The 57671-nt window shown below is 38.2% G+C and carries 36 protein-coding genes, 2 tRNA genes, 5 rRNA genes, 1 pseudogene and 2 riboswitches (2 of these 46 only partly in view); of the genes and pseudogenes, 5 read left to right on the top strand and 39 right to left on the bottom strand.

The genetic code is table 11. The features are described 5' to 3' along the window. From HUW50_RS10900 to HUW50_RS10795, 22 genes and pseudogenes are all read right to left on the bottom strand, one after another. A protein-coding gene (locus HUW50_RS10900; RefSeq protein WP_185653902.1) for a glycosyltransferase family 2 protein crosses the window boundary here: on the bottom strand, nucleotides 1-309 show its 5' end (the start). The gene continues 711 nt to the left of window position 1, outside the view; the window shows 309 of its 1020 coding nt (coding positions 1-309); it begins with the start codon at nucleotides 307-309; its stop codon lies off the left edge, out of view. A 19-nt stretch (nucleotides 310-328) separates the two neighbouring features. Next, on the bottom strand, nucleotides 329-2002 hold the full coding sequence (locus HUW50_RS10895) for a DUF6044 family protein (RefSeq protein ID WP_066336112.1): 1674 nt from the start codon (nucleotides 2000-2002) through the stop codon (nucleotides 329-331). Between the two features lie 389 nt (nucleotides 2003-2391). Further along, nucleotides 2392-4785 (bottom strand): glycosyl hydrolase family 95 catalytic domain-containing protein, encoded by a 2394-nt coding sequence (locus HUW50_RS10890; protein ID WP_066336096.1) that lies wholly within the window; start codon nucleotides 4783-4785, stop codon nucleotides 2392-2394. A 92-nt stretch (nucleotides 4786-4877) separates the two neighbouring features. Continuing rightward, nucleotides 4878-6017 (bottom strand): glycoside hydrolase family 88/105 protein, encoded by a 1140-nt coding sequence (locus HUW50_RS10885; protein ID WP_066336099.1) that lies wholly within the window; start codon nucleotides 6015-6017, stop codon nucleotides 4878-4880. 112 nt (nucleotides 6018-6129) lie between these two features. After that, nucleotides 6130-8184 (bottom strand): glycoside hydrolase family 65, encoded by a 2055-nt coding sequence (locus HUW50_RS10880; protein WP_185653901.1) that lies wholly within the window; start codon nucleotides 8182-8184, stop codon nucleotides 6130-6132. 83 nt (nucleotides 8185-8267) lie between these two features. Next, nucleotides 8268-10550, bottom strand: a complete 2283-nt coding sequence (locus HUW50_RS10875) for an AraC family transcriptional regulator (RefSeq protein WP_066336102.1) — start codon at nucleotides 10548-10550, stop codon at nucleotides 8268-8270. Between the two features lie 193 nt (nucleotides 10551-10743). Further along, complete coding sequence (locus HUW50_RS10870; protein WP_185653900.1) at nucleotides 10744-12060, bottom strand: Gfo/Idh/MocA family protein; 1317 nt, start codon at nucleotides 12058-12060, stop codon at nucleotides 10744-10746. Nucleotides 12061-12169: 109 nt separating this feature from the next. Further along, entirely contained in the window at nucleotides 12170-13711 is a 1542-nt protein-coding gene (locus HUW50_RS10865; RefSeq protein ID WP_066336108.1) for an extracellular solute-binding protein, read from the bottom strand. A gap of 65 nt (nucleotides 13712-13776) precedes the next feature. After that, complete coding sequence (locus tag HUW50_RS10860) at nucleotides 13777-14646, bottom strand: carbohydrate ABC transporter permease (RefSeq protein WP_066336109.1); 870 nt, start codon at nucleotides 14644-14646, stop codon at nucleotides 13777-13779. Then, a complete protein-coding gene (locus HUW50_RS10855; protein ID WP_396652628.1) occupies nucleotides 14646-15539 on the bottom strand; it encodes an ABC transporter permease in 894 nt (297 codons plus the stop codon). The genes HUW50_RS10860 and HUW50_RS10855 overlap by 1 nt, the downstream gene beginning before the upstream one ends. Before the next feature lie 987 nt (nucleotides 15540-16526). After that, nucleotides 16527-16642, bottom strand: a 5S ribosomal RNA gene (gene rrf, locus HUW50_RS10850). Between the two features lie 79 nt (nucleotides 16643-16721). After that, nucleotides 16722-19652, bottom strand: a 23S ribosomal RNA gene (locus HUW50_RS10845). 234 nt (nucleotides 19653-19886) lie between these two features. Further along, a 16S ribosomal RNA gene (locus HUW50_RS10840) occupies nucleotides 19887-21436 on the bottom strand. The 16S, 23S and 5S rRNA genes sit together here, the layout of an rRNA operon. A 341-nt stretch (nucleotides 21437-21777) precedes the next feature. Continuing rightward, a complete protein-coding gene (locus HUW50_RS10835) occupies nucleotides 21778-23100 on the bottom strand; it encodes an NCS2 family permease (protein WP_066335642.1) in 1323 nt (440 codons plus the stop codon). 167 nt (nucleotides 23101-23267) lie between these two features. Continuing rightward, a riboswitch (purine riboswitch) is annotated at nucleotides 23268-23369 on the bottom strand. Nucleotides 23370-23452: 83 nt separating this feature from the next. Next, nucleotides 23453-24973: a glutamine-hydrolyzing GMP synthase gene (gene guaA / locus HUW50_RS10830; RefSeq protein ID WP_396652627.1), complete on the bottom strand. Its 1521-nt coding sequence runs from the start codon at nucleotides 24971-24973 to the stop codon at nucleotides 23453-23455. Nucleotides 24974-25357: 384 nt separating this feature from the next. Continuing rightward, nucleotides 25358-25459: riboswitch (purine riboswitch) on the bottom strand. Nucleotides 25460-25485: 26 nt separating this feature from the next. Next, nucleotides 25486-27696: a transglutaminase TgpA family protein gene (locus HUW50_RS10825; protein ID WP_066335644.1), complete on the bottom strand. Its 2211-nt coding sequence runs from the start codon at nucleotides 27694-27696 to the stop codon at nucleotides 25486-25488. Next, nucleotides 27693-28913, bottom strand: coding sequence for a DUF58 domain-containing protein (locus tag HUW50_RS10820; RefSeq protein WP_066335647.1), 1221 nt, complete (start codon nucleotides 28911-28913; stop codon nucleotides 27693-27695). The genes HUW50_RS10825 and HUW50_RS10820 overlap by 4 nt, the downstream gene beginning before the upstream one ends. Then, the gene (locus HUW50_RS10815) at nucleotides 28913-29875 is read right to left on the bottom strand and encodes an AAA family ATPase (protein WP_066335648.1); all 963 of its coding nucleotides are present in this window, start codon (nucleotides 29873-29875) and stop codon (nucleotides 28913-28915) included. Before HUW50_RS10815 ends, HUW50_RS10820 begins: the two co-directional genes overlap by 1 nt. A 241-nt stretch (nucleotides 29876-30116) precedes the next feature. Further along, nucleotides 30117-31115, bottom strand: coding sequence for a DUF3231 family protein (locus HUW50_RS10810; protein ID WP_066335649.1), 999 nt, complete (start codon nucleotides 31113-31115; stop codon nucleotides 30117-30119). A gap of 252 nt (nucleotides 31116-31367) precedes the next feature. Continuing rightward, a pseudogene (locus HUW50_RS10805) lies at nucleotides 31368-32350 on the bottom strand (carbohydrate kinase family protein). A 90-nt stretch (nucleotides 32351-32440) separates the two neighbouring features. Next, nucleotides 32441-33835, bottom strand: coding sequence for an MFS transporter (locus HUW50_RS10800; RefSeq protein WP_066335661.1), 1395 nt, complete (start codon nucleotides 33833-33835; stop codon nucleotides 32441-32443). Between the two features lie 292 nt (nucleotides 33836-34127). Next, complete coding sequence (locus HUW50_RS10795; protein WP_066335665.1) at nucleotides 34128-35189, bottom strand: NAD(P)-dependent alcohol dehydrogenase; 1062 nt, start codon at nucleotides 35187-35189, stop codon at nucleotides 34128-34130. A 261-nt stretch (nucleotides 35190-35450) separates the two neighbouring features. Here HUW50_RS10795 and HUW50_RS10790 point away from each other — a divergent pair, with 261 nt between their 5' ends. Continuing rightward, nucleotides 35451-37970 (top strand): tetratricopeptide repeat protein, encoded by a 2520-nt coding sequence (locus tag HUW50_RS10790; RefSeq protein ID WP_185653899.1) that lies wholly within the window; start codon nucleotides 35451-35453, stop codon nucleotides 37968-37970. A 221-nt stretch (nucleotides 37971-38191) separates the two neighbouring features. On the opposite strand, the gene HUW50_RS10785 is transcribed toward HUW50_RS10790, so the two are convergent. Further along, nucleotides 38192-39079: a DMT family transporter gene (locus HUW50_RS10785; RefSeq protein WP_185653898.1), complete on the bottom strand. Its 888-nt coding sequence runs from the start codon at nucleotides 39077-39079 to the stop codon at nucleotides 38192-38194. Nucleotides 39080-39380: 301 nt separating this feature from the next. Between HUW50_RS10785 and HUW50_RS10780 the strand changes: the two genes are divergently transcribed. Continuing rightward, the gene (locus HUW50_RS10780; protein WP_066335675.1) at nucleotides 39381-40550 is read left to right on the top strand and encodes a DUF4317 domain-containing protein; all 1170 of its coding nucleotides are present in this window, start codon (nucleotides 39381-39383) and stop codon (nucleotides 40548-40550) included. A gap of 296 nt (nucleotides 40551-40846) precedes the next feature. Here HUW50_RS10780 and HUW50_RS10775 read toward each other — a convergent pair whose 3' ends face one another. The 3 genes from HUW50_RS10775 to groES form a co-directional block, all read right to left on the bottom strand. Next, on the bottom strand, nucleotides 40847-41869 hold the full coding sequence (locus tag HUW50_RS10775) for a DUF3231 family protein (protein WP_066335725.1): 1023 nt from the start codon (nucleotides 41867-41869) through the stop codon (nucleotides 40847-40849). A gap of 274 nt (nucleotides 41870-42143) precedes the next feature. Further along, complete coding sequence (gene groL, locus HUW50_RS10770; protein WP_066335680.1) at nucleotides 42144-43781, bottom strand: chaperonin GroEL; 1638 nt, start codon at nucleotides 43779-43781, stop codon at nucleotides 42144-42146. A gap of 57 nt (nucleotides 43782-43838) precedes the next feature. Continuing rightward, nucleotides 43839-44123 (bottom strand): co-chaperone GroES, encoded by a 285-nt coding sequence (gene groES, locus HUW50_RS10765; RefSeq protein WP_026561982.1) that lies wholly within the window; start codon nucleotides 44121-44123, stop codon nucleotides 43839-43841. 331 nt (nucleotides 44124-44454) lie between these two features. On the opposite strand from groES, the gene HUW50_RS10760 reads away from it, so the two are divergent. Beyond that, entirely contained in the window at nucleotides 44455-45189 is a 735-nt protein-coding gene (locus tag HUW50_RS10760) for a CPBP family intramembrane glutamic endopeptidase (RefSeq protein WP_066335682.1), read from the top strand. After that, nucleotides 45186-45389, top strand: a complete 204-nt coding sequence (locus HUW50_RS10755) for a YdiK family protein (RefSeq protein WP_066335683.1) — start codon at nucleotides 45186-45188, stop codon at nucleotides 45387-45389. The genes HUW50_RS10760 and HUW50_RS10755 overlap by 4 nt, the downstream gene beginning before the upstream one ends. Nucleotides 45390-45393: 4 nt before the next feature. On the opposite strand, the gene tatC is transcribed toward HUW50_RS10755, so the two are convergent. The 4 genes from tatC to moaC form a co-directional block, all read right to left on the bottom strand. Further along, nucleotides 45394-46152 carry a twin-arginine translocase subunit TatC gene (gene tatC / locus HUW50_RS10750; protein WP_066335685.1) on the bottom strand — a complete coding sequence of 253 codons (759 nt, stop codon included), beginning with the start codon at nucleotides 46150-46152 and terminating at the stop codon, nucleotides 45394-45396. A 17-nt stretch (nucleotides 46153-46169) separates the two neighbouring features. Then, nucleotides 46170-46364: a twin-arginine translocase TatA/TatE family subunit gene (locus tag HUW50_RS10745; RefSeq protein WP_066335688.1), complete on the bottom strand. Its 195-nt coding sequence runs from the start codon at nucleotides 46362-46364 to the stop codon at nucleotides 46170-46172. A 23-nt stretch (nucleotides 46365-46387) separates the two neighbouring features. Then, nucleotides 46388-47032 (bottom strand): redox-sensing transcriptional repressor Rex, encoded by a 645-nt coding sequence (locus HUW50_RS10740; protein ID WP_066335693.1) that lies wholly within the window; start codon nucleotides 47030-47032, stop codon nucleotides 46388-46390. Nucleotides 47033-47227: 195 nt separating this feature from the next. Next, complete coding sequence (gene moaC, locus HUW50_RS10735; protein WP_066335697.1) at nucleotides 47228-47722, bottom strand: cyclic pyranopterin monophosphate synthase MoaC; 495 nt, start codon at nucleotides 47720-47722, stop codon at nucleotides 47228-47230. Between the two features lie 384 nt (nucleotides 47723-48106). On the opposite strand from moaC, the gene HUW50_RS10730 reads away from it, so the two are divergent. Continuing rightward, nucleotides 48107-50044 (top strand): ABC-F family ATP-binding cassette domain-containing protein, encoded by a 1938-nt coding sequence (locus HUW50_RS10730; RefSeq protein WP_185653897.1) that lies wholly within the window; start codon nucleotides 48107-48109, stop codon nucleotides 50042-50044. Between the two features lie 605 nt (nucleotides 50045-50649). Here HUW50_RS10730 and tsaD read toward each other — a convergent pair. The 9 genes from tsaD to HUW50_RS10685 all read right to left on the bottom strand — a co-directional run. Then, nucleotides 50650-51672, bottom strand: a complete 1023-nt coding sequence (tsaD, locus tag HUW50_RS10725; protein ID WP_066335702.1) for a tRNA (adenosine(37)-N6)-threonylcarbamoyltransferase complex transferase subunit TsaD — start codon at nucleotides 51670-51672, stop codon at nucleotides 50650-50652. Further along, complete coding sequence (gene rimI / locus HUW50_RS10720) at nucleotides 51669-52121, bottom strand: ribosomal protein S18-alanine N-acetyltransferase (RefSeq protein ID WP_260445674.1); 453 nt, start codon at nucleotides 52119-52121, stop codon at nucleotides 51669-51671. Before rimI ends, tsaD begins: the two co-directional genes overlap by 4 nt. A 13-nt stretch (nucleotides 52122-52134) precedes the next feature. Beyond that, on the bottom strand, nucleotides 52135-52824 hold the full coding sequence (gene tsaB, locus HUW50_RS10715; protein WP_066335712.1) for a tRNA (adenosine(37)-N6)-threonylcarbamoyltransferase complex dimerization subunit type 1 TsaB: 690 nt from the start codon (nucleotides 52822-52824) through the stop codon (nucleotides 52135-52137). Next, nucleotides 52805-53278 carry a tRNA (adenosine(37)-N6)-threonylcarbamoyltransferase complex ATPase subunit type 1 TsaE gene (tsaE, locus tag HUW50_RS10710; RefSeq protein WP_066335715.1) on the bottom strand — a complete coding sequence of 158 codons (474 nt, stop codon included), beginning with the start codon at nucleotides 53276-53278 and terminating at the stop codon, nucleotides 52805-52807. The genes tsaB and tsaE overlap by 20 nt, the downstream gene beginning before the upstream one ends. 15 nt (nucleotides 53279-53293) lie before the next feature. Continuing rightward, nucleotides 53294-54277: a thiamine-phosphate kinase gene (gene thiL, locus HUW50_RS10705; RefSeq protein WP_066335720.1), complete on the bottom strand. Its 984-nt coding sequence runs from the start codon at nucleotides 54275-54277 to the stop codon at nucleotides 53294-53296. A 213-nt stretch (nucleotides 54278-54490) separates the two neighbouring features. Further along, nucleotides 54491-54567, bottom strand: a tRNA-Asp gene (locus HUW50_RS10700). 3 nt (nucleotides 54568-54570) lie between these two features. Then, nucleotides 54571-54647, bottom strand: a tRNA-Met gene (locus HUW50_RS10695). Nucleotides 54648-54687: 40 nt separating this feature from the next. Then, nucleotides 54688-54803 (bottom strand): 5S ribosomal RNA (rrf, locus tag HUW50_RS10690). 80 nt (nucleotides 54804-54883) lie between these two features. Further along, nucleotides 54884-57671, bottom strand: a 23S ribosomal RNA gene (locus HUW50_RS10685) (it continues 143 nt past the right edge of the window).

Below are 57671 nucleotides of genomic sequence, written 5' to 3'. Positions count from 1 at the left end.
ATCTATAGACACTACACAATCAGATGAAGTTTTCCCTGCTACCAGGCCGGCCAATAAAGCATTTTGGTGACCGACATTCCTTGCAAGCTTTAGTCCATGTACTCTATTATTTTTTAAACTTTCTTTATATATAATGGACCATGTTTTGTCTTTGCTTCCATCATCCACAAACAAGATTTTACTTTGACCAGCAATTAGTTTTTCTTCAATCAAATTATTTAAGACCTCATTTAGCTGATTCACTGTTTCAGACAACACATCTTCCTCGTTATAACACGGCACTACAATCGTAAGAATAGGCTCAACCATTATATAACCTCCAAGGCTTTTATAAAGCTTTATATAGATAGATCTTCCAAGCTGATAAATCAGATTCAAATGTTCTGTCGAGAACGAGTTGATTATCTAATGCATTTTCGATAGGAACAGCTGAAAAAATGTATGATCCGCCCATCTTTTTGAAGGCTTCAGTATTTAATTCAAGATTCTTTAACGTTTTCTTCGAATTCTTCTTAAACATATAATGCTTACCCAATTCAGCTGTAAAAATATAACAACGTCCACCCCACTCGTCAAAGTAGGTTCTAATTGTTTTATTTTTTGAAAGCTCTTTTTCAATAATCTTTCTAAACTCATATTTGTATGTTAATGGGTAAAAATTATTATAGGTATCAAGCGTGTAAAATCCGTTATATTGAGCAATTGCAGGGTGGATTCCAATACTAGCAACACGATAATCTTTTTGGGGTAAACCAATATGTGATTCAATCTCTTCGAAGAGATCCTCAGAGTAGAACTCCGACACTGAAGGCTTTTTCCGATAAATAATTTCATCATTAAAACAAAATAATAATAAGATTTGAGCTATTAAAAAGAATATTGCATATTGTCTCCATCCTTTACTATGATCCCATATGATTTTTAAGCCCAATGCAAATCCAACATAAATAACTAATGGTCTCAAAAATTGAAACCTAGCAAAATTAAACGTATCCATAAAATGAAACTTCCTCGTTAATGGAAGCCAACCCTTATAAAACCAAAAGGCATACCACGCTGACAAAATAAAGTTAAGTAATAAAAGGAATATAAATGCTCCTTCTTGTTTCCAAAACTTTTTAACTATAACCAGATATAAAGCAATCAAAGTTACAGCTAATATAAATAGGCCGTGCACAGTCATAACATGTGTATGTCCTAGCACAAAGTTCTTAAAAGTTAAGCGAATAACTCTCCATAAGGAAAGCCTCGCATGGAAATATTCATCTCTACTATTAGGTTCTTCATCAAATAAAAAGGAGTAAATTAATCTATATTCCACCACAAGATATAACAAGGTCATATAAATAATGGCTAGTAGAAATTGAACGTTTCGTTTCCCTCTAAAAAAATCCACTACCCAAAATACCCCCATTGCAAATAAGAAAAAGAAAAAACCTAGTACAATACTCGAATACAAGGGGAGTAGAGTTAAAACAAGGTAATGCTTCCAAGTACCATTTCGATGTCTTATATGTAAAAATGCCCAAAGTGCTAACGGCATACCTAATGTGCTCAACATTCCAGATGGCCAAAAAGGCGTTAAGGAAAATGCTAAAGCTACACCTACATTGAAGACCATAAAATCCTTATTCCTAATAAAGTGATCTTTTAGTAATAAATACATTCCTATAAAAGCAAAAATTCGTGTAATCATTTGACTAATTGCGTAAGCTGTCATAGTCGGGAATATTGAATACAACCAAACAATAAGACTAAATTCAGTTCCATATGCATTTCTAGGTAGACCATTTATTACTTGCGGAATAGTTGCATTTTTAGGTCCATGAATTTGTCCACTAGCACTCAAAACTTTGTACCAAGCCATATTAGAATCCAGATTGTCATGCACTCGAATATGAGCTTTTTCCCCAAAAATAAAAAGTGGTACTAAATAAATACAGATGATTAATAAGGAAAATATGATTAACTTCTTTTCTGACTTAAAATAACTTAATGACAACATTCACACCTCTAAATTTATGCATTACATGAAACGTACTATTAACATTTACTGAAATTGAAGAAAAATACTAAAAAGTGGTCAATTTTACAAATTTGCACTCAAAAAAACAACAAAAAAAGACCAGTATCTCTACTGATCTTCCATCCTTTTTCCTTAAAATGTGTCCTGTCATTGATCACGTGTCGCTATTAGTAGAAGTTCCTTTATTTGTTTCTCCTAAGACTAAAACTAGTCGTTTGCGTTTGGATTTATCTTCATTTTATATAAATTCACATTCTTTACTAAATAATCAAACAAAAAGGTTATATATTAAATAGTGGATGTAAGCATAAAAATAAAAAACGTTTCTTTATCATATGATAACTTTGCTACTTTCTCTCGTTTAGTTACATTGGATTAATATAAAGGGTCGCTCCATTGTCCATTTTCAGATTATAATATGTATCTCCTAATGAGGACTCGATTATTTTGACGTCATCACCTGTTAGTGAACAGTTTGCCGCAAACACAGGAAGCTTCAATGTGATTTCTGTCTCTCTATCAGCAACGATTTCTCCGCATAAAGCGTGAGTTTCTGTATTCCATGAAACAGAAACCCTCCCGGTCATAAAGCGAAAGTCCGTTACTTTCCCCTTTTTCCACTTTGTAGGAAGAGCCGGTAATAGTTTGATTAGTTTTGGAGAAACAAATAGGAGCATTTCCTGGACTGCATTAATAATACCCATACTAGCATCTAATTGGATTGGCGCTGTCTCAATTTCCATACTCAACCCCATATTTCTCCAATCATTATGTACGGTGAAAAGGTTATTTAAGAGACATGAGCGTGAGAGGATATTTAAGCATTCTAAAGCTTTGTCTCCATCGTTGATTCTTGCCCATATACTCGACATATGTGCCAGAGACCAACCGGTTTGTGCACCTAATATTCTCTTTGATACAGCCATTCTAAATGCTTCAAACAGTTCCTGATCTTGTTCTTGGTTCAATTCTCTACCCGGAAAAACAGGATAGACGTGGGAAATATGACGATGATTGTACCGATCATCAAAGTCAGGGTGTAACCATTCCCTAATGGCACCATCTTGGTTGATTTCATACAGTGGGATACGTGTAAGCATTTTCTCCCATTTTTCAATTTCATCCAAATAAATTGATGCTTCGTTTGCTCCTTCAATTAAATGCTGTAGCACTTCTTTCATTATGGCAAAATCCATTGTTGCATTAATTGTCGTTGGCATAGGATGAGCAAGGTGCTTCCCGTCCTTCGGCATAAAATTCTCTGGTGTATTTTCGGGTGAAACTGAGGGTAGATACTGATAAATACCTCCCTCACCCATTACAAGGAAATCCTCATAAAATAGAACTACTTCTTTCAAAAATGGGAGTACTTTCTCAACTAAAAGTTCCTTGTCTCCAGTGTATAAATAATAATCATAATAATGCTGTGCCAGCCATCCAGCTGCTCCTGTCCAATTCATAATGACAGGGACGATTTGGTTTGGAACACCAATGCCAGGGGTTGTACCTGCTGGGATATATATACCTCGACAGCCATATAGCTTTCTAGCATTCTCTCGAAAATCATCCATCATTTCCTCGTAATAGTTGAATAAGGCTGGCACAAATTCAGACAAACCCCCTACAGCTGCATGCCAATACATCATTTGAATGTTCTCATTAGCCATCCGATGGCACCACATGAGACGGTAATCCCCGCCCCATAGACCATACATCCCAAACGGCTGTCCCTCAGGTCTAGAACCAGAAATAAAAAGATATCTACCATAATTCCACAATTTCTCTATTAACTGAATAGGAGCTTCACCTTCATAAGCTTCTAAAAGGAGTTCTTCGTTTGATTGGTCCTCTTTCACATCACTCAATTGTAAGGAAGCTGTGTGAAAGAGTTGCGAATGTATAGGAATGTGTGCTTGTAGCAAGTCTTGATAATCACCATGAATGTCTAATAGCTCTTGTTGAAGCCTTGACCATTCTTGTACATGTTCTCCTTTAATAAAAACCTTCATCATTATTTGTATATGTTCAGCATCCTCACAAAAAAGACGATCATTTTCTATGATTACCTTTCCGCCAGTAGGGATCATTCGTAATACTGCCCCATATTCAGTGTTATCATCATTTTTTGCCGCAAAAAAGATAAAATGATCCTCTAACTTAAGCTGAACTGTAGCTTCTAATTCTTTTACCCGCAGTTCCATGCTGTTACTATCTGTTTTACGTAGGCCAAGCTGAAGCTCTGTCGTTAGAGATTGACTCGTTGATTTTATTTCATAAACTACCACATCATTAGCTCGTGAAACAAATAAATTTCGTTCAAATTGCTCTTCCCCTTCTTTCCACCTTACTAATACTTCTCCAGTATCCATATCAACTTCTCTACGATAATGTTTAAATCCCTCTGTTTGCTGCATCCTAAGTGTTAATTCAACAAGAGGTAAAAACGAGGCTAAGCGAGTACGATATCCGTTTTCTTTTAATGTATTTGTTAAATGCCAGCTAGCTTCATTGTATTTTTCTTTCTTCATTAGTTCACGTGTTTCGTTCAGCGTGTAACTAACATCTGGAAGTGTATCTTTTTTCCCCATATGCCATAGCCCTTCATGGTTGATTAAAATCTTTTCCACACTCACACCTCCTGAAACAGAAGCACCTACTTTGCCACTTCCAGAGGGAAGCCCTTCCCTCCACATATTCCTCCACCATGCTGCAGGATATTTCAAAGAAATGATATTGCTAGAATTGTTCTTATCAATCATGCTTATAACCTCCAATTCCATTCTTTGTAATAAAAGATCACATGTCAGAGACAAGTGATCTTTCACGATTAATCTATTTGTTTTTATTTCTGTTACTTTACTTCCAATGATTCAGCATTTCGAACTTCAGCTAATTTTTCCATTTCCATACTCGCTAGTAAAAATGGAGCTACTCCCATAAGATCATCACTTACTATTTGCTCACTCATATAATAATCATAAGAACCATCTCGATACTTAGCCCCACCAAGACCAGCACCTTTACATATACGATGGAGGTGAACACCTTTTTCATCTTCAGTGACAAAGTGTTGATGAATACCCTCATACGAACGGTTAACTACTTCCTGTTCAATCCCTGACAAATAACCAAGTCGGATCCCCTTCGCCAACGCATATATGAGCATACAGGAGCCAGATGCTTCTAGGTAATTGTTCTCTCTACCGTTTTGATCCATTAGCTGATACCAGAGGCCACTCTCTTGATCTTGGACATTCTTGATCGCGTGGGCCATTCGCTCAAAAACACCCATGATTTGACCACGTTTTGGATGATTCACTGGAAAGTGTTCGAGGGAATCAACAATCGCCATGGAGTACCATCCCATGGCTCGTCCCCAGACGTGGAATGATCGTCCCGTTTCTTTATCACACCATCTCTGTTCCTTACTTTCATCCCACGCATGATGCAAAAGCCCTGTATTTGGATTGCGCGTTTTCTCCTCAATCAAAAGGATTTGCCTTGCAACCTCGTCAAATCCTTCTGAAGCATGAAAGGATCTCGCATATTCTGCCAAAAAAGGTGATGACATATAAACACCATCAAGCCACATTTGAAAAGGATAGATTTTTTTATGCCAATAACCACCTTCACTTGTTCTTGGCTGTCCTTCAAGCTGCGATACTAACTGCTGTATTGCTTTCTCATACTTTTCCTCTCCAGTACGATTCCAAAGTGAGTATAAGTTCTTCCCTTTATTAATATGATCCAAATTATATTCCTCGATTGAATAGTCTCTAATTATTCCATCTTCATGGATAAAAAGATCCATATGCCTTTTAACCATTTGATGATATTTTTCTATACCACTCCAATCTGAAAGCCAATCAAATGCCTTTAATGTCATTCCCGCTACATATCCCCACTTATTGGCAATTTTGGGGTGGTATCCATTTTCGCATTGCTCAAGGATCGTCTCTGCAATTTTTATTGACCATTGATTTGCTTGCATTATTATTCATTCTCCTTTATCGTTCCATGTATTCCCAGCTTAACTTTCAGTCATATCAGCATCTAATAAATAGTTTTTTAGAACTATATAAAAGAATTAGCTTGAAAGTTCCTTACAATAAGGAATGTAAACCTTCCCATTTCACTGACCAACGACCATCCTGCGGGAACCCTGGACAATGATGATCTGAACCACCTTTCCATCCACAAGCCATCATAGCAACAGCAGTCAAAAGCCCTCCATTACCTGGCAAGTAGGCGGTCAAGCCGGTTCTTTGATAATTATGGCCGTTTACTAAATACGTATTTTTCGTAGCATCCATTAATAAAAAGTCTACGGCAAGTTCTCTTTCTCCTAACCTAGTAGCTGTCATTGCACACATAGGAAAATCCCAACCCCATGCAGATTCAAAGTCCCAAACTTCTTTTACCTTGTATAATGTATTTCTCATGATCTCTGAATCAACCAAAGTTCCTGGTAAAATCCCTAACGCTCCAAGCATGGAAGGGTGATCATGATTTTTCTCAGTAAATGTATTCAAACAATTCTCATGTGCAAGATAAACACCATCTTCATATCGTGGCTTTGCCAATGAAGTGGCTACCTTTGACCACAACGGATTCTCCGGTTTATTTAATCGAGCAGCCCAATTCATTGCAATTTCCAAGCCATACTTCCAATATTCAAGCTCATATGGAGGATTCATACTTTCATGAATATAGTGACATTCCTGAGCAGGGATAAGTGGTGGCCCAAGAACATAAGCTTCCCTTTTCTCATCCCAATGTGCATATGACACCATGAAGTCTGCAGCCTCAAAGACAATCGATTGATAACGTTCAAGAAATTCAGACTTTGGATTAACCTCATAACACATCTCAGCTAACGTCATTGGATGTGGCTGTTGCCAAATCAAACCTGGTGCTACCGGAGATGGACTTTGTTTCCCATCAAAGCCAACCATTTTCGGCCATCTAGCCCCAGAATACCCTTGTGACTCAGCTAGTTCCCTTGCTAGAGGTAAAATTGTTATATACCATTCAAGACTTTTTTCTAAATATTCCTTTCGTCCCCATATGGGAAAATGTGCTCCATGCCACCAATGCATCTCTAAATGGAATTTTCCAAACCAGCTATTATACATATTACCTGTTTCTTGAGGTGGTAATGAGCCGCCACTGTGAATAGCACATAAATATTGTGAAAGAACAATCCTGCGTTCAAGCTCCATTGCACGCGGATCTATGCTGCCGGAAAAATCCAAAGCTGCCCCGCTTTGCCAAAATGCTTCCCAGTAGGTACGACTAGATTCAAATACCTCCTTTGGCTTTTCATTAGTAGGAGTTTTCGGTGCATAGGAAACTGCAAATTCTAGATATTCCGATCTACCATCACCAATTAGTGTGTATTCATGTACTCCTGTTTGCTGCAAGGAACCTTGATTCCAATCCCATCTTACCTCATATTGGTCCTCATCCATCCTCCTAGTAAATAACACTGCTTTGTCAGAAAGGGATTGATAGTCAGTTTGATGTCTATCATTACGATCCCAGTCTGGCTGTGTCGCTTTTGACCAACTATTATGTGTTACATCTGGTGCTGGAAAAAGCGTAAAAACCTCCATACGTTTTTCTTTTATTAATGGAGAAAGGACCTGGACAGCAACGATATCATGATCTGAATGACAAGCCGTCTTGACCTGGACTGGAACTCCGTCTACAATAAATTCACTTTCAACAATCCCTGTCCATAAATCGAGTTTTTGTTTTATTTCTGTTATCTCATCCGATTGTATGACCCGATTTTCTCTCGTTAAAAACCGAAAGGAAATTCTCCCAAGCTGTAGTCTGTGTGGATTTTGGCGTAACCAGTGATAAGCTTCCTGTTTCCCTTCCGGTTTCATGGGATATTTCACCTGTCGACCATATGTTTTATAACTTTGATAGACAATATCCTTCTCCGAATATAGATTTGGTCGACCGGTATAATGCCATCCCCAATTTGATTGCGTTCCAAGAGGTGTTTCATATGCTTCTGGAAAAGTCTGTAGCCCTGTAAAGTCACAGCTAAACCCAAACTCTCTGTTACCAATGGACAGTGGTGAATTCGACTCCGCCCTTATAATCCTAGGATTGTGACGGTCTACAATTTCCCTTCTATTTAACAATGATTATCCCTCCAATTTTTAATTCATCTATTTTATAAATGTTATTCTTGATGAAATGACCAACCATAACAAAACGAATGACATTACATAACTTCTCTCTTCGCCTTCAATACTTCTCTGTATTTACCTGGGGTAATATTATTACATTTTCGAAAGGCCCGAATAAAACTATTTTCATGTTGGTACCCTACCTTTATTGCAATATTTGAAATTTTTTCATCCGTATTAACCAAAAGATCTGCAGCACGTTTCATTCTCAAATTAGTAAAATAACCGTAAATGGTTTCATTCTTTTCCTTCTTAAAAATGGAACTTGCCAAGCTAACACTAATCCCAATAGAATCAACAATTTCAGTTATACCGATTGGTTCATCTATATGTTCCTTCATATAATCAATCATTTTCTCAATTAATAGGGACTCTTTGCTTGTTCCTAATGTATCGATTTCCTCAATCAATACATTAGCCTGGTAAGTAAGGAAATTCGCGATATCATCGAGGTGCATAGTGTGGAGCTGATAATAAAAATCCATTTCCCTACTTTTCACTTTATCCTCATCATTTCTAAAGTTAAGATATCGATCACCGATCCTCCTGAATAGTGACAGTGCCTTCATAGGCTTCAAGCAACTTCTCTCTATCTCTCCAATGATATGATCAATTAAGTTGCTAGAGCGTAAGCTGTCTCCTGTTTCAATCGCTTCAGTCAACTGATCTAGAACATTGTCATTTATCGATATTTTTCCAGTATTTTGTTCCGTGGATTCTTCAAACTTCAACATACTTCCATATCCAGTATATAACCTGTTCCCAAGGGCTGTATCCGCCTCAACTATTGCCTCCAACAATTTCCCAAAATCAGATTTCTGGTTGCTGATTCCAACAGAAATACTGAACTCTAGTAGTCTAGGAACCACAGAAAGCGCTTCCTTTATTTTGTCATCTAATTGCGTTTCATCTTTACTTGGATGAAGGACAATCACAAGTTTATCCTTCCCTAGGTCGATACATTCGCTGTGTGAATGTGACTCTAATATTTCTGTGATGATATTAGCTAAAGCAAATTTTAAAAGTGAATGATCAGAATTCGGGTATCGATATGACCATTCATAGAAATTATCGATAGAAATGATCGCGACTTTTAACAAGTTATTCGCTGATTCTTGGAAATACCCGTTCCATTTTTCACTAATCTCTTTTGTATTTGTAATATTTTTATTATAAATATCGCTAAAAAACTTTGCTGATGCCTCAGATCTTACCTTACGATTCATATGTGATAATTGAGCATGATTACTTAGTAATTCCCCCGCTAGAACTTCTAAGTGCAACAAATCATGATGATCCATGTCTCGGCTACCAATATTAAACAGCTGCTTCATTCGACGAATAGGTCTAAAGGCAATATTGTTGATATAAAAAATCGCAACTCCACCTAATAACAAAGTGATGATCGATACGAAAAGTACAACATGACCTACTTTTTTCGATTTTGCTAGTAAACTATCTTGGGGTACAAGTGAAACATATTTCCAACCAGTCAGTGGGGAGATGTTTTGGCTTACGAGCAGTTGTCTGCCTTTATAGGTGATATCACCCAAATGTTTCTCATTTAATTCAGAAATAGCTTTCACAACTGCCTTTGAATCTAGTTTTTTGTTAGTAGTAGAATAAATAATTTCATTATTTGGATCAATAATAAAACGAGTACCGCTTAGATTCGACATATTTGGTAAATTAAATGGTTTAAACAGTTCCTTATTTCCAAGATTTATGGCCACTATTCCCTTAAATTCACCTTTAATCATAATTTTTCTAAACAAAGTTACCTCTGAACGATTGTATTTTTCTCCATCCTGAACGTTTCTTTTTTTTACAATCATCTTCTCATCACCGAACTCGTCAACTACACCTAACCAATTTGAATCGACAAACGTTGATTTACGTGAGCTAAATCCTTGTGGCATCGATACAAAACTACCATGTTTAATATCATAGATATAAATACTGTTGATATACGATGACCCGTTAATAAGTGTTGTTAACAGCTGATAAATTTCAGTAATATCGCTATAGGAATTCTGTTTTTCACTATTCAAAAATTTGTAGACATGTGTGTTTAATGCAACCTTAATCGCAATTGTATCGCTTTCACGAATGTGATTATCGATAAAATCCATACTAACTTGCAGCATTTGCTGCTGAGGTTCATTTAATTCCTCCTGAAGCACAGACTTGGAAGTTTGATATGATGTAATGCTCACTATGAGAATAATAAAGAAAACGGCAATCGTTAAAAACAAAATCAGCCTTGTCTCAGTTTGATGAAGTGGATACTTTATCCACTTCCATAAAGATTGATGCATCCTTATTCACCCTCCTTTTTTTGGCATTATACTACATATTCATTTACTTAGAGGAGGTTTTACTATATTAAATGCTATTTATGGTTTCTAAGCATTCATATTGTTTCAGTTCCGAATTGTCTTAATAACTTCCTCAATGTTTTGCCATTGAGACATGCTCTCTTCAGCTGAGAAATAATGGAGTTGGTTCAAGTCAATTCATCTCCCCACTTGATGAGTACTCCTGTTGTTTAAGAATTTCGTCGATTGTGATTGGACGGTGCTCTTTCACTGATTTCCAGACAGCTTCACCAGTTGACACAGAATATGCTCCGTCAATGGCTCCAGACAATATATTGTATTGTCTACGTCGATCTTCTCCAATAAAAAGATCTTCTAGTAGTAGTGGATCTCCCCCCCCATGACCTCCTTCACGATGTATAACATGAATCGTGTCCTTCGAACCAAATAAAGGGAAATATTCGATTGTTTGTTTTGATGTAGGAAATGGAATTCGACTTTGTGTATGGTATTCCACTGTTTCCAACCTACCCTTTGTTCCATTGATCGCAAGACGGTAGCCTTCATATGGAAGAGAAAAATTAACGGAGTAACTAAGTAGTGCGCCTCCATCGTACTTAACAGTTGCTGAATAGGTATCCTCGATATTTATTTCAGAATCAAATATACATTGATCAGGTCGATAATTTGTATAAGGGTAAGTTTTATCCTCTCCTACTAGTGAACCCAGGTGATCATCTGGAACTTGTATCTTTTCTTTTCTTGAGTTCCATCTAGAGTAATATGCACAGTCCTCCGTATATTTACACGTTTCGCAATGTCTACCATCCTCTTTACTAGGATTAAATTCGCCTTCTGGACCATAGTAATTAAGAGCACCGTATGCAAAAACCTCAACAGGCTTTTGATCAATCCACCAATTGACCAAATCAAAATGGTGTGTGCTCTTATGAATGGATAGTCCACCTGAAAGTTCCCTTAACCTGTTCCACCTTTTGAAATAACTTGACCCATGATGTGTATCAAGATACCAATTCAAATCAATAGATGTAACTCTTCCTATCTTTCCTTCCATAATTAATTCTTTAATCTTGGTATGTATTGGTGCATATCTGTAATTGAAGGTGACCGTTACCTTACCTTTACTAGCCCGCTCTGCATCTAAAACCCTTCTACAATCTTCACCTGTAGTGACCATTGGTTTTTCTGTAATGACATCAAGATCACGACGGAGGGCTGCAATTATGTACTTCGCATGACTGTCATCACGTCCAGCAACAATGATGACATCTGGCTTTGTTTCTTCAACCATACGATCAAATTCCGATTCTCCATACTTTTTTACATGAGTATGATCTGGGAATCTAGTTTCAAATAATTCGAATCTTTTAGCATCACGATCTAATACCCCAACTATTTCACAACTTTGAGAAAATGTAGTCGCAATCGGCTTCGCAAACATCCCTAAAGCTCTGCCGCTTACACCGCAAATAGCATATCTTTTTTTCATACATTTCATTCCTTTCAATAGATTCTAGTTTCATATATGATCTTTTAAACGAGTGTTGCCCAAAAAAATAACTTTTTGAGCAACAACTTCTGTAAAGCTTATTAACTAATTATTTCTTGTTTACTCTGTCATACCATTCCTGTACTCTTTCGGTTACTTTATCTCCACCTGCTTGATACCATCTATCCACAAATTCATCGAACTTCTCAATCGGCCACTCACCGATAACAATTTTTGTTAAATATTCTTGGAATAATTTATGGGACTGAATATCTGGAAATCCTTCGTAAACTGTAGCTGGTAAACCGTCTCCAGCAATTCTTCGCGCGTCTGCAGTACTTACTTCAAAGATATCCCTAACCATTTGTTTTTGATAGTCTTCCATTGTTTCTTCGATACGAATATCCATGTCCTCTTTGGTTATTAAATTTCTCATTCCTAATGCGATTGGTGTTTCATCGGTTGGAGGCAGTAATACCTTTTTCCCCCCCTCTACTTTATGTTGTGCTCCTTCAATACCATATGTGATAAATTCGTTATTTTCAGTATCATAGAAGAAGTCTAATAATTTTAGAGCATCAGCAGCCTTTTCCTCAGATGCAGCAGGAATCATCCACTCTGGTTCTCCCATGCTTTTTTGCGTGATATACCCTTCAAATCCTTCTGCTTTTGGAAGTGGCATTCCAGTAACATAAGCATCTGGTGCTCCTTCAAGCATTGCATTGTGACGATCACGTAAGTTAGCAGGTAAATGGTACCAACTACCTACTAAATTTGTATTGATCTTGGCTGTCCAAACCTCACCTTTATTTAAAAATGTTTCATTATCTAGTAGGTTTTCTTCATATAAATCACGGATAAATGAAATAGCAGCTTTCATATTTTTTGTAACACCAGCATATTGAATTTCACCTTCATAAATATCCCATTCAGGTACACCTTCCCACATTGCAACACCATAGATTGCAAATAAGTGATCCATCCATTTACCAAATTCCCTTCCTGAGGTAGGAATTTCATCTTGTTTTCCATTTCCATTTGGGTCTTTATCCCGAAAAGCCTTTAATAGTTCTTTATACTCTTCTACTGTTTCAGGCATTTCCATCCCCACTGCATCAACCCAATCTTGACGAATCAATGCAGCCCGTTCTGGAACAAGGTATACCTTTGGTACATAATAGATTTTCCCATCAGGGGTAGCAGAACGCACAACATCCCACGCTTCCTTCGGGATATTTTTCCATACATTTGGTGCATATTTTGGCAGTAGATCATCTAAAGGCAGTGCTGCACCTTGACTTATTAAGGTTTGGTCAAATCCACCTATTGGGCGGAAGATATCAGGATAATCTTCTGATGCAAACATCAAATTTAAGTATTCAACTGGATCAGAGCCAGCAGGTGTTGACATCAATTCATATTGAACACCTGTAGCTTCTAATATTTTTTGAACATGCGGGTCATCAGAACCAGGAAGAACTCCTTTTCCCATATGACTTTTAAATACTTTTACTTTATTAACTTCTTCTGATGAATTGCCTTCAGACGTACTATCTACTTCCTTATTATTGGTACAACCAGCAAGAGTACCGATAACAAGCATCAAGGCAAATAGTATGAATAATAATGACTTTCTGTTACTCTTAAACATTCATAATCCCCCTTTGTTACCCCATAATTATTTATTAAATCAAACCGATAGACGGTTTCATTTCTTTATTCCTTGAGTGACCCAAGGACAGCACCTTTTACAAAATATTTTTGTAAATATGGATACACCAATACGATTGGTACTGTCGCAAAAATAATTGTTGCCGCTTTCAAAGTTATCGTATTGAAATCATAGTCACCCATAACCAAATTGACCTCAGCAAGAGCTTCCGGTGAAATGAAATAACCACGAAGTCTCATCTGTAATGGCCATAACGTTTGGTCACGTAAAAACAGTACAGCCGGTTGGAACGTATTCCAGAAGCCAACCGCATAAAACAGGCCGATTGTTGCAAGTACAGGTTTTGATAAAGGCAAATAGATCTGAAATAATAATCGGAAATCATTACAGCCATCTATTTTTGCTGCATCATCTAGATCACTTGGTATTCCCATGAAAAACGTTCTGACGATAATCATATTAAAGGTACTTATTAATCCTGGAATAATTAGTGCCCATAATGTATCCATCAATCCTAGCTCTCTTACAGTTAGGAAGTAAGGAATCATTGGTGCATTAAAAATCATCGTGATGACAATCGCAAGCATGATTGGCTTTTTTAGAAGAAATTCTCTTCTAGACAATGGAAATGCGGTTAAGACTGTAAATAACATACTTAAAAAAGTACCAACAACTGTAATGTAAATAGTAACTCCAAAGGACCTCCAAAGCACTTCATTCTGAAGGATATGTTTCCATGTCCCTAACGTAAAATCCATTGGGAACAGGAAAACCTGTTTAGATTCAGCAGCAATTGGAGAGCTAAACGAAACAGCTAATAGCTGAAGCAAAGGTAGAATCATCGTTGCTGCAATGACGCTAAGAAGCGTGTAGTTAAATATGTTAAAACATATTTCTCCCAATGATTTTTTCATTACCATAACCCCTGTTCTGATTTTCTTGCGAGCCTATTAAAAACCCAAAGCAAGATAAAGCCTACAACAGATTGAAATAAACCAATGGCCGTTGTTAAACTAAACTGTCCTTGGAGTACCCCAGCTCGATAAACATATGTTTCAATGATGTCCCCTACTGAATATGTCATCGGTGTTAATAGGTTAAAGATTTGATCAAATCCAAGCTCTAAGAAATTTCCGATATTTAGTAAAAACATTATCAAAATGGTAGGGAATAACAAAGGTAGTGTGATATATCTGATTTGTTTCCATCGATTCGCACCGTCAATTACAGCAGCTTCATATAAATTAGGGTTAATTCCCGTTATGGCTGCTAAATAGATGATTGTTCCCCACCCAACACCTTTCCATATACCTGAGATGACTACAATCGTACGAAAATAACCTTCTTCCTGCATAAACAGAATTGGTGCTGCTCCAAATAACTCGCGAATAGCATTGATAATTCCTTCTGCCGCTAACAATTCAAAGACAATTCCACCAACAACTACCCATGATAAAAAATGAGGAAGATAAAACAAGCTCTGCACTGTCCGTTTAAAAAACATTAATCGTATTTCATTAAATAACAAGGCTAAAATAATTGGTGCAGGAAATCCAAAAATAAGCTGATAAAAAGCAATCATCACTGTGTTCCTTAAGACTTGAAAAAAATCTTGATAGGAAAAGATAAACTTAAAATTCTCTAACCCTACCCAAGGACTTCCAAAGATCCCTTTAAAAATTTGATAATCCTGAAATGCAATCGCACTTCCAAACAATGGAATGTACTTAAAGATAATGTAATATAAAATCCCTGGAACGATCATGACATAAAGCATCCAATTTTTTTTTATGTTTTCTAAATACATGCGGATGAGACTTTTCTTCTTAATTAGTACATTTGCCTTCATTTTCAGGTTTGATTCCCTATGCTGATTAACCGGTAAATGACCCATTCTCTACCTCCCTCTTGTTTTTTGAATATTCGCAATTTGATTATATCGATCTCGATCACTCTTATACAACCATCCATTTTTGCATGAAATACACAAATATTAAATATAGGAACTTTTTATTTCTCATTTTCCCTGATAATGAAGGTTTATGGACAATCAATAATCACCCTATTTATGAAAGCGCTTCCCATAGATGTTTATAACGTTTTGTACTAATTGTTTGTTAGTTGTAAGATATGTTTATTACTTTTTATTCTAACTACCACTAAGTGATAGGTTATAAAAAAGGATTAAATTTTTAAATAAATAGAAGCGGCCGTCCGAAAGTATCCTCTCTCTTTTCAGACGGCCTTTTGTAGTAATACGTAGATGAAGGAATGGGTTCATCTCCAGAAATAATTGTTTATAAGCAACTCCTCAATGCAAATTTCGTATTTGCTCGATTTAAGAAGGTAATTTTACAATTTACCGTAAACGGAGTTCTAACAGACTATGAAGTAAGGTTTTATGTTCATTATTAATGCACCACCTAATAAATTACATAGAATCAACAACAAAAAAGACCAGTATCTCTACTGATCTTTTTCTCTCTTACCTGGCAACGTCCTACTCTCACAGGGGGAAACCCCCAACTACCATCGGCGCAGAGAGCTTAACTTCCATGTTCGGATATTGGCTTGCGATAAGCGGCGAATCTCTTCGTCAGCTTGTTCATTCAGATCCTCATGTGCCAAGAACGCACATTCCGGTCTTCATTCACTGCGCTTTCTCGACCTTCTTGCTTCTCCCAAGCCTCAGGCTAGTAGGTTAAATTTGTCTTCAATTTTAAATGATTAAACCTTGCAGTTTAGAAGGAATATACAAAAAAGACCAGTACCTCTACTGATCTTTTTCTCTTTTACCTGGCAACGTCCTACTCTCACAGGGGGAAACCCCCAACTACCATCGGCGCTGAAGAGCTTAACTTCCGTGTTCGGCATGGGAACGGGTGTGGCCTCTTCGCCATCATTACCAGATAATTATAAAGTTGAAGGGATGTTCCTTCAAAACTAGATAACGATACACAATTCAATTCACTTCATTTAACGCTTTTATTAGGTTAAGTCCTCGATCGATTAGTATCTGTCAGCTCCACACGTCACCGCGCTTCCACCTCAGACCTATCAACCTGATCATCTTTCAGGGATCTTACTAGCTTACGCTATGGGAAATCTCATCTTGAGGGGGGCTTCATGCTTAGATGCTTTCAGCACTTATCCCTTCCGCACATAGCTACCCAGCTATGCCTTTGGCAAGACAACTGGTACACCAGCGGTGCGTCCATCCCGGTCCTCTCGTACTAAGGACAGCTCCTCTCAAATTTCCTACGCCCACGACGGATAGGGACCGAACTGTCTCACGACGTTCTGAACCCAGCTCGCGTACCGCTTTAATGGGCGAACAGCCCAACCCTTGGGACCGACTACAGCCCCAGGATGCGATGAGCCGACATCGAGGTGCCAAACCTCCCCGTCGATGTGGACTCTTGGGGGAGATAAGCCTGTTATCCCCGGGGTAGCTTTTATCCGTTGAGCGATGGCCCTTCCATGCGGAACCACCGGATCACTAAGCCCGACTTTCGTCCCTGCTCGACTTGTAGGTCTCGCAGTCAAGCTCCCTTGTGCCTTTACACTCTACGAATGATTTCCAACCATTCTGAGGGAACCTTTGGGCGCCTCCGTTACATTTTAGGAGGCGACCGCCCCAGTCAAACTGCCCACCTGACACTGTCTCCCAGCCCGATAAGGGCTGTGGGTTAGAATTTCAATACAGCCAGGGTAGTATCCCACCGACGCCTCCACCGAAGCTAGCGCTCCGGCTTCTCAGGCTCCTACCTATCCTGTACAAGCTGTACCAAAATTCAATATCAGGCTACAGTAAAGCTCCACGGGGTCTTTCCGTCCTGTCGCGGGTAACCTGCATCTTCACAGGTACTATAATTTCACCGAGTCTCTCGTTGAGACAGTGCCCAGATCGTTACGCCTTTCGTGCGGGTCGGAACTTACCCGACAAGGAATTTCGCTACCTTAGGACCGTTATAGTTACGGCCGCCGTTTACTGGGGCTTCGGTTCAAAGCTTCGCTTACGCTAACCTCTCCCCTTAACCTTCCAGCACCGGGCAGGCGTCAGCCCCTATACTTCGCCTTGCGGCTTCGCAGAGACCTGTGTTTTTGCTAAACAGTCGCCTGGGCCTATTCACTGCGGCTTTTCCGGGCTATTCACCCTAAAAAGCACCCCTTCTCCCGAAGTTACGGGGTCATTTTGCCGAGTTCCTTAACGAGAGTTCTCTCGCTCACCTTAGGATTCTCTCCTCGCCTACCTGTGTCGGTTTGCGGTACGGGCACCTCTCACCTCGCTAGAGGCTTTTCTTGGCAGTGTGGAATCAGGAACTTCGGTACTATAGTTCCCTCGCCATCACAGCTCAGCCTTATGTGACAACGGGATTTGCCTCGTTGTCAGCCTAACTGCTTGGACGCGCATATCCAACAGCGCGCTTACCCTATCCTTCTGCGTCCCCCCATTGCTCAAATGGTGAGGAGGTGGTACAGGAATTTCAACCTGTTGTCCATCGCCTACGCCTTTCGGCCTCGGCTTAGGTCCCGACTTACCCTGAGCGGACGAGCCTTCCTCAGGAAACCTTAGGCATTCGGTGGAGGGGATTCTCACCCCTCTTTCGCTACTCATACCGGCATTCTCACTTCTAAGCGCTCCACTAGTCCTTACGGTCTAGCTTCACAGCCCTTAGAACGCTCTCCTACCACTGTTCTAAAAGAACAGTCCACAGCTTCGGTGATACGTTTAGCCCCGGTACATTTTCGGCGCAGAGTCACTCGACCAGTGAGCTATTACGCACTCTTTAAATGGTGGCTGCTTCTAAGCCAACATCCTGGTTGTCTAAGCAACTCCACATCCTTTTCCACTTAACGTATACTTTGGGACCTTAGCTGGTGGTCTGGGCTGTTTCCCTCTTGACTACGGATCTTATCACTCGCAGTCTGACTCCTGAATATAAGTCTTTGGCATTCGGAGTTTGACTGAATTCGGTAACCCGTTGGGGGCCCCTAGTCCAATCAGTGCTCTACCTCCAAGACTCTAAATTCAAGGCTAGCCCTAAAGCTATTTCGGAGAGAACCAGCTATCTCCAGGTTCGATTGGAATTTCTCCGCTACCCACACCTCATCCCCGCACTTTTCAACGTGCGTGGGTTCGGGCCTCCATTCAGTGTTACCTGAACTTCACCCTGGACATGGGTAGATCACCTGGTTTCGGGTCTACGACCACGTACTCTTTCGCCCTATTCAGACTCGCTTTCGCTGCGGCTCCGTCTCATCAACTTAACCTTGCACGGGATCGTAACTCGCCGGTTCATTCTACAAAAGGCACGCCATTACCCATTAACGGGCTTTGACTACTTGTAGGCACACGGTTTCAGGATCTATTTCACTCCCCTTCCGGGGTGCTTTTCACCTTTCCCTCACGGTACTGGTTCACTATCGGTCACTAGGGAGTATTTAGCCTTGGGAGATGGTCCTCCCTGCTTCCGACGGGATTTCTCGTGTCCCGCCGTACTCAGGATCCACTCTGGAGGGAACGAAGTTTCAACTACAGGGTTGTTACCTTCTTTGACGGGCCTTTCCAGACCTCTTCATTTACTTCGTTCCTTTGTAACTCCGTATAGAGTGTCCTACAACCCCAAGAGGCAAGCCTCTTGGTTTGGGCTAATTCCGTTTCGCTCGCCGCTACTCAGGAAATCGCGTTTGCTTTCTCTTCCTCCGGGTACTTAGATGTTTCAGTTCCCCGGGTCTGCCTTTATTACCCTATGTATTCAGGTAAAAATACTACTCCATTACGAGCAGTGGGTTTCCCCATTCGGAAATCTCCGGATCAAAGCTTACTTACAGCTCCCCGAAGCATATCGGTGTTAGTACCGTCCTTCATCGGCTCCTAGTGCCAAGGCATCCACCGTGCGCCCTTAACAACTTAACCTTCGACATTAAAAATGTCATTTAAATCAATTATTAAGAGAATCACTAAACTAAGCGTTTAAACTCAGTGAATTACTTGAATTGTTATCGTTATCTAGTTTTCAAGGAACATAAAGCACAGGATGTGCAAATGCTGAATGCATTTAAACTCCTATGTCTTTTCTTACTTATAATGAAAGATCTAAAATAATCTCTCAAAACTAAACAAAAACCAAGTGTGCCTCATTTTCCTTAGAAAGGAGGTGATCCAGCCGCACCTTCCGATACGGCTACCTTGTTACGACTTCACCCCAATCATCTGTCCCACCTTAGGCGGCTGGCTCCTTACGGTTACCCCACCGACTTCGGGTGTTACAAACTCTCGTGGTGTGACGGGCGGTGTGTACAAGGCCCGGGAACGTATTCACCGCGGCATGCTGATCCGCGATTACTAGCGATTCCAGCTTCATGCAGGCGAGTTGCAGCCTGCAATCCGAACTGAGAATGGTTTTATGGGATTGGCTTGACCTCGCGGTCTTGCAGCCCTTTGTACCATCCATTGTAGCACGTGTGTAGCCCAGGTCATAAGGGGCATGATGATTTGACGTCATCCCCACCTTCCTCCGGTTTGTCACCGGCAGTCACCTTAGAGTGCCCAACTAAATGCTGGCAACTAAGATCAAGGGTTGCGCTCGTTGCGGGACTTAACCCAACATCTCACGACACGAGCTGACGACAACCATGCACCACCTGTCACCACTGTCCCCGAAGGGAAAGGTATATCTCTATACCGGGCAGTGGGATGTCAAGACCTGGTAAGGTTCTTCGCGTTGCTTCGAATTAAACCACATGCTCCACCGCTTGTGCGGGCCCCCGTCAATTCCTTTGAGTTTCAGTCTTGCGACCGTACTCCCCAGGCGGAGTGCTTAATGCGTTTGCTGCAGCACTAAAGGGCGGAAACCCTCTAACACTTAGCACTCATCGTTTACGGCGTGGACTACCAGGGTATCTAATCCTGTTCGCTCCCCACGCTTTCGTACCTCAGCGTCAGTTACAGACCAGAGAGTCGCCTTCGCCACTGGTGTTCCTCCACATCTCTACGCATTTCACCGCTACACGTGGAATTCCACTCTCCTCTTCTGTACTCAAGTTCCCCAGTTTCCAATGACCCTCCACGGTTGAGCCGTGGGCTTTCACATCAGACTTAAGAAACCGCCTGCGTACGCTTTACGCCCAATAATTCCGGACAACGCTTGCCACCTACGTATTACCGCGGCTGCTGGCACGTAGTTAGCCGTGGCTTTCTGGTTAGGTACCGTCAAGGTACCAGCAGTTACTCTGGTACTTGTTCTTCCCTAACAACAGAACTTTACGACCCGAAGGCCTTCATCGTTCACGCGGCGTTGCTCCGTCAGACTTTCGTCCATTGCGGAAGATTCCCTACTGCTGCCTCCCGTAGGAGTCTGGGCCGTGTCTCAGTCCCAGTGTGGCCGATCACCCTCTCAGGTCGGCTACGCATCGTTGCCTTGGTGAGCCGTTACCTCACCAACTAGCTAATGCGCCGCGGGTCCATCTGTAAGTGGTAGCAAAAGCCACCTTTCAATTTTGAACCATGCGGTTCAAAATGTTATCCGGTATTAGCTCCGGTTTCCCGGAGTTATCCCAATCTTACAGGCAGGTTACCCACGTGTTACTCACCCGTCCGCCGCTAACCTCTGGGAGCAAGCTCCCATCGATTCGCTCGACTTGCATGTATTAGGCACGCCGCCAGCGTTCGTCCTGAGCCAGGATCAAACTCTCCAATAAAGTGTTTGATATAGCTCATAAGTTTTGTACTATATAGTACGTTTTTGTTAATTAAAAATTAACGTTGGCACGCTTGGTTTTGTTTAGTTTTCAAAGATCATCGTTAGTCATTTCTCTCAGAAGCGACTTTAATAATATAACACATTTCAAAATAAAATGTCAACATATTTCGAAATGTTTTTTTGTGTCAATCTCTGAGTTATGATTGCCTCTCGGATGACCTTTATTACTATAACAGTTATAAATAATAGAGTCAACAATTAATTCATAAAGATTAATTCTCAAAATAGTAAAAGAGGAAGACAGTGTGACCTCACTATCTTCCTCTTTATGATTACTTTCTATAATATGAAGATAAAATACAAAACAAAAACAACAAACAATCCGTACATTATTGGATGTATTTCTTTAGCCCTGCCTTTAAGAGCCATTGTAATAGGATAGAAGATGAATCCAATCGCAATACCAGTTGCAATACTATATGCTAATGGCATTGTAATAATTATTAAAAATGCTGGAACTGCAATTTCAAAACGTTCCCAATCAATCTTCCCTAATGACGAAACCATTAATATACCTACAATAATTAAAGCTGGTGCAGTTACTGCAGGTGTAATAACTCCTAATAATGGAGAAAAGAATAATGCTAGCAAGAAGAGAACTGCTGTTACTACTGAAGCAAATCCGGAACGAGCACCTGCCGCAACTCCTGCAGAGGATTCAATATAAGAAGTAGTAGTTGATGTCCCTAAAATGGAACCTACAACTGTTGCTGCTGAATCAGCAAACAACGCTTTCCCTCCTCTTGGTAATTTGTTTTCCTTCATTAAACCAGCTTGATTCGCTACCGCTACTAAAGTACCTGCAGTATCAAAGAAATCTACAAATAAGAAAGTTAAGATAACAACCAGCATTTGTATTGTAAAAATTTGATCCAAGTTCATAAATGCTTGCCCGAATGTTGGCGCTAAGCTTGGGATCGAACCGACAATCTTATCAGGTACGTCAATTTGATTAAAGAACATTCCTATAATTGCCGTAATCAGCATTCCGTAGAAAATTCCACCTTTAACGCCACGAACCATTAGTATGATTGTAAGAACCACTCCAAATATAGCTAGAAGTGTTTGTGGGTTTGATAAATCTCCTAATCCAACAAGTGTTGCATCATTATTTACAATAATACCTGCATTTTGAAACCCGATAAATGTAATGAAAAGTCCAATTCCAGCTCCTACAGCAAATTTTAGTTCTGCAGGAATTGAATTAATGATTTTTTCGCGTAAGCCCGACAAAGTAAGTAGAGTAAAAATTAAACCCGATACCAACACACCAGACAAAGCAGTTTGCCAAGGTACGCCCATCGTTAATACAACTGTGAAAGAGAAAAATGCGTTTAATCCCATACCTGGAGCAAGCGCAATTGGATACTTTGCTAAAAGGCCCATTAATAGAGAACCAATTGCTGCAGCAATCGCAGTAGCTGTAAAGACCGCACCTGGATCCATTCTCATTTCTGCTGGTAAATCAGGGATCGAGCTCATTGACAATGTAGTTGGATTTACGAACAAAATATATGCCATCGATAAGAAAGTCGTTAATCCACCAATAACTTCACGGCGATAAGTAGTACCTAATTCATCAAATTGAAAATACTTCTTCATTATGATTGTCCTCCTAAATTTAATTCAAATGTTAACGCAAGGGATATGGGTTTATTTTATATACACTAATGAGTTCTATTCATTTAAATAATAAGTTCAAACAAAAAACGCCCACCATAGAAACGTGAGCGCTTGACGTACAAAAATAGTAATAAACAGTACTTTCCACCTATTTATTAGTACTTCGTAGTCAAGCCATTTAAGGTAGCTTGGTAGAAACTTTTGGGCCATATCCCCAATATTATACGATGTATTTCGTCTTATTTAATTCCTTTTTCATTCTATCAGCCTAAAGTCCCTCCGTCAACAAAAAACGAACATTATTTAAAATAATGTTCGTTTCGTTCGTATTTTACTCCCACTCAATTGTTGCAGGTGGCTTACTAGTAATATCGTACACAACACGGTTAATATGTTTTACTTCATTAACGATTCTTGTTGAAATAACCTCTAATACATCCCATGGAATTCGTGCCCAGTCAGATGTCATACCATCAATAGACGTAACTGCACGGATACCGATTGTATAATCATAAGTTCTCGCATCTCCCATTACCCCAACACTACGAATGTCAGGCAAAACTGTGAAGTACTGCCAAATATCACGATCTAGACCAGCCTTTTTAATTTCCTCACGTAAGATATAGTCAGATTCACGAACAATTTCAAGTTTTTCATCAGAAATTTCACCAAGTACTCTAATACCTAGTCCAGGACCAGGGAAAGGTTGTCTCCAGACAATTTCATCTGGAATTCCTAGCTCTGTACCTAATGCACGAACCTCATCTTTAAATAACGTGCTTAATGGCTCTATTAATTCAAATTCCATATCTTCTGGAAGGCCGCCAACATTATGATGAGATTTAATTGTTTGCGCTGTTGCTGTACCACTCTCAATGATATCAGTGTAAAGTGTACCTTGAGCTAAGAATTCAATACCTTCTAATTTAGCTGATTCATCATCAAAAACGTAAATAAATTCATTTCCGATGATTTTACGTTTTTGTTCAGGATCTGAAACACCCTTTAATTTGTTTAAGAAGCGATCTTTTGCGTCAACTTTTATAACATTCATATTAAAGCCTTCAGTGAATGTCTTCATTACACTCTCAGCTTCATTTTTCCGCAATAGACCATGATCAACAAAGATACATGTTAATTGGTCACCAATAGCTTTATGGATTAATACCGCTACAACTGATGAATCAACACCACCACTTAACGCGCATAATACCTTTTTATTACCTACTTTTGCCTTCAATTTGTCAGTTTCCATCTCAATGAAGTTCTCCATTGACCAGTTACCTGCACACTCACAAATAGAAAATACAAAGTTTTTCAAAAGGTCATTTCCAAATTCAGAGTGGCGTACTTCTGGATGGAATTGAACGCCATAAAACTTACGCTCTTCATTACTAATTGCTGCATATGGACATGATGTACTTATAGCATCTACACTAAACCCTTGAGGGATTTCTTTTACAAGATCACCATGACTCATCCAAACAACTTGTTGCTCTGGTAAGTCAGAGAAAAGCGAAGGCTTTCCGTGAATATCAATTGTCGCTTTACCATATTCACGGTGATCAGCTGCTTCAACTTTTCCGCCAAGAGTATGTGTCATAAGCTGCATTCCGTAACAAATACCTAAAACAGGAATCCCTAAATCAAAGATTGCTTCATCACAACTAAAAGCATTTTCACCATATACGCTATTAGGTCCACCTGAAAGAATGACTCCTTTTGGATTCATTTTTTTAATCTCTTCAGCTGTAAGTGTGTGAGGATGCAACTCACTATAAACTCCAAATTCGCGAATTCGTCTAGTAATTAATTGATTATACTGACTCCCGAAGTCTAAAACTACTACCATTTCATGAATGTTTGCCACTATCGTCACCTCATCCGTATTATCACTACAATATTACTTATTATACAAAACTCATTTAACAAATTCACGTCACCATTAAAATAAGGAAAAAGCTGAGTTTTAAAACAAGTCCCTTTCCTATATGGCCTCGCAAAAGAGCAAGCTCTATTCTAGCCTATAGAAGCTCAACTATCTAATTCGGAAATAGTCTGGTTATGCTAATTAATTAGCGTAGTTCCGTCCCCATTTCTTTCATACTAAAGACTAGCTATCATACAAAGCATCATAACCCAAAAAATACTTACAAGTATATAGCTTAGCCTAAATAGCAAAAAAACTAGACTCCTGGCCTTCAAATAAAAAGAAGGCAGAATTCTAGTCACATGCGCGAACTTATTCTGCCTTCATAGTCAGGTTATTTTCGGTTACCCGGTAGAGACTCTCGAACCATATTTTCGAGGATATATGAAGGATTTATATAATTTTATTTATTCTATCAATCTCTTATACAATGGTCAAGATGATGTCCTTTTAATTAAATTTTCCCACAATTCAACTGATCTTTGCCATTCCTCTTTTGCATTATCTCGACGATACAATGCCTTTTCATAGTTTCTCGTCAATGCTGTCATATGCACAATATTAAAATAACGATCAATATAATGAGCATATTCTCGTAAGGTTTGGCTTTCCTTTCTTTTTATTCCGTAACGATCAAATTGTTTTAATAGTGACTCATATGCTTGGAAAAATACTTCATCATCCGTACGTTTTTTGTATTTATTAATTATAAATTTTGGCAGCCATTTCATTCTAGTTTTATAAATTGCAAAACCAAGTAAAAGAATAAACAAAAGCGTGCCATATAAACTAACACTACCTAATTGAAAGTTAAACAAGCTTAATCCTTTATTGTCTGAGGAGGCAGTTGTTCCTTGCTCTTCCTTCTCAGGTTTTTCTGGTGTTGGTTTTTGCTCTTGTTCCTCTTTTTCAGTACTGGAATCTTCCTCCCCTATCTGATCTTGTTCGACTTCAGTATTCTTATAGTCAAAAGTAAGATCATAAGGATTTACAAAACCTTTAGTTGGTTCAAAAGGAACCCAGCCAACACCATCAAAATAGATTTCAACCCATGAATGGGCATTATTATTTGTAACCTGATATTCCTTTTCAGTACTAGTTACGTTATTAATGAAATCCCCTTCTGTATAACCTTTGACCCATCTTGCAGGGATATCAATTGAACGTAATAAAACAATCATTGATGTTGAAAAGTTATCACAATACCCCTTTAATGTTTCAAATAAAAATTGATCAACATAATCTTGATCTTCCCCTGGGATGGCGACTTCTTCCTTATCATATGTGAATTCAACTGACCCTAAATAATTCTCAATTGCCTTTGCTTGATCGAATTGATTATCTGCATTTGCAGTTAACTGAACTGCAAGATCCCTCACACGGCTAGGTAGTGAATCAGGTAATTGTGTGTATCGTTCAATAAACCCTTCAGGAACATTAGAAAACTTTTGCTCCTTCCTCATTTCATTAAGGGGATATGAAGGGAGTTCATAACCAACTTCATAGGTCATAAACTCCGCCCGTGAACCCTCATCTTCCTGGAAAGGAGTAATTAATTCGGTATTTCGATTAAAATAAAAACCCATATTGTTATCCGTTTGAACAGATGTTATGCCAAGGGGATACATCACATGGAGATGGCGATAGCTTTTATCAATGGTTATTGTCGATTCCAAACTTTTCGTCTCTACTCTATCATCAGTCCAATTTAATTCATCAAGTTTTAGTTCCTCTAGGCTTGCTTCTGGGTCAGATACCTCCCACCCTTTCCCAGTGTAAACGTCTTTCGTTTCAATCCGCCAATAATGTCGATCTGTTGATACATGTGTAAAAACCTCTGTATCGTCCCCGATAAAACCTCCACCAAGCTTCTCATCATTTTGGCTGTAACCAATTTTCTTCAAACCACCTTCATCTTCATCTTCTCGCCCAATAGCTGCAATATATGGGACGGGATCTGGCCATTGCGGCGAAGCCTTCGGTGCTAAAAACGCTAGAAACATTGACAGGAAAATGAAGGCAAATAGTGGTAATATCCAACGGAAGGATGCCATTCCATTCACTTTTAAGTTTTCTATCTTTTTTAGACGATCAAAATAAAGCAAACCAAGCATGAAAAATCCAATTAATACAGTTCGTACAATTGCGAATGTGGCATCATATGGTGTAAAAGTATCTAAAACAGTTATATACAGAAGCGTTAACACAAAGAAAACAAATATACGTTTTTGAAATAGAATCCAATAATGAATCAAGTAAACTAGTAACCATAATAAAATAAAAAACAAGAATGATCTAAAAGAAGGAGTCATAATTTCCCAGTCAACACCTGGAATTAAACTGATATTAAACATAATATCCTTAACTAGCTCTTTTACCCAAAGGAAACTAAAAAACACACCTTCGAAATAGAGACCATGTAGCATAAATAAAATGATAATTATCTTCACTGGAAAAGTAACATACCAACGAGATTTAAAGAAAATAAGTAAGAAACTTATTCCGATAAAGAAAACAAAAATAAACGTATTTGCAGTATCTGTAAATTCTTGAAGTGGTCTTAGCCACTCCCATAACAGCATAAACGCAAATAAGTAATAGACGAAGGCAGTTGCTTTCCCATCATGAGAAATTTGAGTTGTCACGAGCTTTTCACCTCTTTAAACCCTTTATTAGTAGCTAAACTACTAACAACTTTCACTTCAATATGATGCTTTTTCAATCGCTCGATTAAAACAGTCTCTTCTTTTGAGATTTCTTCATGACCTTTTTTAATCATGAACAGTATATACTTTTGCTGCTGTTTCACAAGATATTCGAGTTTACGGACAAAATCTACTGATAGATGGCTAGAAACAATGATATTTGTAACTTGCTTCATTTCCGTTTTCAATAGATCGTTTTGTAAAATAGTTGATAAAGGTTCGTTACTATCACAATCAACTTTTGCAAGATGATACAAAAGTTCCCTACTATGCTGCTCATCAGCATGTAATTGAAAAATATTTTTACTTTTCCCAATTGAAACAAGACCAACACGAGCCCCACTTCTAATAATTGCCCGTATTAAAGAAGCTGTATACGTAATCAACGATTCAAACATAACCGACTTTGTACGATCCAAAATGATGACAACATCATGACTTTGCATCTGTTCAAATTCCTTTGTCATGATTGAGTCTCTTCTCGCAGTAGCTTTCCAATCAATCCAAGCAAACTTATCCCCGGGCTGATACTCCCTAACGCCAACTGCCATCGTCGAATCCTGCCAGTATTTCGCTAAACTAGAGGCAGATCCTTGTTCAAATTGCCTTTGATTTGGATGATAGACTAAACTTACTATTGAGGGGTAAACGAGAAAATAATTCTCCACCTCAAAGAACACCTCTTTTTCAATCATTCCAAAGAGATCTCCCGTTCTAATACGAATCGTGGAAAAATGGTGCTCTCCCCGGGGCATTTGATTTAAAACATAGCTAAAAGAAATTCTTCTTTTAAACCATGGAAAAAAGAGTTTTTTTGGTCCTTCCACCATTTCACTAGCCTGGAGCTTTTCAGAAAGTTCATCCTCAACTAACAGATAAAATAAAGGAAATGGTAATTTTCTTTTTATCGTAATTGTACTAATTAGTGTTTGACCAACAGTAAATTGCTCTTGATTGACGGTTCTAGTAACTTTGAATCCACGAACAGGATATAACATTAACAAAAGTGAGTAAATCGCAAAGGGTAAAAAACTATAGAAGAGAAACCAGCTAACAAATCCACCTTGAAACATCGCATAGCTAAATGCTGCTAATGTGAGAAATATGAGGGAAACAAGCTTCCAACCTGTACTAAATTTCTTGAAGGAATTCAACATTAACGACTTAACGACCTTTGCACCGGCACAGTTGTCCTAATGATAATATCACTTACGATTTCTTCAGCAGTTTTCCCCTCAAATTTTGCTTCTGATCTTAAAATAATCCGATGTGGTAACACATACTGTGCTAAAAATTGAATATCATCTGGAATGATATAATCTCTTCCAGTAATAAAAGCATACGCTTGAGCTGCCTTCATTAGTGCAATTGAAGCACGAGGACTAGCTCCTAAATAAATGGATGGATGCTTTCTTGTTTTTCCAGTAATATCTATTATATAATTCTTAATCGTTTCATCTACGAACACATGCTGAATTTCGTTTTGAAGTTCAACTAATTCCTCTTTTGTAATGACACTATCAATTTTATGAATTGGTCTTTCCTTTTCTGCTAGTGTCAGTACTTCAAATTCTTCGGACTTGGATGGGTAACCCATTCTTAGCTTAAACAAAAATCGATCAAGCTGTGCCTCAGGTAGTGGATACGTACCCTCGTAATCTACTGGGTTTTGTGTTGCCATAACAAAGAAAGGCTTAGCAAGTACTCTTGTTATACCATCAACAGTGATACTTCCCTCTTCCATTCCTTCAAGTAAGGCAGATTGAGTTTTTGGCGACGTACGATTGATTTCATCCGCTAGAATCACATTACCAAAAATAGGCCCCTCCCGAAACTCAAATCTTAATTCCTTAGGATTATAGATCGACACACCTGTTACATCTGACGGGAGTAAATCTGGAGTAAACTGAATTCGTTTAAACTCTACCCCTACCGATTTTGCAAGTGCACGAACCATCATCGTTTTCCCTACACCAGGAACATCTTCAAGTAAAACATGACCATTTGCAAGTAACGCCACAAGACTTAATACGCTAACATCTCTCTTTCCAATCATTACATTTTCAATATTTTCAATAACTCGTCTGAGTTTTGGATGCATTTCTTCAATATGAGACATGATTTTCCTCCTAGGGTGAGTTTCTACCTTACTTCCTATTATAGTATTCTGAGAAACTTATCAAAACCCTTTTGCATTAACAATACTTTCTAGATTTTAAAATAAAAAAGGGCTTCTCGTTGTTCAGTGAACTGTTGAGAAACCTATTTATTGCTTTAGTGATATTTATTTTTTCCAAACTAAGGATGTACATTAACGACCTAGATAAAACTTGTTAGAATTTTTATGTTTTATAAATCAATTATTTTGTTAGTTGATTTCGATCTTCAATCTGTGGTGGTTCTTCCATCCAGCCATTTTTGATCATAATTTTCCCACCATCTTGAGCGAAAGTGAAAATATCTTTTGCAATAAAGGCCATTTTTGTCGGTAAGTCACTTCGTAAACTAAATGCACCGCCTAATGCATTACTCCCGAGACCAAATGAAGCTAATAAACTGGTGTTATACATCATCAATTTATCAGAAAATGGTGCTGTTTTTGATGTTGTTGCTTTTCCTGCATGAGTAGCTGGGGGTTCAATAAAGCTTTCGCGTAAAAATTCACCTAGATCGATTTCAATTTTTTTTGATAATTTCATTCCTTTTGCCAGAAAGTCTTGGACCTCTTGATCAGAAGCAACTTGAGCAAAGCCAATCATTAATTGCATCCCTACAAGGTTTGTTTCAACAGCATGATGGATAAGAGAAACTTCAACTGTATTCAAAGATCTCTTTTCACTAAACCATAACCCACCCATATAATTTTTATCTTGTACAAAATTAACCTCTTTTGGCATTGTTACAAAAGGTGGACGTGCCAGAACCCCTTTTTCTAATAGGAATTGTGTTGCTTGGCTGTTCACCGCTTGAGATTCCGACGTCAAACTAATAAAAAAATCTTCAATATCTTTTCGGTAGGACATGCCTGTAAAAAGTGCATAAAGACTCATTTCCACTTTAGTCATCATATGCAAATACATGATATCGAACATGTAATCATACAACTTCGGAACACCGTTATGTACATCGCTTGCTGTAAAACCAATAGGAACGACTGCGCCTTCTTGTTGTAAAATACTTGTAATCATCTCTATATTATTTAAAGCACTATTATAATGCGATTGTAAAAGCTGCTTTTCTTCATCTGAGGCATGCTCTATAAAATGCTCCAATACTCTGACGATCATGGTTTTTTCTTGATAAGCCATCCATAGGTTAGCTAATTCAGATGAAGTGATAGGCGCTGGCCTTGAAGTCATATTAAAACCTCCTAGTTTTTTCTTAATGTAACCATTGAGATCAATTTTATGAATCAATATTTTCGCCCAACGTCACAAACTTCCTAGAAGATTAAAATGATAATAAAAATATGTATAATAGAAGTTGATCACATTAGTAAATGAAAAGTGTTTCCATCTTTCACTAAAAAAATGCCTATGATCAAAAGTATGGGCAATTTTTATAATAGAGATTTTAAAAATTTTGTATTATTCTCTTATAAATCCCCTTCATTACTTTTGATACATAGAACTTTCCACCTCTTTAATACTCGGCAGTGCTTCAATTGCTCCTATTTTTGTACAAACGAGAGCTCCAATCTTATTCGCATAAGCCACAATATCACGTAGCTGCTCAAAATCTTTATAAATAGATTTAATATACTTAGTTTTCGTTAACCTGAATAAGGTCGCACCTACAAAGGCGTCTCCTGCTCCTGTAGAATCAATTGATGTAACAGGAATGCTTTCTACAATTTCATTTCTATTGCCATTAGACAGCAGTGTTCCTCTTTTACCTAGGGTAACCGCAATAATCTTTGCTCCAAGTGCATGAAGGATATTAACACCTTCTTCATAATCTTTAGTACCTGTGATTATCTCCAGCTCCTCATCACTTACCTTAACAAAGTCACTTAAAGCAATTGCCTTTTTAGCGATTGTGACAAACACAAGGGATCTCCCCGCCCATAAATCGCCTCGATAGTTAGGATCAAAAGATATAAATTGCCCCTCATCTTTCGCATTAGAAATGAGATTTAAATAGGTTGTACAAAATGGATCTGATAACATAGCCGTAGCCGAACCAAAATGGAGAATCTTAGATTGACTTACTTTATCCTGATCAATATCACCTAATGTTAACAATGCATCTGCTCCCCTATGGAATACAAAGTCACGATCTCCATTTTTCTTTAATGAAACAAAAGCTAGTGTTGTTGTTGCTTTCTCATCCATAACAAGCATAGAGGTATCTACGTTTACAGCTTCTAATGTTTGTTTCAAGAAATAGCCAAAGGGATCCTTACCTACTTTTCCGCTAAAGGAGGCGTCTCCTCCTAATTTTGCAATAGCAGCTGAAACATTGGCCGGTGCACCACCAGCACTTTTTAAAAATTGGCTTCCCTCTATTAAATCAACGTCAATATCAGTACAAAAAAATCAATTAATAACTCTCCAACACATACAACTGAAAGATTTTCACTACTATTTTGCACATATATCACACTCTTTTACTTAATCTAAATTTATGTTAGTCCAAGAAAGATTTACGTCACTAGTTAATGAATGAATAACGATATTCACTCCTAGTTAGACCTTTGCTCCAACTCTGAAATCATTTTTTTATATCCCTTTTCAGTTATAGGATAGAAGCAAATAATTACAATCGAAAGTAAAATAAAAAGTCCAGGTATCAATGCATTCATATTTTTAATAGCGTTTAGTGAAGTTACTGTTTGCTCAGCATTAGGAACATATCCTGCTATTCCTAAATAAATGGCAGAGAACGACCCAGCAAGTGCAACTCCTAATTTATTCGTAAAACTCATACTGGAAATCACAACTCCATCTGCCCGAACTCCAGTTTTCCATTCAGCATAATCGACACAATCTGCAATCATCCCCCAAGCGAGCGTATTCAATGGAGTAGTAAAGAATCCCGAAGCAAATAACCAAATTAAAATAAGCGTGATTGAAGAATAGGGAGTAAAATGTAGCCCGACGTACGAAACAAGAGAGATAGCAGCCGAGATAATCATCACGTTCTTTCTACCCCATTTTTCAGAAATTACAGGGATAAATACGTTACTAATTAACGCTGCACCAAAGAATAGAACGGTTCCAAAAAACACCAATTCCTTTTGATCAACATTGTACGTAAAGTAGTAAACCATTGTACTGAGCTTAATATTAAACCCAATAGCGAACGCTAAAAATGATGAAGCTAGAATTAACAAAGGCTTGTTTTTAATCAAAACAGATAAAGTCATTTTCATTCCATGTTTCTTGCTCTTTTTAGGAACGATCCGCTCTCGTACTGTAATAAAGCTAAAGAGATTCAAAACGATACTTACAATAGCGTAGACTAGAGCAGTCATCTGAAATCCAAGTGCTTGGTTCTCGCCACCTAGAGCTGTTGCTAGTGGTGTTGCACACGCAATGGAAAGGAGGATCCCAATATAAACCAATATCATTCGAGTGGTAGTTAATACTGTTCTTTCCTGCACATCGTTCGTAATCCGTCCTGTTAAGCTGTTAACTGGAATCGTTTGCATACTAAAGGACATGCCGAGTAAAATATAAGTAATGTACGCATAGATAATGTTTCCAGTTGGTCCAAATTGAGGAGTGGTAAAACACAAGAAAGTGAATAATGCAAAAGGAAGTGAAACCCACAACAAATATGGCCTTGCTCTCCCCCATCTAGTGTTGGTTTTATCTAAAATGACACCCATGATAGGATCAAAAATAGCATCTAAAACCCTTACTACCAAGAATAAGGTTGCGATAACCGCGGGATGAATACCACCGACGTCAGTATAATAGAATAGTAGATATGCATTAACAAATTGGAAAACAATATTATACGACATATCACCAAGTCCATATCCAATTCGTTCTAACCAGGATAAACTAGCTCTAGAGTTGGTTTTATTTTTGTCTTTAGACTTCGTTACTACTAATTGTTCTGCTTCTATCATCGTTTATACCTCCAGAATCCGGTTTCAATAATAAGTGTTATTGGAAGTATTCAAGTCTATAATGGAATTGTGAACAAAAATCAATGTCATCAATTCCTCTTCCTATAATAGAACTCATCTACAACACAAACGGATTGATTTAGTTATTAGTTATTCTTCTATCGATATCAAATCCGCTCCAAGAGAGTTAAACCGCTTTCTAATGTTAGAGATTTACTCTAGTTTCTTTTAATTGTTGGGGGTATGAAGAATAGCCCCCTAGTTTATAGATTTATTCATCCTTATCTCAGTATTAGTCATTTGGATTTACAATAACTTTTAAACACTCATTCTTAAAATTGAGTGCACGTTCCATTGCTTCGCGAGTGTCTGCTAACGAATATCTATCCGTCACAAGATGCTTAGTGTCAACGATACCAGAAGCGAGGAAATTGATCCCTTTTGGGTATGTGTTAGCATACCGAAAGATGCCATAAATATCTATCTCATTGTCCGCGATGAGTGGTACATTAAGCGGGATTTCATTCTGAGCAGGTAGCCCCACAATAGCAAGCTTTCCACCACGACGAACGGAAGCTAACGCGGATTGAAGCGCTACTGGATTTCCAGCTGTTTCCCAAGCAACATCAACTCCTATACCATTTGTGATGTTTTTGATTTCAATAAGTGGATCCTGTTCCCGAATATTAATAACATGAGTTGCACCCATTTGTTTTGCAGCCTCAAGCCGTAATGGCTCCAAGTCAGTCACAATGATTTTGCTTGCTCCAAACGCTTTGGCTGCTGCAACAGCCGTTAGACCAACCGGGCCCATTCCCATAATCGCAATTGTTGATCCCGGTTGAAGCTTCGTTCTCATTGCTGCATGAATCCCAACAGAAAAGGGCTCTATTAGGGCAGCATCTTCATAGGTAAGATTATCAGGGATTGAAAAGACAAAGTCTTGTCGCATTTTTATATATTGTACAAACGCGCCGTCAACTGGTGGTGTTGCCAAAAACTCCACATCTGGACAAAGGTTATAACGTCCCTCTTTGCACGCTTCACAGTGTCCGCAGGTTACACCTGGTTCAACAGCAACGCGATCGCCGATTTTAAAGTTATTAACAGAAGATCCAACCGCAGCTATCTCTCCTGAGCACTCATGGCCAAGGATAATTGGTTTCTCCACTACGTATTTACCAATTCTACCATGGGTATAATAATGTAAATCCGAACCACATATGCCAACTGCCATCACCTTAATCAAAACTTCATTATGATCGATTTGGGGTACAGGCAATGTTTCAATACTAATTTCTCTTGTGCTGTGCATAACAGCTGCTTTCATGGTTTTAGGTACTGTGTTATTCATCTGTAATTTCCTTTCTTTTATAAAATTTCTATAATACTGTAATAAAACGCTTTAATTAGAATTAATTTTCATTCGAAGTATTCCGATGTAAGTGTATACATTTCAGAATATCCCCTGTCACAAACTAATTCTACATTCTCACCTGAAGGTTCAGTAGCTTTTTATACTGTATAAAAGTACAGTTACACTGTACTTTTTTGATTTTTCATATACAAATAGACATGAATTGATAAAATAAAGAGTAAAGGAGGTGTGTAGATTATGGCAGAACTTGAAGACCAGAAAAAGTTTGCAGAATTGTTATCATCTGGTGTGAAGTCATTAAAGCTCCATCCTGAATATAAGATCAGCAGGATAAAAAACGAAAAAATTTCAGCAGGACAATCTTATTTAGATAAAATCGCTGCTTATCTGGGGGTATCTTCTAACACCATTAAAAGCTGGCTAGGGCAAATGGGCCAAAAATATATTCCTGGGCGGATTGACGACGGAAAACTATTCGGCATTATCTGGATCATTCTTGAAAAAAGTGACATGAATATACAGTGGTTTACAAAAATACTGGAGACGACTACCATCCCTGTCATAAAACCTGCATTACCTGTGTGGGTAGCTTCATGCCTTAAAAAAGCAAAAACGTTACAAAATGATAAGACCTTCGGTGCACCGCTTGATGAAGATATTGAGATCGTCATGAAACGATTGTTTGATATGTCAAATTATGAAAATAGTACAAGTAAGGAACAACCATTGATACATAACTTACCAACACGTTGGTCAGGGAACTTCATCGGACGGAAATTTGACTTGGAGGCTATCCAGCAGTGGATGCTTTCTCCCTCCCCAGTATGTTTAATTACCGGATGGGCTGGAATGGGAAAAACGACGATAGCACTTGAAGTAGCATACTCCTGTACTGGGAATCCCTTTGGAGAATCTATTCGTGCCGACGTAGGTTGGCCAACATTTAGTTGTATCATTTGGGTCAGTGCTGATTGGAAAGGGATAACCTTTAGCGATTTCTTAAATACAATCGCCTATCAGCTTGGACGCGTTGAACAAATAGATAAATCGATTAATGAAAAACGTTTTGTTGTACGTAATGCATTAGCAAATTACTCTAGGGAAGAACCAGTATTGCTCATTGTAGACAGCATTGATACTGCTGATCGCGAAATTCACGAATTCATTACCAACCTACCTCAAGGTGTAAAAGTAATCCTAACATCTCGTGAGAACTTAAACCAAAAATATAGAGAAGTTTTTCAGGAAATGGCTACCATTCAACTAATGGGTCTTGAAAAAGCTGAAGCACTTGATTTTCTATCCTACGAAGTGCATCGTTATTTAAAAACGTGTAATTCTCCAAACAAACGAGAAAAGATGGAACAGTTATTGAATATCTCCCCTGAAATTCAGCACCAGCTAATTTTGGCGACTGCCGGTAATCCTAAAGCTATGGCGCTTAGCATTGCCTACATTGCAGATGATGACATTCCTGCAAAACAACTTATTCGGGATCTAGGTAAAGCTGGCTACTCACTGTTAGAATTATTTGATTTCCTTTTCGGACGAACATGGAATCGATGTGATGAAGATACCCGACGTCTATGGCAAGTGCTGTGCTTTTTTAGTAAACCTCCTGATGAAGAGAGTTGGGCTGCAGCCGCGGGATTAGATGCTCGGAATTTTCGTTATGCTGTTGAACAGATGCGGACCTATGCACTGATTCAACCAGAGCGTATAGAGGGAAAAATACATTATTTTGGACATCAAACCGTTGTTGCATATGGCGAACAACACCTGTCCGAAAATCAAGAGTTTAAGAAGGAAGCACGCAATCGATGGGGACAATATTATATCAACTATTTAGAAACTCATTTAAAACGAGAGCAACCAAATTCTATTTATTGGAGTTATTTGCTTGGTCGAGATTTGGAGCAAATGAAAAAAGAATGGCCAAACATACTTAAGGTCATAAAGTGGGCAAGTGAAACTGGACAAAAGGAGCTATTAATTGAACTGGTAACCCGTATTAGTCACTTTTTAAGCCGGATTAACTTGCCGTTACGGATCGAATTTGGACTTAAAGCTGCTGATTACGCCAATCAATTGGGTAAAAATACGCTAGAAGCCTTTTTTCGAATTGACACAGTAGGCTGGGCACTTATGGAGGTTAATGACTCGGATGGAGCCCTACTTCAAATAGAAAGTGGGCTTAAGATACTAGAGCAATTGAATTCGCACCACACGGATGTCTACGATTTAAAGGTTTGGGGACTCGCATTAAAATCGAAACTGTTTTTAAAAGTAGGCAATTCAGAGAAAGCAGAAGCTATTCTAGAGGAAGTAAAAAATATATCGACTACCCCGATTATTCAACATAGAGTTTTATTAGTTCGTGGAGACCTTTGCTTATTGCGTAGAAAAGATGAAGAGGCAATCCAATTATACGAAGCGGCCAATGAAATCAGCACAATGTATGGCGGCGAAAAAACCATTGAAGCATATTTTAATCTAGGTATCGCATATGTGAATTGTAACGAATTTGAGAAAGCAGAAGCCACTTTTAATCATATTCTTTATGACAAAAATAAAGCGAATCAGATTGAGTTAATCTATTATCATTATGGAATTGCCCTATTGTTATCACGCAAAGGAGATTATACAAAAGCACAAAAATCAAATCAAAAGGCTATCAACCTTATCGATTCATGGGAACCAACCATTAGTATTCGAAAAGAAGTGGAACTGCTTAATGAGTTCATTGAAAATAGTTAAATAGAAGCCATAATTATAGCATTTTTAGGCGATTCTTTATGGTTTTATCTCTTAAAATCAAATTTAGTTTTAACAACTTTCAAGGCATGAGTTCAATATCGGAATAGACTCATGCTTTTTTATATTTACAATAAAAGAGATTTAGTGTGTTTAGATAATATAATTTTTAATACTACCATTGAAGATTTATAGGTTAACTCCTGAAAAATCCCCACCCAACACTATTTTTTCACCTTTAAGAATGGATGACTTTGTAATGAGATACGGGCAGAACCTGTATAATTCACTAGCCAAACTCCTAAAAGCACTAAAATGATTCCGATCAATGTAATAGCATTCAAATCTTCGTTTAAAAATAGTATTCCTGACAGAGTACCAACTACGGGTACAATTAGCAAAGAAATTGATGCTTTACTGGCTTCCATTTTAGAAAGAATATGAGACCATATAACAAAAGCTAATGCAGAGGCCAAAATCCCGGAATATAAAAGGTATACTACAGCCATAAGACTCCAATGTGACTGGCCATGTTCAAAACTAATTGAATACATAAACAAGCCAATAGCTCCCGCTCCCATTTGCCATGTAGTAAATTGAACAGTGTCACAGCCTTGCAATTTCTTTTTGAATATTAAACTTGATAGCGCCCATGTTACTGCAGAGCTTAACGCAAGAATGGGAGCCCATATATTTCCTCCAAACTGAATATCCATTGCTAAAAACAACCCTACTATTCCAATCGAGATTCCAATGATTTTACTTACAGTCAATTTTTCTCCAGGAATGAAATAATTTGCCATAAGTGAAAGAAACAATGGCATACTATAGGTTAAAACAGAAGTAAGCCCCGCGCTTATATAATTTAATGAAATTTGGATAGCAATGTTAAAATAAGTTGTCTGCAGAAAGCCGCAGAGAATATACCATTTAAGTTCCCGTTTACCTGGCAGCGGGATTTTTTTAATATAGGTTAACCCAAAAAGTACAATTGCCCCAAGCAAAAACCGAAAGGCTGCAAACAAAACAGGTGGGAACACATCATTGCCCAGCTTCATAATAACAAAATTAAAACCCCATACAATACATAAAAAAAGCATCAATCTATTCATTCATGATTCCCCCCGTGTCATTAGAACAATATATCTAACGATAATAAAAAATTCAAATTTGACACTTTTCCATTTAAAATACAACTCTATTCAAAATATTTTAGAACTTTCTAGAACTTTTTAGACTCTCTATACCTCGGAAGCAAATTCCCTTCACACTTAAGTACACCTAATTATATAAAACAATTTATGTTAAAATAAATGATACTTTCAAGGATGTTGAGAGCAAATCAATTCAGTAATGATTTACTCTCTACCTTCTAATTTACAAATCAGGTAAAGCTTAGGAGTGTATTTAGTCATGAACAAAAAAGACATAGCTCAGATTCGAAAACAATTCAAAATAAATAATGATTTACTCAAGATCTCCGAAATTTTTAATGTATATATTATGAAGGAATCAAGTGACATTTATCATCACCAAAGTCAACCTTTTGAAATGCTTGACCAAGATCAACAAGAGTTATTTTTGAATAACTTTAAAAAATTACTTGCCGGCCAATTGGATGAAAAGCTCTTTGAATTAAAGTTTCAACGTGATGCTGAAAATAACAGTCAGCTAATTTTGCATCAAGGATTACTCAGCGATTTGGACGGTTGGAAAGAGCAAATGTTAAAAATTGTAGGAAAAATGCTTGTAAATCAACAATACGAGATGGATATTGTCATTACATTCATTCGTGGTGAATATTTAAAGCCAACAAAACGAAAAAATGAAGAGGCTGAGATAAGTGAACGAGATACCGTTTACTCCCATCCATTCATTCTGTGCAGTCTAAATAATACACAAGAACCAAAAAAAGAATTGCTTTTTGACTATGTCGAGAGAGAGTTCAAGTACAGTTTTGTTGTCGACCCAATTATTAACCTTAATGCTCCAATCGCCGGTTTTCTATTTCCTTGTTTTACCGATAATGTAGCAGATGTCAACCACATTCTGTATTCATCTGGAAAGGTACATGAGCCGGATCACCAATTCATCGAGGAAGTTTTAAATGGCGAAGAAACAATGACTGCAAAAGATGACAAAATTGTTTTTGAGGAAATTATTAAAGAAGCAACAGGAGATCAATTAAATACATCTACTCTTTCTAATGTGTATGAAGAGATTAACCGTATGATAGAAGAAAATGAAGAAGAAGAACAACCAAAATTAGACTCCAAAGACATTGAACGTGTTTTAAAGATAAGCGGCCTTGAAGATATAAATGGGGAAAAGGTAGAAACAGCCTTCCAAAAAGTAATTGATGATGACAAATATGAGTTAAAAGCAAGTAGCGTCATCCCGAAATATACTTCAAAATCAATTAAAATCAACACGAAAATAGCGAACATTTCTATTAGTCCACAAGATTTAAGATACGTCAAACAAGTTCATTTAAGTGGTAAACGCTACCTCATGATTGAAGTGGAAGAAGATACTGTCATTGAAGGCTTCACGATGATTCCAGAAGCTTTTGGTGGGAACTAAATAAACAAGATTTGTTGGTTACAATGCGAACTAAAGAATGGCACGGTTCTGAAGTTTCTTTCTTGGTTAAAGGAAGAAGCTTTAGAACCTTCTTTTGTGAGCAACCAAAAATCTTAAAAGAAATTTTCTTCAGATGATTGAATTTTTTAAAATTAACAGATACTTACCTCTCAGAGAGTTAATTTCACAAGCTGTTTTATAAAATTAAGCAAAAAAGCGATTAGCTTGTTTAAGCATGCTTCCATTAACGTTCTAAAATACCTAAATAGCCATGAAGCTTGCAAATTGGCTAATAGTTAAGTCCGATCATATGCTTTAGGAGGTGATTCCATCCACCCTTTATCAATTAAAATATTTGCACCATCATCAACAAACAATCCTATGTTTATGAGAGTTCTTCCATATAACATTGCTATATCTCTTCTTCCATTTACCGCTAGTGAATTTCCAAACGACCTTATTTTCATGGAGAACATGTCAACCTTATGAAATAACATTATTTTATCGGAAAAAGGTGGATATGTAGACGTTGTGACTAAATGGTCGATAAATGACGGTGATAATAGGTTTTCTTTATGAAGTTTTTCCATATACTGCTTAACTGCTTTATCAGTCATGTCTAAACCTCGTTTAAACAAAGCCTTTATCTTTTCATCCTTAACGATCTGATGAAATCCCAATAATAATGCCTTACTTGTTGTGTTATTTTCAATGTTATCATAAAGATGAGTAATTTCTAATGCATGTAATGGTCGGATATCACCAACAAAACCCTTTAAGTAATTCTGTTTTTGAATATAATCAGTTCCTTCAGGTGTTGGAATAATAGGAGGCTTTGAAATTAATTTCTTTTCAAATAAAACCTCATTTATCTGCCCCAAGAAGATAGTTGTAGATTGCATACAATAAACAAAAAATTCTCTTATATCTTCCCTCATTACTAATGGAATTGCTACGGCGTAAATACTAAGCCCTGCCTTAGCTGCATATTTCAAATAGTGTACATAAAATACATCTTCGTATAAACGTGGGGCACCTAGATTTACATCATCATTAGTGAATCCTACAGGTATTGGGAAATTACCTTTTTTAAAAAAACCTTCTATCCTCTGTATAAAATCCCTACTTAATGCTATACCATTTTCCAATAGCGTCTTAATATATTCATCATTGCAATGTTGAAGAAAATAATTTAGGATTTGAATAGACATGCTGTTTCCATTATAAGTAGCCCAAAGTTTACCCATTTCAACTGATGTTAAAGATTGAGATTCATCTAATTCTTTTGTGCTTAAATTAATGGGTTTTAAAATATCCATTGGATTTAAATCCATCAGTAATCCCCTTTCACGCATTTTTGTTTAGGATTACCGTTAAGATTTAATTTTATGTAAAGTGATATGTTACATTGAATATCTACGCTCATATGACCGCCAAAATGAAAAAAAGGCCTCCAACCAGTTGTAAACTGATGAAAGACCTTCTCTGATATGGTGATTTTCGAGAAAAAAGTGAGCATTTTTTGCCTACCTATGGGCAAAATTATAATTTTATTCTTAAAAATCCCTATATATCAAGGCTTTATGATGTTTTTTACATCATGCCGCCCATACCACCCATACCACCCATGCCACTCATATCAGGCATGCCGCCGCCACCTTCTTCAGGCTTGTCAGCGATAACAGCTTCAGTTGTTAAGAACATTGCTGCTACAGAAGCTGCGTTTTGTAACGCAGAACGAGTTACTTTAGTTGGGTCAACGATACCAGCTTCAAACATGTTTACCCACTGGCCGTTTGCAGCGTTGAAGCCAATTCCAACTTCTTCTTTCTTTAAGCGCTCAACAACAACAGACCCTTCAAGTCCTGCATTGTGTGCGATTTGACGAACTGGTTCTTCAAGTGCACGAAGAATGATGTTGATACCTGTTTGAGTATCGCCTTCTTCTTGAAGTGCAGCTACTTTGTTATATACATTTACTAGAGCAGTACCACCACCAGAAACGATACCTTCTTCTACTGCAGCACGAGTAGAGTTTAGAGCATCTTCGATACGTAGTTTACGCTCTTTTAATTCAGTTTCAGTTGCAGCACCAACTTTGATTACTGCTACACCGCCAGCTAGTTTAGCTAAACGTTCTTGTAATTTTTCCTTATCAAATTCAGAAGTAGTTTCTTCTAATTGAGCACGGATTTGGCTTACACGGCCTGCAATTTGTTCAGCTTCTCCAGCACCTTCAACGATTGTTGTATTTTCTTTTGAAACAACAATTTTAGATGCACGGCCTAATTGATCAATATTAGCAGATTTAAGATCTAAACCTAATTCTTCAGTGATAACTTCACCGCCAGTTAAGATCGCAATATCTTCAAGCATTGCTTTACGACGATCACCGAAGCCAGGTGCTTTTACTGCTACTGCATTGAATGTTCCGCGAAGTTTGTTAACTACTAGAGTAGCTAATGCTTCACCTTCTACATCTTCTGCAATTAATAATAGAGGCTTACCTTGTTGAACAACTTGCTCTAAAACAGGTAAGATTTCTTGAATGTTTGTGATTTTTTTATCAGTGATTAATACATATGGGTTTTCAAGAACTGCTTCCATTTTATCAGAATCAGTTACCATGTATGGAGATGCATAACCACGGTCAAACTGCATACCTTCTACTACTTCTAATTCAGTAGAGAAACCTTTAGATTCTTCAATTGTGATAACTCCGTCGTTACCAACGCGTTCCATTGCTTCTGCGATTAATTGACCTACTTCTTCATCAGCAGAAGAGATTGCAGCAACTTGTGCAATAGATTCTTTACCTTCGATTGGTTTAGAAATAGCTTGTAGCTCTTCTAAAGCAACAGCAACTGCTTTTTCAATTCCCTTACGAACAACCATTGGATTTGCTCCAGCAGTTACGTTCTTTAATCCTTCACGGATCATTGCTTGAGCTAAAACAGTTGCAGTTGTTGTACCGTCACCAGCAACATCGTTTGTTTTGCTAGCAACTTCAGCAACAAGCTTAGCACCCATGTTTTCGAAAGCATCTTCTAATTCGATTTCTTTCGCAATTGTAACACCATCATTTGTAATTAAAGGAGAACCGTATTTCTTTTCTAATACGACGTTACGTCCTTTAGGTCCTAATGTAACTTTAACAGCATCTGCCAATGCATCAACACCACGAAGCATTGAACGACGAGCATCTTCACTGAATTTAATATCTTTAGCCATTTTTACAAGACCTCCTCAAAGTTTTAAATGTTTTCTATGATATGTGTGCTGTTTCTATTAACCGATAACAGCTAAAATGTCGTTTTCACGTAAAATTAAGTATTCTGTACCTTCATATTTCACTTCAGTACCAGCATATTTTGAGAAGATAATACGATCGCCTTCTGCTACTTCAAGAGCTACTTTTTCTCCACTATCTAATACACGACCTGTACCAACAGCTACTACTTTACCTTCTTGTGGCTTCTCTTTCGCACTATCTGGAAGGACGATACCACTAGCAGTTTTTTCTTCTGATTCAACTAACTCGATAATAACGCGATCACCTAATGGCTTTAACAAGTGAAACAACCTCCTCAAATTCGTTAAAAAATGATTATTTTTCCTTTTTATTAGCACTCGTTGTCCTTGAGTGCTAACACAATTATTATATTATATAAGATCTCTTCTAATTTCAAGTCTGAAGTTAAAATTTTTTTGAAGAACTTGCCTAAAAGATTATGTCTAAATTGTAAATACAATAAACATCTTTTGATTAATTCACCATAGTTATCATACATATGATATTTGAAAGGTATGATACAATAGGGTTTGATTAATTTTGCCCATGTTCAATTCCGTGATCAGATGTTCTGTCAAATATCACATCATTAGTCAAATGAAGGAGGCCTCTATGAAAAAGCATTATTGGTTTATTTTATTAACATATATGCTCATGCAGCTTTCAGGGGTTGCTGGGATCAGATTATTTCATTATTTAGATATAGGAGCTACACAGGTTGAAAGATTTGCATATTGGACAATCTTTAGCTTTACCCTTGCGTTTATCATTATTCTCTTTTTATTAAGGAAAGAACGTAAGAATGAGAGTTTACTTCGCGGGGAACCTTCATCTGTTGGCGCTTCTGTCGGTTGGGCAATTGGCGGATTCTTATTAGCTATTTTCGCCCAGAGCCTTGCTGCAAACATCGAAATTAATCTATTTGGTGTAGAGCCTGGATCAGAAAACACAGAAATGATTGTTAGTGTCATCGAAGTAACACCATTAGTCATTATTGTTACTTCAATTATCGGACCGATATTAGAAGAGATCATTTTCCGAAAAATAATCTTTGGTGTGTTATATAAAAGGACGAACTTTATCATTGCTGGCCTTATCAGCTCACTTCTTTTTTCGCTTTTGCATGGTGAGCCTCAGCACCTTCTTTTATATGCGTCGATGGGTTTTACCTTTGCCTTTTTATATGTAAAAACAAAGCGGATCATAGTACCTATCTTTGCCCATGTGGCAATGAATACGATGGTAATCATAGTTCAAACTGTATTTCGTGAGGACATTGAAAAAATGATGAAGCAAGTTGAAGACATGCAGCAAGTGCAAGTTATTATTGGAGGCCTTTTAACATGAGAACAAACCCTATATCCATGGGATTCTTTTATTTAACGATGGGGTTGCTGTTTACGTATTTAGCAATTAACAGTGCTGAAAATGGAATTTTTTCTTTTCCGACAATCGTTTTAATTCTAATTGCAACCTTTGATATCGGAGTGGCAATTAGAATGTTTATCCTATCTAGTAAAATCAAAAAAATGAACAAAAAAAAATGAGACTTTATTCAGTCTCATTTTTTGCATTCTCTTCCTCGAACCTTAGCTTCTGAGCTTTCCTATATGTAATTCTGGATACCCAAATACTAATTTCATATAAAATAAACAACGGTATCGAAACCATTAAATGTGATGTTAATTCTGGTGGTGTAATAAGTGCCGCAATGACAAGTAGAACAAAGTAGGCATATTTTCGCACCTGAGATAAGAACATCGGCGTAACAATTCCTAATCTTGTAAGAAACATAATAACTACAGGTAACTGAAACAGCAGCCCAAACGGAACAGTTAGCTGCAATAAAAAAGTAAAATATTCATGAATTCCAATTACTTGATTAACTTCTAGATCATTCGAGATCCTTTCCATAAAATCAACCACAAATGGAAACAAGATAAAATATGAAAAGGAAACCCCGACAAAAAACAACCCTAGTGACATTGGGATATAACTTAAAGTAACGCGCCTTTCTTTCTCGTATAAGCCCGGACTAACGAACGACCATAGCTGATACAAAATAACAGGTGACGTTATGACAAATGCAATAAGAAACGCAAATTGCATGTAAACCATTAATGGATCTGTTAAATTAAACGAATTTAGTGTTAAATTCTTTGCTTCATCTGTTTGCTGTAAATAAACGATAATCGGTCTTGAAAGTAAAAAGCCAGCAATAATAGCTATGAAAAAGAAAACGACAACAATAACAAGTCGTTTTCTAAGCTCTGTTATATGTTCAATGACCGACATTTCATTATTTTTCATATCGGTTTCATCCTATCTTACTTGACTTCGTCCTTCTTTTCTATCTTTTTCACATCATCTTCTTCATCATCTGCTAAACCTTTTGTTGCATTTTTAAATTCACGTAATGAATTACCTACTGCTTTACCAAGATCAGGTAACTTTTTTGGTCCAAAAATAAGTAATGCAACAAATGCAATTAATAATAGGCTTCCGAATCCAAGTGTTGGCATCGAAATCCACCTCCCTGTCTTTATTATTTATCTTCATTAGGATAATGTTTTAAAAAATAAACTAACGACTGAAGCTCAACCGCTAAATCAATATGATGGATCCGTATTTCATCTGGAACATTTAATCTAGCCGGAGTAAAGTTTAAGATCCCTTTAATTCCTTTGACAATAAGTCTGTCAGTAATAGACTGAGCGACAGTTGCAGGTACTGTTAAAATTGCTACAGTTACATCCTCTGGAATAATTTCTTCGAGATGATCTAAATCATAGACAGGAACTCCACCAATTTCTGTTCCAATTTTCTTATTATCAACATCAAATGCAAGTGAAATAACAGTATTATTATTCTTGGTAAAATTATAATGTAAAAAAGCTGTCCCTAAATTACCGACACCTATTAAACATACCTTCGTTGTTTCATCTTGATCTAATGTTTTTCTAAAAAAGGATAACAAATAATTCACATTATAACCATACCCTTTTTTACCTAGCGCACCAAAATATGAGAAATCTCTCCGAATAGTGGCAGAATCTACCTTTACAGCATCACTTAGCTCGGCAGAAGAAACACGCTGCTTACCAGATGAGTGTAAATTTTTTAAAAACCGGTAATATAAAGGCAAACGCTTAGCGGTTGCCTGCGGAATTTTAGATTGTTCTATATTCACTCTTTATCCCTCACATTCATACAAAACGTGCTATGACGTACCAACGTCACCATCCAAAATGAAGGGAAGAACTGTGTATAACTACAAGCCCAACACCAATATGGCGGCGTGAACGGCGCAACATAATAAATATTTATTGCAAAGAACTAGTTGCTTTTAACTAAGATGTTTTATCAATCAACTATTTGTTATTCACTAGCTCATTATATCTTCCCTGATGAAATCTCCACTTTTGCCACCAGTTTTTTCTACTAGATAGGTTGGTCCGATAACCATCCCTTTATCCACAGCTTTACACATATCATAAACTGTAAGCGCTGAAATGCTTGCAGAGGTTAACGCTTCCATTTCGACACCTGTACTGCCTTTTGTTTTTACAGTTGAACTTATCAAAAGTATATATGTACTATCACTTTTTTCCCATTCAAACTCAATATCTACACCTTTAATTGGAATAGGATGACACATAGGGATGACATTTGATGTTTGTTTAGCTGCCATTATACCAGCAACCTGTGCAACAGATAATACATCACCTTTTCCAATTTCATGATTGGTGATCTTTTCATATACCTCTTTTGTCACTTGAATGCTTGTCTTTGCACGTGCTGTTCTAACTGTTATTTCTTTTGCAGAGATATCAACCATTTTCGCTCTGCCTTGCTCATTAAAATGGGTAAATTCTGACATATTCATATCTCCTTATACGTAGACTATACACTATTTTTTAAAATCTGTCTGTTTGTTATTGTGACAATTATATGGATAGACCAAAAGCGCAAGCGCCTTGAACAGCCCCGACAAGCATAAGATGATTTAGAATAGAAGGCGTTCTTTGCCTTCAATTCTAAATTAGCTTATGACCTCGAGGGGCTAGGCGCTGGAGCTGAATCTCGTGCGCTTATCCACAGTTTAAGAATTTTATAATTTCCTAAACGAGAACAAAAGCGCAAGCGCCTTGCTAAGAGACGTAGAAAAAGAACACTCCGTCCAACAATATAGATATCTATTGTATCTTTGTTGCCCATATGTCCCTATTAAGCTAAACTTAAAGCATTAGTAGAGGTGAAAACAATGATATTGTTACAAATAAATCAACTTAGTAAATATTTCGGCGCTGACCCTATTTTATCGAATATTAAGCTAGAAGTACAAACAAGAGACAAAGTTGCCATTGTGGGACGTAATGGGGCCGGAAAATCAACCCTTTTAAAAATAATTGCTGGAGTCATGTCACATGATTCTGGTGATATCATTAAACCAAAAGATGTATCAATCGGCTACTTAGCTCAAGATACGGGATTAGAATCTCAATTATCAATATGGGAAGAAATGAATTTAGTATTTAAAGAGCTTCAGTTAATGGAAAAGGAAATGAGACTTGTTGAGCAAAGAATGGCAACAGTTGACCCTGCCCATGAATCACTTAAATTTGAGAAACTCCTAAAAGAATATGACATCTTACAAGTGAAATTCAAAGAAAACGGTGGATATCAATATGAAGCTGATATTCGATCTATCCTTCATGGACTCGGATTTAGCGAGTTTGATCCAGGTACTAAAATATCTTCGTTGAGTGGTGGCCAAAAAACCCGCCTCGCACTAGGGAAATTACTATTAACAAGCCCTGACCTTTTAATATTAGATGAACCAACTAACCACTTAGATATTGAAACTTTGACATGGCTTGAACAATACTTGCAAAACTACCCTGGAGCGATTTTAATTGTTTCTCATGATAGATACTTTTTGGATAAAATTGTAACTCAAGTATACGAGATTAGTCGACATACGAGTACAAAATATCTCGGTAATTACAGCAGCTACTTACAGTATAAAGCAGAAAACTACGAAAAAGAGCTTAAAAGCTATGAAAGACAACAGGAAGAAGTAGCTAAGTTAAAAGACTTTATCCAACGTAACCTAGCCCGTGCTTCGACAACTAAGCTTGCACAAAGCAGAAGAAAAAAGTTAGAGAAAATGGATTTAATGAATAGGCCACTTGGTGACGAAAAATCAGCCAACTTTCAATTTGATATTGAAAGACAAAGTGGAAATGATGTCTTAAAGGCTAAAGACATCTCTGTTTCATATGACTCGGTTCATCCTGTCATTTCAAACATATCCTTTTCTATTTCACGTGGTGATAGTATCGCACTAGTTGGTCCAAATGGTATTGGTAAATCTACATTACTCAAATCTATTGTTCAGAAGCTTGACTCATTAACTGGCTCATTTGCCCTTGGCTCCCATGTGCAAATTGGCTATTACGATCAACAGCAGGCAGATTTAACATCTAATAAGCGTGTGCTGGACGAGCTTTGGGATGAATATCCACAGAAGACGGAAAAGGAAATTCGTACAGTTCTAGGAAACTTTCTATTTTCTGGTGACGATGTTTTAAAGTCTGTTTCAACTCTCAGTGGTGGAGAAAAGGCGAGACTTGCACTATCAAAACTAATGCTTCAAAACGCGAACTTTCTTATTCTAGATGAACCGACAAATCATCTTGACCTAGATAGTAAAGAAATTTTAGAAAACGCATTAATTGATTACCCTGGAACAATTTTATTTGTTTCACATGACCGCTATTTTATCAATAGAATCGCTACAAAAGTATTTGAACTCTCACCTAATCATTTGAGAGAGTACTTAGGAGACTATGATTATTTCCTAACTAAAAAGGAAGAACAATTAGAGCTAGAACGGTTAGAACAGGAGGCTGGGGGGAAATCAGCTTCTCAAAAGGTGATGACAGCACAGCCAGAAGGTAAACTTTCCTATCAACAAGAAAAAGAACAAAAAAAGCTTGAAAGACAGAAGCAACGAAGAATAGAAGAGATCGAGGCTGAGATAGGTCATATAGAGGAACAAATTGAAAAAAATGAAGCTCTTCTCTGTGATCCAAACATCTATCAAAATCATGAAGAAGTACAAAGAATTAACTCTGAGAATGAACTTCTTCAATCAAAGCTAGAAAATTTAATGAATGAATGGGAAGAGTTACACTAAGAAAAGCGGAAGCGGCTTGCTCAGCGACGAGAAACAAGAGCACTCCGTATGAGATAAAGGAAACACGAAGAGCGTTAGCGATTCGATGTTGACTTAGCGTATAAGGAGTGTGAAGTTCACTAGGCGCTAGGCGCTGGAGCTAGACACCAAAACTAAGTATAAAAGTTATACTTCTTTACTTTAAAAAAAAACAGCGAAGCAACTTCGCTGTTTTTTACTTTAAATGTGAGTTACATATATCTTTCGACATTTTTTTAACGCCTAGATAATAATAGAGAGATCAGTAAGGTTTTCTTTACTTTTATCCACACTATAATTCCTTTATTTCCAACATATCAACAGACTTATACACATTATCCACAAAAAATCTAAAAACTATCCTAGTTATACACAACCTAAACTATGCCGATATGACAGGATTTTTACTCGTTTTACACAATTCTACAAATATCGTGCATATTCTGTGGATAACTTTGTTCATAACTCTTATTTACATATAAAAAAGGTGACTCAATCATACCTTCAGCTCAATATATAGATCAATACAAGGTAAAAGATCTATATATAAGTAAACTAGGAAGGTTATGACCCAATTGAGCCACCTTTTAATATGATGTTAATTCAAGTCCAGGATTCGCATTTAGAGCTAAATCACTTCTAATGCCTTTATCATATAGAACGCTACCAATAGCCGCAATCATTGCTGCATTATCTGTGCAGAGGGACAAAGGTGGAATAATTAATTCTAACCCATCCCTTGAAGAAAACTCTTTTTCTAAAGCTGTACGCAAGCCTTTATTTGCTGCAACACCACCAGCTAGTAACAGTTGTTTTACAGGATATTTATCCACAGCTTGTGATGTTTTTGTCACGAGCACATCAATAACACTTGCTTGAAAACTAGCAGCAACATCTTTAGCTTCCAATATTATTCCCTTTTGCTTTGCATTGTGCAGCGTATTTATAACTGCTGATTTGAGTCCACTAAAGCTAAAATCAAATGATCCTGCACCTAACCAAGCTCTTGGCAAATCAATTGTTGGTTTTCCCTCATGTGCTAATCGGTCAATATGTGGACCACCAGGATAAGGGAGCCCTAAAGTTCTTGCAACCTTATCATATGCTTCCCCGGCTGCATCATCCAATGTTTCACCGATCACTTCAAAATTAGCATGTTCTTTCATATAAACAAGCTCAGTATGCCCACCTGATACCACTAAAGCTAATAACGGAAACTCTAACTCTTTAATAAGACGATTTGCATAAATATGGCCGGCTATATGATGAACACCTATAAGTGGTATACCATGGGAAAATGCTAATGCTTTTGCGGCATTAATCCCTGTTAATAAGGCACCAACCAGACCTGGTCCTTCAGTTACTGTAATTGCTGATAAGTCATTAAAGTCAAGGTTCGCTTGTTTCATTGCTTCCTCAAAGACAATTGTTAATTGTTCAACATGGTGTCTAGAAGCAATCTCAGGGACTACACCTCCAAATCGCTTATGACTCTCAATTTGTGAGGCTACTACATTTGCTACGATTTCACGACCATTTTTAATAATAGCTACAGCTGTTTCATCACAGCTTGTTTCAACACCTAATATATATTGATCTGTTCGATTCATACTAAATTCACCCACATTACTAAAGCATCTTCTTGATTATCTGTATAATATCTCTTTCTTATTCCACCTGATAAAAACCCGACCTTTTTATATAAAGATTGTGCAATATGATTAGAAACTCTTACCTCTAAGGATAACCGTTTTGCATTCATTTCTTTACTTAACTGGATTGAAAACCTTAGAAGAGCTTCACCAATCTTCATTTTACGATAATCGGGGTGTACTGCTATGTTTGTAATTTGTGCATCATCCATAATCACCCATAAGCCACAGTAGCCAATCACTTTCCCCTCAAATTCCACTACTAAATACTTTGCAAATAAATTTTGCTCGAGTTCATAAAATAATGACTCTTTCGACCAAGGTGCTGAAAATGAAAGCAATTCGATTTGATAAACCTCTTCAACATCTTCTCTTTGCATCTTTCTTATCGTAAACCTATTATCCAAGTTCTCCACCATCTTACTTTTGCTGTTCTAGCCATTTTGCTTCTGCTTCAGCTAGTCGGATATAATTTGGAACAAGGGAATGGACATCTGACGCTTCTTTTGTTAAGCCAATTAACCCTAGTTCACTTGGTCTCGGGTTATTTAACGTAACTTGTCCAAATTCACCCATATCTCCTAACGTGCTAACAATTGTTTCTTTATGAATCACAACGTCATTACCTACAAATAAAACCCGTTCCTTTTTATCCTCAAGTATTTTTAGCCAATCAGCAAGTAAAAGATTTTGATCGTTTTTAATTGTTACTAATCCTCCATTAGCATATTGATATAAGCCAGTATAAACTTGGCCTCTTCTCGCATCAAATATAGGAGAAATGAATCCATTAAAATATCTTCCGTTTGCTGCTAACACTTCTAGACTAGAGACACCTACTATTGGGATTTTCAAAGACCATGCCATTGTTTTCGCGATTGATACCCCGATACGAACCCCAGTATATGATCCAGGACCAGTAGCTACCACTATTTTATCAAGCTGCTGCGGGGTTACGTCACAATCACTTAGTAACCTATCTATAGCTGGCATTGCACGTACAGAATGGTTCTTTTTCAAATTTGTAATATACTCACCAATTACATTTCCTTCATCGACTAACGCTATTCCGAGCACATAATTGGTCGTATCAATTGCTAATACTTTCATTGCTTAACTCCTTACATATTTCAACATAATGAGAACCATATGGAGTCATCATGATTTTCCTTGTTGAATCATTTACATATAAGATTTTTATATCCAATCGTTCACTTGGTAATTGGTCTTCTATTAGATGTGCCCACTCTACCACTGTAATTCCATCTCCATGAAAATACTCATCAAAGCCTAAATCTTCATCAGCGTCCTCTAAACGATAAACATCCATATGATATAAAGGCAATCTTCCATCTTTATACTCTTTAATAATTGTAAAAGTCGGACTGTTTACATTGCGCTTTATTCCTAAACCTTTTGCTAAACCTTTTGTAAATGTTGTTTTTCCTGCACCTAAATCCCCTTCAAGTGTCACAACATCACTTTTTTTCACCTTTTCAGAAAGGCGCTTTGCAATTTCTAATGTTTCTTCAGAGCTATTTGTACTAAATTCGAATTCTTCCACTCTTACTCACCTTACTTATCTATTGAAGTGGTTGTAACCAGACTTTTCAAGCTTTATCACTTCTTGATTTTCTCTCTTTAGTAAAACGCCAGAATGGCTACAAGTAACCAGGCCAATCTTGGTAATTTTAATCATTTGCTCATCACATGCTTGTTTTAATTCAGTCCATGATTCTATTGAGGTAGTACCAACTAACTCAAAATCCTCACCACCAAAAAGGATCCACTTGTTTATATCATTAAAATTCTTTAATAAGAGCAATTCACTACTAACTGGAAGATCAATTTCATTAATTTCTATTCCTAACTGACTTGCATCAGCAATTTCATGAAGCTCACTTGCTAAACCATCACTAATATCATTTAAAGAAGCTCTTTCCAGTTTTGCGATAAGCCTACCCACTTTAACCTGTGGAATTGGCTTCTTATGACGATTAATAAGATAATTCTTATTCTTTTTATCTTCAATCGCTACTTGGTCTAATAATACAGCTAATCCAGCAGAAGAGTCTCCAATATTCCCTGTAACAAAAACGATATCTCCATCTCTAGCATTACTTCTAAGCGTCAGTACGTTGGGTTCTACTTCACCAATAACTGTAACTGTTATAGTAAGCTTGTCTGCAGTAGAAACCGTATCACCGCCTAATAAATCCATTTGATACATTTCCGCAAGCTCTTGCATTCCCTTAAATATCTCTAAAAGCTCATGTTCTTCCCAACTAGATGGAATAGCAATAGAAACCAAATAATAGATAGGGTTTGCGCCCATTGCTGCAATATCGCTTATATTCACAGCTAACGACTTATAACCAATTTCTCGCGGAGAAGATAAAGTTTTAAGAAAATGTACACCTTCTACCATTGAATCAACACATACTACTTGATTTTTATGAACTGAAGGCTCATAAACAGCAGCATCATCACCAATTGCTACTTTTACATTTTCTTGAAATATTCGATTGGGTTTTATTTTACTAATAAAATCAAATTCATCCATGTCTTTCTCCTAAATTATGAAAAAACCTTAGGAATTGTTTCCTAAGGAATGATCTCTTTTTAGTTTAGCTAATAGTTGTAGTTTATCCAAGTTTTTCACATTCTATCGTATCACATTTATCTTTATGTTGGCATTACAATTTTTTTTGCTCAAAGGTAATTAAAAAAGGACATAAAAAAAACGAAACATCTATGTTTCGTAACAATCAAAAAATGGCGGTCCGGACGGGACTCGAACCCGCGACCTCCTGCGTGACAGGCAGGCATTCTAACCAACTGAACTACCGGACCATTTGGTTGCGGGGACAGGATTTGAACCTGCGACCTTCGGGTTATGAGCCCGACGAGCTACCAGACTGCTCCACCCCGCGATAATAAAAAGTATTTAGTTATTAATTAACTTAAGAAATCACCTGGCAACGTCCTACTCTCACAGGGGGAAACCCCCAACTACCATCGGCGCTGAAGAGCTTAACTTCCGTGTTCGGCATGGGAACGGGTGTGGCCTCTTCGCCATCATTACCAGATAAAATATTAAGTTGAAGGGATATTCCTTCAAAACTAGATAACGATTCACAATTCAATTCACTTCATTTAACGCCTTTATTAGGTTAAGTCCTCGATCGATTAGTATCTGTCAGCTCCACACGTCACCGCGCTTCCACCTCAGACCTATCAACCTGATCATCTTTCAGGGATCTTACTAGCTTACGCTATGGGAAATCTCATCTTGAGGGGGGCTTCATGCTTAGATGCTTTCAGCACTTATCCCTTCCGCACATAGCTACCCAGCTATGCCTTTGGCAAGACAACTGGTACACCAGCGGTGCGTCCATCCCGGTCCTCTCGTACTAAGGACAGCTCCTCTCAAATTTCCTACGCCCACGACGGATAGGGACCGAACTGTCTCACGACGTTCTGAACCCAGCTCGCGTACCGCTTTAATGGGCGAACAGCCCAACCCTTGGGACCGACTACAGCCCCAGGATGCGATGAGCCGACATCGAGGTGCCAAACCTCCCCGTCGATGTGGACTCTTGGGGGAGATAAGCCTGTTATCCCCGGGGTAGCTTTTATCCGTTGAGCGATGGCCCTTCCATGCGGAACCACCGGATCACTAAGCCCGACTTTCGTCCCTGCTCGACTTGTAGGTCTCGCAGTCAAGCTCCCTTGTGCCTTTACACTCTACGAATGATTTCCAACCATTCTGAGGGAACCTTTGGGCGCCTCCGTTACATTTTAGGAGGCGACCGCCCCAGTCAAACTGCCCACCTGACACTGTCTCCCAGCCCGATAAGGGCTGTGGGTTAGAATTTCAATACAGCCAGGGTAGTATCCCACCGACGCCTCCACCGAAGCTAGCGCTCCGGCTTCTCAGGCTCCTACCTATCCTGTACAAGCTGTACCAAAATTCAATATCAGGCTACAGTAAAGCTCCACGGGGTCTTTCCGTCCTGTCGCGGGTAACCTGCATCTTCACAGGTACTATAATTTCACCGAGTCTCTCGTTGAGACAGTGCCCAGATCGTTACGCCTTTCGTGCGGGTCGGAACTTACCCGACAAGGAATTTCGCTACCTTAGGACCGTTATAGTTACGGCCGCCGTTTACTGGGGCTTCGGTTCAAAGCTTCGCTTACGCTAACCTCTCCCCTTAACCTTCCAGCACCGGGCAGGCGTCAGCCCCTATACTTCGCCTTGCGGCTTCGCAGAGACCTGTGTTTTTGCTAAACAGTCGCCTGGGCCTATTCACTGCGGCTTTTCCGGGCTATTCACCCTAAAAAGCACCCCTTCTCCCGAAGTTACGGGGTCATTTTGCCGAGTTCCTTAACGAGAGTTCTCTCGCTCACCTTAGGATTCTCTCCTCGCCTACCTGTGTCGGTTTGCGGTACGGGCACCTCTCACCTCGCTAGAGGCTTTTCTTGGCAGTGTGGAATGAGGAACTTCGGTACTATAGTTCCCTCGCCATCACAGCTCAGCCTTATGTGACAACGGGATTTGCCTCGTTGTCAGCCTAACTGCTTGGACGCGCATATCCAACAGCGCGCTTACCCTATCCTTCTGCGTCCCCCCATTGCTCAAATGGTGAGGAGGTGGTACAGGAATTTCAACCTGTTGTCCATCGCCTACGCCTTTCGGCCTCGGCTTAGGTCCCGACTTACCCTGAGCGGACGAGCCTTCCTCAGGAAACCTTAGGCATTCGGTGGAGGGGATTCTCACCCCTCTTTCGCTACTCATACCGGCATTCTCACTTCTAAGCGCTCCACTAGTCCTTACGGTCTAGCTTCACAGCCCTTAGAACGCTCTCCTACCACTGTTCTAAAAGAACAGTCCACAGCTTCGGTGATACGTTTAGCCCCGGTACATTTTCGGCGCAGAGTCACTCGACCAGTGAGCTATTACGCACTCTTTAAATGGTGGCTGCTTCTAAGCCAACATCCTGGTTGTCTAAGCAACTCCACATCCTTTTCCACTTAACGTATACTTTGGGACCTTAGCTGGTGGTCTGGGCTGTTTCCCTCTTGACTACGGATCTTATCACTCGCAGTCTGACTCCTGAATATAAGTCTTTGGCATTCGGAGTTTGACTGAATTCGGTAACCCGTTGGGGGCCCCTAGTCCAATCAGTGCTCTACCTCCAAGACTCTAAATTCAAGGCTAGCCCTAAAGCTATTTCGGAGAGAACCAGCTATCTCCAGGTTCGATTGGAATTTCTCCGCTACCCACACCTCATCCCCGCACTTTTCAACGTGCGTGGGTTCGGGCCTCCATTCAGTGTTACCTGAACTTCACCCTGGACATGGGTAGATCACCTGGTTTCGGGTCTACGACCACGTACTCTTTCGCCCTATTCAGACTCGCTTTCGCTGCGGCTCCGTCTCATCAACTTAACCTTGCACGGGATCGTAACTCGCCGGTTCATTCTACAAAAGGCACGCCATTACCCATTAACGGGCTTTGACTACTTGTAGGCACACGGTTTCAGGATCTATTTCACTCCCCTTCCGGGGTGCTTTTCACCTTTCCCTCACGGTACTGGTTCACTATCGGTCACTAGGGAGTATTTAGCCTTGGGAGATGGTCCTCCCTGCTTCCGACGGGATTTCTCGTGTCCCGCCGTACTCAGGATCCACTCAGGAGGGAACGAAGTTTCAACTACAGGGTTGTTACCTTCTTTGACGGGCCTTTCCAGACCTCTTCATTTACTTCGTTCCTTTGTAACTCCGTATAGAGTGTCCTACAACCCCAAGAGGCAAGCCTCTTGGTTTGGGCTAATTCCGTTTCGCTCGCCGCTACTCAGGAAATCGCGTTTGCTTTCTCTTCCTCCGGGTACTTAGATGTTTCAGTTCCCCGGGTCTGCCTTTATTACCCTATGTATTCAGGTAAAAATACTACT

Origin of the sequence: Metabacillus sp. KUDC1714, assembly GCF_014217835.1 — a bacterium.
Classification (GTDB): domain Bacteria; phylum Bacillota; class Bacilli; order Bacillales; family Bacillaceae; genus Metabacillus; species Metabacillus rhizosphaerae.
Note: the sequence above shows the minus strand (reverse complement) of the source record. Positions and strands in the feature narration are given on the sequence as shown.

Excerpts from the sequence above, each read along its gene's own strand:
- HUW50_RS10890 (WP_066336096.1), bottom strand. The coding sequence starts at position 4,785 with ATGATTGATAAGAACAATTCTAGCAATATCATTTCTTTGAAATATCCT.
- HUW50_RS10885 (WP_066336099.1), bottom strand. The coding sequence starts at position 6,017 with ATGCAAGCAAATCAATGGTCAATAAAAATTGCAGAGACGATCCTTGAG.
- HUW50_RS10875 (WP_066336102.1), bottom strand. The coding sequence starts at position 10,550 with ATGCATCAATCTTTATGGAAGTGGATAAAGTATCCACTTCATCAAACT.
- HUW50_RS10870 (WP_185653900.1), bottom strand. The coding sequence starts at position 12,060 with ATGAAAAAAAGATATGCTATTTGCGGTGTAAGCGGCAGAGCTTTAGGG.
- HUW50_RS10865 (WP_066336108.1), bottom strand. The coding sequence starts at position 13,711 with ATGTTTAAGAGTAACAGAAAGTCATTATTATTCATACTATTTGCCTTG.
- HUW50_RS10860 (WP_066336109.1), bottom strand. The coding sequence starts at position 14,646 with ATGAAAAAATCATTGGGAGAAATATGTTTTAACATATTTAACTACACG.
- HUW50_RS10855 (WP_396652628.1), bottom strand. The coding sequence starts at position 15,539 with ATGTATTTAGAAAACATAAAAAAAAATTGGATGCTTTATGTCATGATC.
- HUW50_RS10835 (WP_066335642.1), bottom strand. The coding sequence starts at position 23,100 with ATGAAGAAGTATTTTCAATTTGATGAATTAGGTACTACTTATCGCCGT.
- guaA (WP_396652627.1), bottom strand. The coding sequence starts at position 24,973 with ATGGTAGTAGTTTTAGACTTCGGGAGTCAGTATAATCAATTAATTACT.
- HUW50_RS10820 (WP_066335647.1), bottom strand. The coding sequence starts at position 28,913 with ATGTTGAATTCCTTCAAGAAATTTAGTACAGGTTGGAAGCTTGTTTCC.
- HUW50_RS10815 (WP_066335648.1), bottom strand. The coding sequence starts at position 29,875 with ATGTCTCATATTGAAGAAATGCATCCAAAACTCAGACGAGTTATTGAA.
- HUW50_RS10810 (WP_066335649.1), bottom strand. The coding sequence starts at position 31,115 with ATGACTTCAAGGCCAGCGCCTATCACTTCATCTGAATTAGCTAACCTA.
- HUW50_RS10800 (WP_066335661.1), bottom strand. The coding sequence starts at position 33,835 with ATGATAGAAGCAGAACAATTAGTAGTAACGAAGTCTAAAGACAAAAAT.
- HUW50_RS10795 (WP_066335665.1), bottom strand. The coding sequence starts at position 35,189 with ATGAATAACACAGTACCTAAAACCATGAAAGCAGCTGTTATGCACAGC.
- HUW50_RS10790 (WP_185653899.1), top strand. The coding sequence starts at position 35,451 with ATGGCAGAACTTGAAGACCAGAAAAAGTTTGCAGAATTGTTATCATCT.
- HUW50_RS10785 (WP_185653898.1), bottom strand. The coding sequence starts at position 39,079 with ATGAATAGATTGATGCTTTTTTTATGTATTGTATGGGGTTTTAATTTT.
- HUW50_RS10780 (WP_066335675.1), top strand. The coding sequence starts at position 39,381 with ATGAACAAAAAAGACATAGCTCAGATTCGAAAACAATTCAAAATAAAT.
- HUW50_RS10775 (WP_066335725.1), bottom strand. The coding sequence starts at position 41,869 with ATGGATATTTTAAAACCCATTAATTTAAGCACAAAAGAATTAGATGAA.
- groL (WP_066335680.1), bottom strand. The coding sequence starts at position 43,781 with ATGGCTAAAGATATTAAATTCAGTGAAGATGCTCGTCGTTCAATGCTT.
- HUW50_RS10760 (WP_066335682.1), top strand. The coding sequence starts at position 44,455 with ATGAAAAAGCATTATTGGTTTATTTTATTAACATATATGCTCATGCAG.
- HUW50_RS10755 (WP_066335683.1), top strand. The coding sequence starts at position 45,186 with ATGAGAACAAACCCTATATCCATGGGATTCTTTTATTTAACGATGGGG.
- tatC (WP_066335685.1), bottom strand. The coding sequence starts at position 46,152 with ATGAAAAATAATGAAATGTCGGTCATTGAACATATAACAGAGCTTAGA.
- HUW50_RS10745 (WP_066335688.1), bottom strand. The coding sequence starts at position 46,364 with ATGCCAACACTTGGATTCGGAAGCCTATTATTAATTGCATTTGTTGCA.
- moaC (WP_066335697.1), bottom strand. The coding sequence starts at position 47,722 with ATGTCAGAATTTACCCATTTTAATGAGCAAGGCAGAGCGAAAATGGTT.
- HUW50_RS10730 (WP_185653897.1), top strand. The coding sequence starts at position 48,107 with ATGATATTGTTACAAATAAATCAACTTAGTAAATATTTCGGCGCTGAC.
- tsaD (WP_066335702.1), bottom strand. The coding sequence starts at position 51,672 with ATGAATCGAACAGATCAATATATATTAGGTGTTGAAACAAGCTGTGAT.
- tsaB (WP_066335712.1), bottom strand. The coding sequence starts at position 52,824 with ATGAAAGTATTAGCAATTGATACGACCAATTATGTGCTCGGAATAGCG.
- thiL (WP_066335720.1), bottom strand. The coding sequence starts at position 54,277 with ATGGATGAATTTGATTTTATTAGTAAAATAAAACCCAATCGAATATTT.